This window comes from Fontibacter flavus (assembly GCF_042432905.1).
GTDB classification, from domain to species: Bacteria; Bacteroidota; Bacteroidia; order Cytophagales; family Cyclobacteriaceae; genus Fontibacter; species Fontibacter flavus.
Genome location: NZ_JBHLWI010000029.1, coordinates 1 through 57,671, shown reverse-complemented (window position 1 = coordinate 57,671; position 57,671 = coordinate 1). Strand labels below are relative to the sequence as shown.

53 protein-coding genes (1 of these 53 running past the window's edge) are annotated in these 57,671 nt (G+C 40.6%); 35 read left to right on the top strand and 18 right to left on the bottom strand.

Annotated features, from left to right (window positions below; all coding sequences use genetic code 11):
• The 3 genes in view from ACFFIP_RS10870 to ACFFIP_RS10860 are tightly spaced (each overlapping or abutting the next) and all read left to right on the top strand, a layout consistent with a single transcriptional unit that may run on beyond the window.
• On the top strand, window positions 1–438 hold the 3' end of the coding sequence (locus ACFFIP_RS10870) for a ribonucleoside triphosphate reductase (protein WP_382387660.1). It extends 1,683 nt beyond the left edge of the window; the window shows 438 of its 2,121 coding nt (coding positions 1,684–2,121); its start codon lies off the left edge, out of view; its stop codon occupies window positions 436–438.
• Window positions 416–586 carry an anaerobic ribonucleoside-triphosphate reductase gene (nrdD, locus tag ACFFIP_RS10865; protein ID WP_446685329.1) on the top strand — a complete coding sequence of 57 codons (171 nt, stop codon included), beginning with the start codon at window positions 416–418 and terminating at the stop codon, window positions 584–586. Before ACFFIP_RS10870 ends, nrdD begins: the two co-directional genes overlap by 23 nt.
• A complete protein-coding gene (locus ACFFIP_RS10860) occupies window positions 549–1,265 on the top strand; it encodes an anaerobic ribonucleoside-triphosphate reductase activating protein (RefSeq protein WP_382387657.1) in 717 nt (238 codons plus the stop codon). Before nrdD ends, ACFFIP_RS10860 begins: the two co-directional genes overlap by 38 nt.
• 158 nt (window positions 1,266–1,423) lie before the next feature.
• Here ACFFIP_RS10860 and ACFFIP_RS10855 read toward each other — a convergent pair whose 3' ends face one another.
• The 10 genes from ACFFIP_RS10855 to ACFFIP_RS10810 all read right to left on the bottom strand — a co-directional run bounded on the left by ACFFIP_RS10855 (window position 1,424) and on the right by ACFFIP_RS10810 (window position 11,238).
• Window positions 1,424–1,873, bottom strand: coding sequence for an OsmC family protein (locus ACFFIP_RS10855; protein WP_382387655.1), 450 nt, complete (start codon window positions 1,871–1,873; stop codon window positions 1,424–1,426).
• 20 nt (window positions 1,874–1,893) lie between these two features.
• Window positions 1,894–4,242, bottom strand: coding sequence for a nitric-oxide reductase large subunit (locus ACFFIP_RS10850; protein ID WP_382387654.1), 2,349 nt, complete (start codon window positions 4,240–4,242; stop codon window positions 1,894–1,896).
• Window positions 4,243–4,310: 68 nt separating this feature from the next.
• A complete protein-coding gene (locus tag ACFFIP_RS10845; protein ID WP_382387653.1) occupies window positions 4,311–4,748 on the bottom strand; it encodes an RrF2 family transcriptional regulator in 438 nt (145 codons plus the stop codon).
• A 74-nt stretch (window positions 4,749–4,822) separates the two neighbouring features.
• Window positions 4,823–5,068 carry a cytochrome C oxidase subunit IV family protein gene (locus tag ACFFIP_RS10840; RefSeq protein ID WP_382387652.1) on the bottom strand — a complete coding sequence of 82 codons (246 nt, stop codon included), beginning with the start codon at window positions 5,066–5,068 and terminating at the stop codon, window positions 4,823–4,825.
• 1 nt (window position 5,069) lies between these two features.
• The gene (locus ACFFIP_RS10835; RefSeq protein WP_382387651.1) at window positions 5,070–5,657 is read right to left on the bottom strand and encodes a cytochrome c oxidase subunit 3; all 588 of its coding nucleotides are present in this window, start codon (window positions 5,655–5,657) and stop codon (window positions 5,070–5,072) included.
• Window positions 5,648–6,613, bottom strand: a complete 966-nt coding sequence (locus ACFFIP_RS10830) for a DUF438 domain-containing protein (protein ID WP_382387650.1) — start codon at window positions 6,611–6,613, stop codon at window positions 5,648–5,650. The genes ACFFIP_RS10835 and ACFFIP_RS10830 overlap by 10 nt, the downstream gene beginning before the upstream one ends.
• A gap of 1 nt (window position 6,614) precedes the next feature.
• Window positions 6,615–8,381 (bottom strand): nitric oxide reductase activation protein NorD, encoded by a 1,767-nt coding sequence (locus tag ACFFIP_RS10825; RefSeq protein ID WP_382387649.1) that lies wholly within the window; start codon window positions 8,379–8,381, stop codon window positions 6,615–6,617.
• Between the two features lie 142 nt (window positions 8,382–8,523).
• Entirely contained in the window at window positions 8,524–9,303 is a 780-nt protein-coding gene (locus ACFFIP_RS10820) for a CbbQ/NirQ/NorQ/GpvN family protein (protein ID WP_382387648.1), read from the bottom strand.
• 134 nt (window positions 9,304–9,437) lie between these two features.
• Window positions 9,438–10,793 (bottom strand): cbb3-type cytochrome c oxidase subunit I, encoded by a 1,356-nt coding sequence (locus ACFFIP_RS10815; RefSeq protein WP_382387647.1) that lies wholly within the window; start codon window positions 10,791–10,793, stop codon window positions 9,438–9,440.
• A gap of 4 nt (window positions 10,794–10,797) precedes the next feature.
• Window positions 10,798–11,238, bottom strand: coding sequence for a c-type cytochrome (locus ACFFIP_RS10810; RefSeq protein ID WP_382387646.1), 441 nt, complete (start codon window positions 11,236–11,238; stop codon window positions 10,798–10,800).
• A gap of 210 nt (window positions 11,239–11,448) precedes the next feature.
• On the opposite strand from ACFFIP_RS10810, the gene ACFFIP_RS10805 reads away from it, so the two are divergent.
• The 12 genes from ACFFIP_RS10805 to ACFFIP_RS10750 all read left to right on the top strand — a co-directional run bounded on the left by ACFFIP_RS10805 (window position 11,449) and on the right by ACFFIP_RS10750 (window position 22,227).
• Complete coding sequence (locus ACFFIP_RS10805; protein ID WP_382387645.1) at window positions 11,449–12,147, top strand: Crp/Fnr family transcriptional regulator; 699 nt, start codon at window positions 11,449–11,451, stop codon at window positions 12,145–12,147.
• Between the two features lie 161 nt (window positions 12,148–12,308).
• Window positions 12,309–13,784, top strand: coding sequence for a copper-containing nitrite reductase (gene nirK, locus ACFFIP_RS10800; RefSeq protein WP_382387644.1), 1,476 nt, complete (start codon window positions 12,309–12,311; stop codon window positions 13,782–13,784).
• A complete protein-coding gene (locus tag ACFFIP_RS10795; RefSeq protein ID WP_382387643.1) occupies window positions 13,784–14,572 on the top strand; it encodes a formylglycine-generating enzyme family protein in 789 nt (262 codons plus the stop codon). Before nirK ends, ACFFIP_RS10795 begins: the two co-directional genes overlap by 1 nt.
• Before the next feature lie 7 nt (window positions 14,573–14,579).
• Window positions 14,580–15,170, top strand: a complete 591-nt coding sequence (locus ACFFIP_RS10790) for an SCO family protein (protein ID WP_382387642.1) — start codon at window positions 14,580–14,582, stop codon at window positions 15,168–15,170.
• Window positions 15,171–15,355: 185 nt separating this feature from the next.
• Window positions 15,356–15,967, top strand: a complete 612-nt coding sequence (locus ACFFIP_RS10785; protein ID WP_382387640.1) for an HPP family protein — start codon at window positions 15,356–15,358, stop codon at window positions 15,965–15,967.
• Between the two features lie 47 nt (window positions 15,968–16,014).
• Window positions 16,015–16,344: a hypothetical protein gene (locus ACFFIP_RS10780; protein WP_382387639.1), complete on the top strand. Its 330-nt coding sequence runs from the start codon at window positions 16,015–16,017 to the stop codon at window positions 16,342–16,344.
• A complete protein-coding gene (locus ACFFIP_RS10775) occupies window positions 16,341–17,156 on the top strand; it encodes an SDR family oxidoreductase (protein WP_382387638.1) in 816 nt (271 codons plus the stop codon). Before ACFFIP_RS10780 ends, ACFFIP_RS10775 begins: the two co-directional genes overlap by 4 nt.
• A gap of 79 nt (window positions 17,157–17,235) precedes the next feature.
• Window positions 17,236–18,468: a peptidase U32 family protein gene (locus ACFFIP_RS10770; RefSeq protein WP_382387637.1), complete on the top strand. Its 1,233-nt coding sequence runs from the start codon at window positions 17,236–17,238 to the stop codon at window positions 18,466–18,468.
• Window positions 18,465–18,692, top strand: coding sequence for a ferredoxin (locus ACFFIP_RS10765; RefSeq protein WP_382387636.1), 228 nt, complete (start codon window positions 18,465–18,467; stop codon window positions 18,690–18,692). Before ACFFIP_RS10770 ends, ACFFIP_RS10765 begins: the two co-directional genes overlap by 4 nt.
• 174 nt (window positions 18,693–18,866) lie before the next feature.
• The gene (locus tag ACFFIP_RS10760) at window positions 18,867–20,060 is read left to right on the top strand and encodes a hypothetical protein (protein WP_382387635.1); all 1,194 of its coding nucleotides are present in this window, start codon (window positions 18,867–18,869) and stop codon (window positions 20,058–20,060) included.
• Between the two features lie 275 nt (window positions 20,061–20,335).
• Window positions 20,336–21,718: an MBL fold metallo-hydrolase gene (locus tag ACFFIP_RS10755; RefSeq protein WP_382387634.1), complete on the top strand. Its 1,383-nt coding sequence runs from the start codon at window positions 20,336–20,338 to the stop codon at window positions 21,716–21,718.
• Between the two features lie 233 nt (window positions 21,719–21,951).
• Entirely contained in the window at window positions 21,952–22,227 is a 276-nt protein-coding gene (locus ACFFIP_RS10750; protein ID WP_382387633.1) for a sll1863 family stress response protein, read from the top strand.
• Window positions 22,228–22,339: 112 nt separating this feature from the next.
• On the opposite strand, the gene ACFFIP_RS10745 is transcribed toward ACFFIP_RS10750, so the two are convergent.
• The 3 genes from ACFFIP_RS10745 to ACFFIP_RS10735 form a co-directional block, all read right to left on the bottom strand.
• Entirely contained in the window at window positions 22,340–22,807 is a 468-nt protein-coding gene (locus ACFFIP_RS10745; protein ID WP_382387632.1) for a hemerythrin domain-containing protein, read from the bottom strand.
• On the bottom strand, window positions 22,785–23,528 hold the full coding sequence (gene ric, locus ACFFIP_RS10740) for an iron-sulfur cluster repair di-iron protein (protein WP_382387631.1): 744 nt from the start codon (window positions 23,526–23,528) through the stop codon (window positions 22,785–22,787). Before ric ends, ACFFIP_RS10745 begins: the two co-directional genes overlap by 23 nt.
• 183 nt (window positions 23,529–23,711) lie before the next feature.
• The gene (locus tag ACFFIP_RS10735; protein ID WP_382387707.1) at window positions 23,712–24,149 is read right to left on the bottom strand and encodes an RrF2 family transcriptional regulator; all 438 of its coding nucleotides are present in this window, start codon (window positions 24,147–24,149) and stop codon (window positions 23,712–23,714) included.
• A gap of 439 nt (window positions 24,150–24,588) precedes the next feature.
• On the opposite strand from ACFFIP_RS10735, the gene ACFFIP_RS10730 reads away from it, so the two are divergent.
• From ACFFIP_RS10730 to ACFFIP_RS10715, 4 genes are all read left to right on the top strand, one after another.
• A complete protein-coding gene (locus tag ACFFIP_RS10730) occupies window positions 24,589–24,978 on the top strand; it encodes a GreA/GreB family elongation factor (RefSeq protein WP_382387630.1) in 390 nt (129 codons plus the stop codon).
• Window positions 24,979–25,099: 121 nt separating this feature from the next.
• The gene (locus tag ACFFIP_RS10725) at window positions 25,100–26,446 is read left to right on the top strand and encodes a CoA-disulfide reductase (protein ID WP_382387628.1); all 1,347 of its coding nucleotides are present in this window, start codon (window positions 25,100–25,102) and stop codon (window positions 26,444–26,446) included.
• 128 nt (window positions 26,447–26,574) lie between these two features.
• Complete coding sequence (locus ACFFIP_RS10720) at window positions 26,575–27,597, top strand: serine hydrolase domain-containing protein (RefSeq protein ID WP_382387626.1); 1,023 nt, start codon at window positions 26,575–26,577, stop codon at window positions 27,595–27,597.
• 510 nt (window positions 27,598–28,107) lie between these two features.
• Window positions 28,108–29,112 carry an LLM class flavin-dependent oxidoreductase gene (locus tag ACFFIP_RS10715; protein ID WP_382387706.1) on the top strand — a complete coding sequence of 335 codons (1,005 nt, stop codon included), beginning with the start codon at window positions 28,108–28,110 and terminating at the stop codon, window positions 29,110–29,112.
• Between the two features lie 121 nt (window positions 29,113–29,233).
• On the opposite strand, the gene ACFFIP_RS10710 is transcribed toward ACFFIP_RS10715, so the two are convergent.
• Genes ACFFIP_RS10710 through ACFFIP_RS10695 form a run of 4 tightly spaced genes read right to left on the bottom strand, consistent with a single transcriptional unit; the run spans window position 29,234 to window position 36,977 of the window.
• Window positions 29,234–30,352 carry a glycoside hydrolase family 16 protein gene (locus ACFFIP_RS10710; RefSeq protein WP_382387625.1) on the bottom strand — a complete coding sequence of 373 codons (1,119 nt, stop codon included), beginning with the start codon at window positions 30,350–30,352 and terminating at the stop codon, window positions 29,234–29,236.
• A 13-nt stretch (window positions 30,353–30,365) separates the two neighbouring features.
• On the bottom strand, window positions 30,366–32,411 hold the full coding sequence (locus tag ACFFIP_RS10705; RefSeq protein WP_382387624.1) for a PKD domain-containing protein: 2,046 nt from the start codon (window positions 32,409–32,411) through the stop codon (window positions 30,366–30,368).
• A 13-nt stretch (window positions 32,412–32,424) separates the two neighbouring features.
• A complete protein-coding gene (locus ACFFIP_RS10700; protein ID WP_382387623.1) occupies window positions 32,425–33,891 on the bottom strand; it encodes a RagB/SusD family nutrient uptake outer membrane protein in 1,467 nt (488 codons plus the stop codon).
• Window positions 33,892–33,896: 5 nt separating this feature from the next.
• Window positions 33,897–36,977 (bottom strand): SusC/RagA family TonB-linked outer membrane protein, encoded by a 3,081-nt coding sequence (locus tag ACFFIP_RS10695; protein ID WP_382387622.1) that lies wholly within the window; start codon window positions 36,975–36,977, stop codon window positions 33,897–33,899.
• Between the two features lie 253 nt (window positions 36,978–37,230).
• On the opposite strand from ACFFIP_RS10695, the gene ACFFIP_RS10690 reads away from it, so the two are divergent.
• The 5 genes from ACFFIP_RS10690 to ACFFIP_RS10670 all read left to right on the top strand — a co-directional run bounded on the left by ACFFIP_RS10690 (window position 37,231) and on the right by ACFFIP_RS10670 (window position 42,965).
• Window positions 37,231–40,110, top strand: a complete 2,880-nt coding sequence (locus tag ACFFIP_RS10690; RefSeq protein WP_382387621.1) for a ligand-binding sensor domain-containing protein — start codon at window positions 37,231–37,233, stop codon at window positions 40,108–40,110.
• A 126-nt stretch (window positions 40,111–40,236) separates the two neighbouring features.
• Window positions 40,237–40,869, top strand: coding sequence for a nitroreductase family protein (locus tag ACFFIP_RS10685; protein WP_382387620.1), 633 nt, complete (start codon window positions 40,237–40,239; stop codon window positions 40,867–40,869).
• A 109-nt stretch (window positions 40,870–40,978) separates the two neighbouring features.
• Window positions 40,979–41,869, top strand: a complete 891-nt coding sequence (locus ACFFIP_RS10680; RefSeq protein ID WP_382387619.1) for an alpha/beta fold hydrolase — start codon at window positions 40,979–40,981, stop codon at window positions 41,867–41,869.
• Window positions 41,870–41,878: 9 nt separating this feature from the next.
• Complete coding sequence (locus ACFFIP_RS10675) at window positions 41,879–42,373, top strand: RNA polymerase sigma factor (protein WP_382387618.1); 495 nt, start codon at window positions 41,879–41,881, stop codon at window positions 42,371–42,373.
• Window positions 42,366–42,965, top strand: coding sequence for a hypothetical protein (locus ACFFIP_RS10670; protein ID WP_382387617.1), 600 nt, complete (start codon window positions 42,366–42,368; stop codon window positions 42,963–42,965). The genes ACFFIP_RS10675 and ACFFIP_RS10670 overlap by 8 nt, the downstream gene beginning before the upstream one ends.
• A 21-nt stretch (window positions 42,966–42,986) precedes the next feature.
• Here ACFFIP_RS10670 and ACFFIP_RS10665 read toward each other — a convergent pair whose 3' ends face one another.
• Complete coding sequence (locus ACFFIP_RS10665) at window positions 42,987–43,463, bottom strand: DUF1905 domain-containing protein (RefSeq protein ID WP_382387616.1); 477 nt, start codon at window positions 43,461–43,463, stop codon at window positions 42,987–42,989.
• 163 nt (window positions 43,464–43,626) lie between these two features.
• On the opposite strand from ACFFIP_RS10665, the gene ACFFIP_RS10660 reads away from it, so the two are divergent.
• The 11 genes from ACFFIP_RS10660 to ACFFIP_RS10610 all read left to right on the top strand — a co-directional run bounded on the left by ACFFIP_RS10660 (window position 43,627) and on the right by ACFFIP_RS10610 (window position 57,509).
• Window positions 43,627–44,208 carry a TetR/AcrR family transcriptional regulator gene (locus tag ACFFIP_RS10660; RefSeq protein WP_382387615.1) on the top strand — a complete coding sequence of 194 codons (582 nt, stop codon included), beginning with the start codon at window positions 43,627–43,629 and terminating at the stop codon, window positions 44,206–44,208.
• A gap of 16 nt (window positions 44,209–44,224) precedes the next feature.
• Window positions 44,225–45,547 carry a TolC family protein gene (locus ACFFIP_RS10655; protein ID WP_382387614.1) on the top strand — a complete coding sequence of 441 codons (1,323 nt, stop codon included), beginning with the start codon at window positions 44,225–44,227 and terminating at the stop codon, window positions 45,545–45,547.
• A 5-nt stretch (window positions 45,548–45,552) separates the two neighbouring features.
• Complete coding sequence (locus tag ACFFIP_RS10650; protein WP_382387613.1) at window positions 45,553–46,602, top strand: efflux RND transporter periplasmic adaptor subunit; 1,050 nt, start codon at window positions 45,553–45,555, stop codon at window positions 46,600–46,602.
• Window positions 46,603–46,612: 10 nt separating this feature from the next.
• On the top strand, window positions 46,613–49,729 hold the full coding sequence (locus ACFFIP_RS10645; protein ID WP_382387612.1) for an efflux RND transporter permease subunit: 3,117 nt from the start codon (window positions 46,613–46,615) through the stop codon (window positions 49,727–49,729).
• Between the two features lie 401 nt (window positions 49,730–50,130).
• The gene (locus ACFFIP_RS10640) at window positions 50,131–50,388 is read left to right on the top strand and encodes a PqqD family protein (protein ID WP_382387611.1); all 258 of its coding nucleotides are present in this window, start codon (window positions 50,131–50,133) and stop codon (window positions 50,386–50,388) included.
• Entirely contained in the window at window positions 50,381–51,421 is a 1,041-nt protein-coding gene (locus tag ACFFIP_RS10635) for an ATP-grasp domain-containing protein (RefSeq protein WP_382387610.1), read from the top strand. The genes ACFFIP_RS10640 and ACFFIP_RS10635 overlap by 8 nt, the downstream gene beginning before the upstream one ends.
• A gap of 15 nt (window positions 51,422–51,436) precedes the next feature.
• Window positions 51,437–52,795, top strand: a complete 1,359-nt coding sequence (locus tag ACFFIP_RS10630) for an alanine racemase (RefSeq protein WP_382387609.1) — start codon at window positions 51,437–51,439, stop codon at window positions 52,793–52,795.
• A gap of 17 nt (window positions 52,796–52,812) precedes the next feature.
• Window positions 52,813–54,993 carry an urea transporter gene (locus tag ACFFIP_RS10625; RefSeq protein WP_382387608.1) on the top strand — a complete coding sequence of 727 codons (2,181 nt, stop codon included), beginning with the start codon at window positions 52,813–52,815 and terminating at the stop codon, window positions 54,991–54,993.
• Window positions 54,975–56,330, top strand: coding sequence for a tetratricopeptide repeat protein (locus ACFFIP_RS10620; RefSeq protein WP_382387607.1), 1,356 nt, complete (start codon window positions 54,975–54,977; stop codon window positions 56,328–56,330). Before ACFFIP_RS10625 ends, ACFFIP_RS10620 begins: the two co-directional genes overlap by 19 nt.
• Complete coding sequence (locus tag ACFFIP_RS10615; protein ID WP_382387606.1) at window positions 56,318–56,983, top strand: tetratricopeptide repeat protein; 666 nt, start codon at window positions 56,318–56,320, stop codon at window positions 56,981–56,983. The genes ACFFIP_RS10620 and ACFFIP_RS10615 overlap by 13 nt, the downstream gene beginning before the upstream one ends.
• A 25-nt stretch (window positions 56,984–57,008) precedes the next feature.
• A complete protein-coding gene (locus ACFFIP_RS10610) occupies window positions 57,009–57,509 on the top strand; it encodes a c-type cytochrome (RefSeq protein ID WP_382387605.1) in 501 nt (166 codons plus the stop codon).
• The last annotated feature ends 162 nt before the right edge of the window (window positions 57,510–57,671 follow it).

The window sequence follows — 57,671 nt, the reverse complement described above, 5'->3', positions numbered from 1 at the left end:
TACAACCTGGAAGCTACCCCTGCTGAAGGTACTACTTACCGATTTGCAAAAGAAGACAAAAAGCGCTTTACAGATATCATTCAGGCCGGTGAAGAAGAAAACATCTACTATACCAATAGTTCCCAAATACCTGTTGACTTCACGGATGACCCATTTGAGGCATTGATGCTCCAGGATGACCTCCAATGCAAGTACACAGGAGGTACAGTACTGCATTTGTATATGCGGGAAAAAATATCCTCTCCGGAAGCTTGTAGGTCTTTGGTCAAAAAAGTGCTCTCCAACTTCAAACTACCCTACATTACCGTAACACCGGTCTTTAGTATATGTCCTGTACACGGCTATCTGAACGGTGAACATGAATACTGTCCTAAATGCGATGAAACCTTGTTAAATACTATAAACCAAAATCCAAATGATTATGCAAAACATCCTTGAAACACAATCCATCCTTGATAAGCACCAAGCTGAAAGAACAAAATGCCTCGTATACACACGGGTAATGGGTTACCATAGACCAGTTGAAAGTTTTAATATAGGAAAGAAAGGTGAACACAAACAAAGACAGCATTTTACGGAAAAGTGAAGCTGCTAAGCCAATTTACAGCATTACACCATTCACAATCCTAGACTATCCAGATAAAACAGCCTGCATCCTTTGGTTTGCAGGCTGTAATATGCGCTGTGGCTATTGCTACAATCCCGAGATAGTCAAAGGCAAAGGAAAACTGAGTTTTGAAGATGCCCTTGGATTTCTTAGGAAAAGAATAAACCTGCTGGATGGAGTTGTGCTGAGCGGAGGGGAAAGCACTATGCACCAGGACCTCCCCTGGCTGGCAGACCAGATTCACCAAATGAGTATGAAGGTGAAAATAGACACCAACGGAAGCAGACCTCATGTTCTTGAAAATTTGATTGCCCAGAAATTAGTGGATTATGTGGCATTGGATTTCAAGGCACTACCCAGAAGCTTTGAAAGAATTACTGATTCTAAGCTCTTTGAAGAATTTGAGCAAAGTCTGGAAATGCTCTTAGACAGTGATATTCCATTTGAAATCAGGACCACTTTACATTCTTCCCTGATCAGCGCAGAAGAACTCATAGAAATGGCCGACTTCCTTTACCAAAAGGGCTACTCTGGCAATTATTATTTGCAGCATTTTGTGGGAGAAAAAGAAACAATCAACACATTGCCAAAAAGTTTTAAAAGGCATTTCACAGAAACAAAACACAGTTTGCCCATTCATGTGATCTGGAGGAATTGACACTATCTTCTACAGATTAGCCTCATTTGGCTGAAAACTAATACAACCAAAAAGCCCATTTTCAGGTTCTAATTTGATAAGATAATTCTGATAAAATCCATTAAACAAAAAAAGTGGGATCAGAAATCCCACCCTTTTTATTACCGAAAACACATCATCTAAATACAAATTTCAGAAACCAATATTGTTGCTTCCATAATTACCATAGTATGGATCGAATTGGTGATCAAACAAGCTTTTTCAGATTTTTCAAGGACTTTCACTGCTTTATCTTCAGATTCTTCAGCACAAATAATCAGCTCAGGTTTCAGCACAATTTCAGACATCATCCATTTCCCTTTTTCTCTTGAAAGTCTCCCTAAAGCTTTGCAGGAAAAATTCTCATATTTAAGTTTATAATTCTCTGCCACTGCAAGGAAGGTTGTCATAAAACAGCTGTTGACTGCTGCAGTAAACAGGTGCTCAGGAGACCAGATTCCCGGAACACCTTCCGGAAATTCCGGTGGAGTAGCACATGAAAAAGAATGCTCAAGCTCAGGAGAACTCATCTTTCCGATTCTTCCATTTTGCCAATGGACGTTGACCTGATAGGTAAATGATTCCAACATATACGATAATTCTATTTGGTTTAAACTGTTTCTATTTCTTCTTCTACTTCTTCGGGTTGATGATCAATTTTTCTCATTTCATAGGCAGGTTTGAGATGCTTGGCGCTTTTCAATACAAACCAAGTCAGAGGAAAAAGGCCTCCAACACAAAAAACAGCTCCACCTACAATTCTTAACCAGGTCATTGACTGAAAAGGTACACTTTGGATAAACTCCTGTGACCTGGCAAACCAATACCCTTCCTCCATCACTGCAACAAGTTGATGGATTCCTGCAGGGAATAAATCCAAAGTTACCATCAATAAAAGGCCGATATTGATTGACCAAAATGTCGTTTTCACTAATTGAGTGTTCCATGCCTCAGGTTTAAGTAAAAACCTCAAAGCAAAAAGAATGGCAGCTATGGATAAATTACCGTAAACTCCCATCAATGCAGCATGCCCATGATTGACTGTCAGGTAAGTTCCATGCTCATAATAATTGGCTATGGGAAGGTTAATGATCAGACCAAAAACCCCTGCACCAAAGAAATTCCAAAAAGTTACCCCAATGATAAAAAGAAATACTCCTGGCATCGCAAAGAGCGATGATCGATGTTTATCTTTTTGCTTTGTCGATAATAGATATGGCATCCGTTGCATCCTCCACGCCTCCAAGGTTAACAATATCAACGGAACTACCTGTAAGGTGGAAAATACACTTCCCAAAGCGAGTGTTCCTACAGGTTTGGCATTCCAATAGAAATTATGCGAAATCCCCAAAAGCCCTGAACCCAAAAACAGTAAGGCTGCTATATACACCACTTTCACGACAGCTTGCCTATTGACCAAACCCATCATCACCATCATATAGCCTACAATTATCGTAGTAAATACTTCAAAGAATGCCTCCACCCACATATGCACAACCATCCATCTCCAAAAATCAGCAATGACGAAATTGGTTTCAGGTCGAGCTACAAAACCCGATAATAAAAGAAGCAAAATACAGACAATGGAATACACCAACCAATTGGGTAAACCCCAGGGCATTCCAGGTCTAAGCGTATTTTTAACACCTCTATAAACTATAACCGCCCAAAGCGCAAAGATGGCCAAAAGGAAATATTGGTAGAGTCGTCCTAATTCCACAAACTCCCAACCTTGATGCCCTAGCCATCGGGAATAATCCCCCAACATACCTGTTGGGCCCATAAAGATTCCCACAAAAGACCCACCTACCATGACAAAAAATATCCCAAAGAGCAGATTGATCAAAAATAGCTGACCTTTAGGTTCACTCTTTGCCAACAAGGGAAGGATAAAAAAGGAAATCCCAACCCAACAGGCTGAAATCCAAAACAGAGATAACTGAACATGCCAGCTCCTTGAAATTGTAACAGGTAATACTTCCTGAATATCCCAACCAAAGAATTTGGTAAACCCAACAAAATCATGAACAGTCAGAACTCCAGCCAAAACCTGAATCAAAAACAGGATTACCGCAACATAGAAAAACTTAAAGGTGGCTCTTTGGGTCGGCGTAGGTTTGTAGTGTTGTAATTTTTCTTCAGTGACCATTTCTGATGCACCTTTTGCATAATACTCCTCACTCAGTTGTTCAAATTGTCCATAGTAATACAGAACAATTCCCAAACCCAAAACCAGCCCCAAAAGGCCCACAATACTCCAAATTAAAGTGGAAGGCGTAGCAACATTTCCTGCAAATTCATCATAAGGCCAATTATGGGTATAACTGTATTTTTCACCCGGTCGCTCTACGCTACAGACCCAGGATCCCCAAAAAAAGAATGCACTTAAATCCTTGATCTCTGCGGGATCGGAAATATATCCAGTCGGCTTAAATGCCTCATGAAAATCAGGATTGAGAAACATCTCTTGATAAAAGCCCTCCAAATCCCGAATTGCAGCTACCTGAGCAAAAGAAACCTTAACCTGATTCTGATTTTCATCATAGGTATTTTCCTTAATCTCTTTTTGAATCTTTCTCAAAATACCTTCTGACTCAAAATCACTCTTACTACCATTCCCGTTCAAACTTTCCTGATAAAAACGAAACATGGATTTAGCCCTTTCATTTAAGGCCTGAGCTGTAAAATCCGGACCTCTCAAGGCGCCGTCTCCAAACATACTTCCATATTCCATCAACGCATATCGATGGAAAACCTCCTGTCCTCTCAATATTTGCTCTTGGGTGATGATTTCTTCTCCCTTTTCATCTACATAATGCGGAATGGGAGGCGCTTCCTCGTAAGTCTGATAGGCAATGAACAAAAGACCTACTATACTGATGACAAAGATGAGCATAAAGGGAAGCCACCAGTTCTTTTGTTTCATGATGTAATTCAGGAATTTAGTATCCGGTTTCATGGGTTAAGGTTTAAGGTAGATTTATTTCATATTTAAGAGTATTAATTCTTAATTAACAGGAAATTTTTTTAATCAAATAACCGTACTTCTTCAGCAAGTATCTTTTCTCCTAATTGGGCAAGGCTCGTGTTACAGAGATGGGATTTTATGTCCTCTTTGATGCCTTTCCAAAAATTGTGGACAGGACAAGGCTTTTCTACACCACAGCCTGGAAAACCTAAAAGGCAATTATCAAAGTATTCCTCTCCTTCCAAAGCCAAGACGATGTCTATAAGCATTATCTGATCTGATGGTTTGGCCAATGCAATCCCACCTGAAGGTCCCCTATAAGAATACAATATGCCCTTATTGGTTAACTCCCTAAATATTTTAGTCAGAAAGTGAAAGGAAAGATTCAACTCTTTTGCAATTTCCCCAATACTCAGATATTCACCAGTACTTGGGTTGCTCACCACATATAGTAGCGCTCTGATGCCATACTTGCTCGTTTGGGATAATACTTTCATGCTTCTTAATTAAGACTTTTAACTCTGAAATTAAAGTATTTTTTTCTTGACAATCAAATTTTAATAGAAAGTTTTTAAACCCAAAACCCAACTACCACTACCACCAGCAATCCTATAAGGACAGTTGCAAACTTCCAGAAGAAATGGGCCTTACTCAATTCCATAAATACAAAGGCAACCAGGAAGAATTTAACAGCAGCTAAACCCATCACCAGCCAAGTCAAATAATTTACAACTCCAAGATTAAAAACACCAAGAAATGCAGAGACTTGGGTCAGCCCAATCAAAATAAAGAGTATTAATAAATTTTTCTTTTCCATCTTAGAATATCAGGTATAAGGAAGGGAATAATAAAAGCCAGATCAAATCACACATGTGCCAAAAAGCAGCCCCAGATTCCAAATCTGTCCCCTTAAGAGATCTGGGGCTGGTTTTTATCTGCCACCAACTGAATACCAAAATCACCAGACCTACCAAAACATGCGCAAGGTGGAATCCGGTCATTAGCCAATAAAAGGTAAAGAACATGTTATCCCCCATGTCTAGGTCGCCTGTCAATTTTTCAACATATTCATAGCTTTTCAATCCTACAAAAAGCAACCCGCCCAACATGGTCCAAACCAAGTATTTTTTAGCTGATTCAATAGCCCCTGATTTAAGTTTCAGGACAGTATTGGCCATAAAATATCCACTGACCAATAAAATTAAGGTATTCAAGGTGCCGATAGAAGTATTTAATTGAAGCCTGGATTGATGGAATAGCTCGGGCTCTAATTTGCCATAATAAACCAAGCCTCCGATCCCCAATCCGAAGGTGATCAGCTCCAATATGATGATTATCCATAACAGGATGCCACCCGGAGGGTAAAAGATATCCTTATGATCTATATTCTGGGCTTTTATTTCCATTCCAACAGTCTTTTTTCTCCATCTATATGCTTGATATCTGTGATATCCTGTGACATTTCTATGACCCCACGGTAATTTTTATCCGCATCCCGTACGGCGAAATACCGGATATAGATCAACCTGCCTTTAAAATTGATCCAAAAAGAAGCTTCATTTTGCGTGCCCTTTCTGAATTCCTCCAGTATTCTCAGGACAGTATCCACACTTTTGGGCGGGTGACAGAACCTGACTTCCCTACCAATAATTCCTGCACTTCTTGGAAAGGTCCGTTCCTCTCCTCTATTGTAAAAAATCACTTTGTCATTTTCATCCACATATGTAATATCCAAAGGCATCGTACGAAGTAATAGGTTGACCTGTTCTACCGTCATATAGCCTTCATCATAATGCTGACTTTCAGCCTTAGCAAAACTTAAATCTCTTTGTGTAAAATCTTCTGATGGGTGCACATAGGCCTGTTCAGGATAAGCAGCAGGCTTTTCTGATAGCATCCACCCTATCTCCTCCTCTCCTTTCCGCATTTGCTGCCAGTCTTCTTCTTTAAGTATTTTCAGGGAATTGGGGAATAGAACTGTCTCCTCCACCAGCATGAGCCTTCGGATATTATTGCTTAAATGATGGAAATTCTCATAGACTCCACGGATATCCCTGGCTTCCACTTTTTCCCTGACAAACTTGAAAATACTGCGAATGGTGTCATGAAAAGACCACATATTTTGGGAAGGTCCGTTCCAACCCCTTTTTTCAAGAAAGGGGAAAAGTTGGTTTTCTTTGCGTTCAAAACGCCTTTCAATTGTTTGAAGTTTATTAAAGAGGTTGTAGAATACCTGATAATCATTTTCAATATCACATTGCTCTAATTCCTCAATCAGCTGATGAATCAATGCAGTTTCCTTTAAATACGTATGGATAGGATGACCTTTAGGAAGGTCAATTTCTTGTTCGTAAGTGTTCATTTTATTGGTTTTTTATTCTTTCATATAATTTCACCAAAGAACTGAGCAGTTCTACAGGTGTCGTCAGAATCTGATAATGATTTTGTCCAAACATCTGGGGCAGATAATATTTGGCTTGGGCTTCTATGGCAAGGGCGTATGAATGAATCTGTCTTTCATTTAGCTCCCTCAGGGCTTGCTTGATATCCTGGATTCCATATTTGCCTTCATAGCGATCGTAATCGTTAGGCTTCCCATCTGAAATCAGAATTACCCATTTATTTTTTGTTTTTCTTTGGTCAAGTCTCGCGCCCGCATGCCTCAGCGCTGCTCCGATTCGGGTATAACCCTGAGGTTCAACAGCACCGATTCTTTCCTTCCCTACCTGCCAACTTTCATCAAACTCCTTTAGCGTCAGATAAGTGGAGTAGTTTCTGGTTTTGGAGAAAAAACTATCAATTGAAAAATCAATATTGAACTCATTCAAAATCTCTCCGAAAAGGATGGAAACTTCCTTTTCTACATCAATCACACGGTTGTTCGCCGCATAACCATCACTAGAAAGGCTAACATCAAGCAAAAGCAGAATTGACAAATCTTTCTCCTTTTTCTTTTTGGATAAATAGATGTTTTCTGAGGGTGTTTTTCTCGCATGTACATCTGTATACAGGTCTGTCAATGCATCAATATCAAATTCGTTCCCTTGGCTTTGCCTGCGTTGCTGCTGCATTTTATTATTGACAGAAGTAAGCATCTTCCTCAATCCTAATAAAGTGCTGGCATTTTTAGATATGGTATATTGATAATAAGCAGTATCTTTTTTCAGCTGTGTTTTAGGATATACCTTACAAAACCCAGATTTGTAGGATTTTTTATGAAAGTCCCATTCATCGTAGGACAAGTGGAATCCTTTGTCATCTCTTTCTGCACTTTCAGAAACACTGGTGTTTTCGACAAATTCCGCTTGATAAACCGAATGTGCCGGATCATCTACACGCACAGTAAATTTCATACTGAGTTCTTCTAGCGCATCCTGATGGTCTTCAAGCTCGTCTTTCCCATCAAAATCCCTCCATACACCATTGGCTTCCTCTGCTGTTTCCACTTTTTCAAAATTGTGCAGCAATACATAATCCTCTTGCTGCTTTTTGTCTATCGTGAGGTTCTTGACCTCCTCCACTGCCTTTGCCTGTAAAGTGGTGGTGGGATTTTCTTCTTTCCCTTTTTTGGTACGGTCATCAAAATGCTGCAAGTCCTCCCCTTCCTCATCATCATCATTGGCAAACATCCATTTGCCATAAAGCAAGCTGAAATCGGCTAGTTTTCCTTCTTTGGCTTTGGATTCAAAATGCTTTCTTAACATGTCATGCAATTGACCTGCTATCCTATATTCCATATTGAGCTTTTCCAAAACGGCAGGGGCGGTCTGTTCCGCCATTTGACGGGATAAGATCAGGTCATCCGTTTCCTTTGTCCAATTGTAGCCGAGGTCCTGCTGGGCACTCAGGTAAAGTGTCCTGAAAAAGTAGAAATACAGGTTTTCTTCCCAAGTTGGGAGTTCGGCAAAGGAAATGGGAAGAAAGAAATTATTGTTTTTATAGCCACCTTCTGCCTCTGCCGGATAATTATCAATTGGCTTCCCTGTAATTGCCCTGGCTAAAAAGGTCAATCTCGGCTTTATTTTATCCAAATCCACTTTTTGGGGCATTTCCTGTTCAGCCTTTAGCCGGCTTTTTTTAAAATACCGGACCAACTTACCATATACCCATTCATCTAAATCCAGTCCCATTTTACTGTTCCTTTAATTATGTATAATTCAACTTTAACTTTTATCAGGAATTGACCATCACTTCGATATCAGAATCTTTGCCAAATCTTCGGATTCAATTTTATCCCGAACCTCTTCGCTCTTGGGAAGCATATTTCAATAATCATATCATCAAATCCACCAAATCCTTAAGCGACTCAATGGTCTGTTCATCATCACTCAAAGGCTCAACAATAGCTACATGACAGGACAGGCGTTTAGGTAATCCTGAATGAATCAATTTGGCTGCATCGACCAAAAGTCTCGTGGATACAGTTTCGGTGAGTCCCAATTCAGTGAGGTTCCTGATTTTACCTCCTATACCCACTAATTTCTTGGCTATTTCTTTATCCACACCTGTTTCGTTGACCAAAATTTCTGTTTCGATTTTTGGCTCAGGATAGGCGAAACTCAGTGCCACAAAACGCTGCCTTGTAGATGGTTTGAGTTCTTTGAATCCACGTTGATAGCCAGGGTTGAAGGAGGCGATCAACATGAAATTTTGGTGGGCTTTTACTGTTTCACCCAATTTGTCAATGAACAGCTCTCTTCTATGGTCTGTCAGGGAGTGGATGGCCACAATGACATCCGGTCTTGCTTCAGCTACTTCATCCAGGTAAAGAATGGCGCCATCACGCACTGCAGTAGTCAAGGGCCCGTCAATCCAGACTGTTTCTGCTCCTTTGATGATAAACCTGCCAATCAGATCTGTAGAGGATGTTTCTTCATGACAGGAAACAGTTATTAATTTTTGCCCACTGCTATGGGCCATGTATTCCACAAACCTGGACTTACCTGTTCCGGTAGGTCCTTTGAGCAGTAATGGCATGCAGTTACGGAAGGCATGAATAAAGACTTCCGATTCCTGATATGTTTGATGATAATAAGGTGCTTCGGTAACCATAACGATGTATTTTGAGATTGAAATAGCCGGATTGCATTTGAAGCAATCCGGCAAATCATCAGGCTTCGGCTGACCTGAAAGAAGAAACAAACCAATGAACCGAATAATTTGGCCGCTTTAAAAGCGGATTGTATTTAACTGACCAAAACCGATTCCTCTTTTTTGGTAAAGGTTTCGTCTGATGGCCTACCATATTTGATGAATTCATAGATATACATGCCTATTCCCACAGTGAATAGCGTAGCACAAAGCAGCATGACGACAAAGTGGATTTTCACTTCTTCCTGTGCTACCATAAAGTCCATATTGAGTCTTCTTTCCAGATAGACCTGAACGACACCTGCAACACCCAAGGCAGTGACCATACCAAGCATTCCAATGTTGGAAAACCAAAAAGCCATGTGTCCATTGGTTTTATCGTGGCGCTTTCTACCGGTGATATTAGGCATTGCATAACTGATAATCGCCAGCACAATCATGGCATAAGCTCCCCAGAAAGCGTAGTGACCATGCATGGCCGTTACCAAGGTGCCGTGGGTGAAAATATTGGTCTGAGGCAACGTATGGGCAAATCCCAAAAGACCAGCTCCTATAAAAGATACTATAGAGGCTCCAATTGTCCAGAATAAAGCAATCTTGTTGGGATGGGATTTTTCACCTTTGCGGTACATATACACTGCAAACAAGGCCATGGCCAGGAATGCAAGAGGCTCCAACGCGGAGAAAACACCTCCAACTACCAACCAGATTTTATTCACACCTATATAATAGTAATGGTGACCTGTACCCAGTATTCCTGAAAGGAAAGTCAGACCAACAATGACATAGAGCCATTTTTCAATTACTTCCCTATCCACTCCTGTTAGTTTGATCAATAAAAAGGCTAAAATACCTCCCATAATCAATTCCCAAACTCCCTCAACCCAAAGATGGACAACCCACCAACGGAAGAATGAATCTGTCACTTGTGAATCAAACCAAATCATACCTGGAAGATATAATAAGGCAGCAAATACCAGCCCCATTGTCAGTACCAAAGCAGTAGTGGTCTGTCTTTTACCTTTGAACAAAGTGGCCAGAATTATCCCCAAGAAAAGGAGTACATTCGCGACTACCAAAAAGTCCAGCTCACGCGGAATTTCAAGGAATTTTCTGCCTTCCCAAATATTAAAATGGTATCCCGTGATCGCTGCTACACCAACTACTGCCAGAGAAATCAGCTGTACATAGGCCAGTTTGACACTAACCAGTTCCCGCTGTGCTTCCTCAGGGATGATATAATAAGCAGCACCCATAAATCCGGTCAGCAACCAGACCACCAATAAATTGGTATGTACAGCTCGGGCGGTATTGAATGGAATCCAATCATGAAGACCATCCATGCCAATACGGGCAAATCCCATGATAAAGCCGTAGACGATTTGCAAACCGAATAGCAGCATACACAAGGCAAAAAACCAGTAGGCTACTTGTTGTGATTTAAATTTCATATGATCAGTCTTTTATTTTGTCTTTAGCCAAAGGTGAAACAACTCTATCAAAGCCATTAAGGTCGATCTCCCCAATCCATTTGAGGTACTCGATCATGGCTTCTGCATCTTCATCGCTCATTTCATAAGCGACCATTTTCCTGCCATTGGGGGCCCATGGAACAGGAGACTGAAGAATGGCCTTAATCAAAGGCGCTCCCCTTCTTTCGATAACTTTGGTAAGCTCTGGTGCATAATACCCACCCTCACCCAAAATGGTGTGGCAGCCCATGCAGTTATTGGTTTCCCAAATGTGCTTACCCCTGATTACCTGATCGGTAATCTTGAGATGATTGGACTGGTCATTGCTAGGAGCCATGGAGTAGACTGTCAGTCCGATAAATATCAGAAAGGTCACCAACGTACCACCTAGAAAGAATGTCCTTGCTTGTGATTTTGATAGCATATTGAATTGGGTTAAATAGAAATTTAATAAAGAATAAAAGACCTTTTTATCTTTTATGCTTGTAAGATACAATTGGGAAATAAAAAACAAGGAATCATACTGTATTTTTTTCTCAGATTTTAGCTAAACATGACATAAATCATATTTATGTGTGACTCTCCAACAATCTTTTTATTAAAATTTTGTAAGTATTTGCCAACCATTAAATGAATGCTCATGTGTGTCGGATGCAACAATACTTCATGCCTAATCAAAAACTGTAACCCGGATTGGATTGAGAAAATTTCTTTACAGAAAAATACTCCAGTCTACCCCAAAGGTCAGTACATATTCTTTGAAGGGAGCTTGGTGATGGGTGCCTATTTTATCAAAAAAGGCCATGTTAAAATTGTAAGTTCAAACCTACAAGGAAAAGAACAGACAGTAAGATTAGCCAAAGCAGGTCACATGATTGGACATACCGCTTTTGGATTGGAAAAATACAGTATAGGCGCTGTGACCCTCTCAGATTCCGAAATCTGTTTTGTGGACAACAACACCTTGCAACAAGCTTTTCTTGAAAATCCAAAATTCACCATTGAAGTGATGAGATTCTACTCTCGGGAATTGAGAAAAAGCGAAATCAGAACTAAATGTCTTGCCCTGATGAATAATGAAGAAAAAGTAATTCTAGGTCTTCTTTACATTGCGGATACTTTTTCGGAAGAAGAAACAAATGAAGTGGAAATCCATCTCAACAGGCAAGAAATCGCACAAATTATAGGTACAAATTCCGAACAGGTCAGCAGGGTAATTTCCATTTTAAAAAAGGATCAACTCCTTGAAACTAAAGAAAGAACGATCATTTTGAAAGATATCAAACATCTAAAATCCACGATCAGCCATTATTCATTTGCAAATGAATATTGAAGAAAGACCCTGCAAAAATGCAGGTATTTTTATGCCAAAATATATTTTTTAGATTGACAAGTATCATAAGGCATTAATGCAGTACCCATTTTCTTTGTTTCGATTTAAACAGTCACCACGTTCAGCGAATCACTTCATTAATAAATTCTAATCTTAAAACCATGACTACATTAAAATCGCGTTTATTTAAAGGATATTTTTATCTTTTACTCCTTTTATCAGCTTTCGTGTTTAATGCCTGCACACAAAGTCAATCCAAAAACACAGGCAACTCCAAATACATGAAGGACCATAGCAAAACCAAAGTATTTGGCGAAATGGTGGCGGAACTGACTTCTCCCCCACTTGTACCACCTCCAGTAGGCAATAGACCAGCGATGAAACTGTACATGGAAATGGAAATCATTGAAGAGGAAATGGAGATGTCCAATGGGGTGTCTTATGTGTATTGGACATTCGGAGGTACGGTGCCAGGTTCTTTTATCAGAGCCAGAGTAGGTGATGAAGTGGAGTTTACCATCAAAAACCACCCTAACAACAAACTACCGCACAATATAGACCTTCACGCTGTCACAGGACAAGGCGGCGGTGCTGAAGCATCTTTTGTTGCTCCCGGCCATGAAAAAACATTTTCATTTAAGCTCATCAATCCTGGACTCTTTGTATACCACTGTGCCACTGCTCCAGTTGGAATGCACATTGCAAACGGTATGTATGGATTGATCTTGGTTGAACCGGAAGGCGGTCTCCCCCCTGTGGACAAAGAATTCTATGTGATGCAGGGAGATTTTTATACAGAAGGAAAATTTGGAGATCCAGGATTACAGCCCTTTGACATGCAGAAAGCCTATGATGAGAGACCGGATTATGTGGTCTTCAACGGAAGCGTAAATGCCCTCAGCGGTGAAAATGCCCTTCAGGCAAAAGCAGGAGAAACAATCCGCATCTTCTTTGGAAATGGCGGCCCTAATCTCGCCTCATCCTTCCACGTCATTGGTGAAATATTCGATAAAGTATATGTAGATGGCGGTGACCAAATCAATTACAATGTGGGCACTACCCTAATCCCTGCTGGTGGAGCTGCTATTTTGGAATTCAAAGCAGAAGTACCTTCCAACCTGGTATTGGTAGACCATTCCATATTCAGGGCATTCAACAAAGGTGCCTTGGGTATCATCAGTGTGACAGGAGAAGAAAACAAGAAGATTTTTGCAGGCGAAATCATGGAAGGCATCTATATGCCTGAAGGTGGAACCATCCAGAAAATGCCAAAAGACGGCAATGCAGTTAAACAACCTGTCAGCCTGACCAAAAGTGAACTCATTGAGTCTGGAAAAAAAATCTACATGCAGGCTTGCTTTGCCTGTCATCAGGCAAATGGAGAAGGGGTAGCAAATGCTTTCCCCCCTTTGGCCAAAGCTGACTTCCTCAATGCCGATGAAAATAGAGCCATAGATGTTCTATTGCACGGACTTAGCGGTGAAATCACTGTGAATGGTAAAAAATACAACAGTATCATGCCCTCCCAACAACTCAGTGATTCCGAAGTTGCTGCAGTTCTAACTTATGTGTATAACAGCTGGGGAAACAAAGGTTCTGAAATCACACCCGAAATGGTGAGCAAAAGAAGAAAGTAATGAAAAAAATATTAATCCTGGTGGTAGCATTTTTCCTTGTAAACAATGCCACCGCCCAACAACAAAACATGGCTCTGATGAAAGGGGGGGAATATACCCCCCTTTACGGAGTGGGTGAACAGGCGGAAACTAAGGTCAAGGATTTTTACCTGGACATAACGCCTGTCTCCTATAGAGAATTTCAGGACTTTGTGCACCAATTTCCCAACTGGCAAAGATCTAAAGTAAAAAGACTGTTCGCCGATAGTAGGTACCTCTCGAACTGGGAAAATGACTTAACAGCTCCCTTAAACATGCTGGATAAACCCGTCACCATGGTTTCCTGGTTTGCAGCCAAAGCTTATTGTGAATGTCAGGGTAAAAGATTGCCTACAGTGGACGAATGGGAGTTTGCTGCCATGGCCTCAGCCAATAAAAAAGACGCCAGAACAGACAGCCTTTATAACGTATCAATCCTTAGAAGCTATGAAGAACCAAAAACCTTTATGAAAACAATTGGCCAATCAAAAGCCAACTATTGGGGCGTTAAGGATATGCATGGTATGGTTTGGGAATGGACACAGGACTTCAATTCCATCATCCTGACGGGAGAATCCCGCAATAATGGCAATACAGACGCAGGATTATTCTGTGCGGGCGGTGCCATAGGTGCCAAGGACATGATGAACTATGCGGCGTTTATGAGATATGCCATGAGATCCAGCCTAAAAGCTAATTTCTCCATCACCACATTGGGGTTTAGATGTGCCCAAGATGCCACATCTTCCAATCATTTGACATTTAAATAACATCACCATGAAATACTTCAGTATCCTTATGATTGCTTTCCTGCTGTTCTCATGTCAAGAAAACAATACACTGGAAAACCAGTTGGAAGAAACCGGCAAGTTTGATGAATTATCCATTTACCAACTTCCCTCCGTATGGAACACCCAGCATGGTGAAAGCATTGAGTTTAAAGACCTCAAAGGAAAACCTCTAGTGGTTGTCATGATTTATATCTCTTGCAAAACTGCCTGTCCAAGACTTGTGGCTGACATGAGGATGATTGAAGAAAAAGTGAGCTTGAAAAAAGGAAAAAATATCCAATATGTCCTCGTAAGTATAGATCCTATAAATGACACTCCTGAAAAACTGAAAGCTTTTGCAAAAGAAAACGGAATGGAAGATCAAAAATGGCTTTTCCTTCAGGGAACGGAAGATGGTGTCAGGGATTTCGCCAATATCGTAGCCGTTAAATACAAACAAATCAATCCGATCGATTTCTCCCATTCCAATATTATTTCTGTTTTTGATAAGGATGGGGTGATGCAATACCAAAAAGAAGGCCTGGGTCTTGAAAATGATGAAATTGTCAATAAAATTCTGATCATAGCCAAGCAATAATGCCCCCCGAATTTGCAATTTCGAGGACAGATTAAAGGAATTTCTAACTCCTCTTCTCCCCTGTCCTGGGCATTAGGATTACAGATTTTAACTTCAAGGTTTGGGATTACAACCCGACCAATTCCTTATCATCTTAGGTCATAAAGAAAAATGATCCTATTGGCAATTTGCTTATTTTTGCCCCCATGAAAAGGAAGAAGCTTAAAAAGACCTTGCAAAAAGCCAGGTATATCGTCTACCGGGAAACCCGACACAATCCCACAGACAATGCTTGGTCATTTTTTGGTGGCTTTTTGGGCTTGAGTGCTATAGGTCTGTTACAAAATCTATTTCATACTGACGGCAATACGGATATCCTGTTTTTAATTGGTGCTTTTGGGGCCACCTCGGTAATCTTATTTGGCAATCCACACAGCCCTTTTGCCCAACCTAGAAATCTATTTTTTGGAAGTCTGATCTCAGCCGCAATTGGGGTCACCGTTTACAATCTTTTCTACATTGAATCCTTACTTTGGTTTTCACCTGCCTTGGCTGTTTCACTTGCCATTTTAGCTATGCAATACACCAAAACCCTGCATCCTCCGGGCGGGGCTATCGCCCTGATCGCCAATATCGGTTCGGATGAAATAAAATCTATGGGATATTTTTATCTCATCAACCCTATTTTAACAGGTATCATCATCCTCTTCATCATGTCTTTACTTTTTAACAACCTATCCAAAAACAGGATTTATCCCTACAGGGAAATTGAAATCAGAGCGGTAAAATATTGGGACAAAATCAAGTTTTGGAACTAGAAAATGACTATTTTCAAGTAAATATCTGATCAAATCTCCCAATAGGAATGTCTGGCAAACCCGTATCCGAAGTCAATTACCTTCTTAATAAAATCCATGAAGGATATTTCAGGGAATTGATTGAGCAGATACAGCAAAACCTGGGTTTGACCTATCTCCAACAAGAGGACCCCTCTACCAATCTTTGTATGCAGCATGCTGCCGAAGTTCGGGATGAGTACAAAACCCATTTCAATACGCTGGACTTTGCCTTTTTTCTTTTAGGTATCGGTATCGAAAAGGAAGACAGTCATCATTCTAGATCAACAATCCCTACAACTGCTCAGGAGTTTTGGGATCTGGTCAACCAAGGAAACAATAAAACCCAATCTTCATGAGCACTTTCAATCAACAAAACATCCTGATCACTGGCGGAGCTTCGGGAATTGGTAAAATCATGGGCAGAATTGCACTTGAAAAAGGTGCCCGGAATTTGGTGATTTGGGATATTGACCAAGAGGCCATGAACCGGACAGCAAAAGAGTTTGCTCATCTTGGGCAAGTAACAACTCAAAAAGTGGATGTCTCCCAATTGGACGAGATCAAAATAGCTTGTCTTGAACTTGAAAAAGAAAATCTCCAAATCAACATCCTGATCAACAATGCAGGCATCATCGTAGGAGGCAATTTCTGGCAAAACTCCCATGAGAAAATCCAAAAAACCATGGCGATCAACACTGCTGCCCTGATGCACCTTACAAGAGAAATCTTGCCGGGCATGATGGATAGAAAGCAGGGCCATATTGTCAACATTTCTTCTGCAGCAAGTTTGGTCGCCAATCCCAAAATGTCGGTTTATGCTGCCAGCAAATGGGCAGTCACCGCTTGGTCTGAGTCTTTGCGCTTAGAATTAGAAGCCGTAGGCAGTCCTGTCAATGTCACCACCGTGACCCCTAGCTATATCAGTACTGGAATGTTTGAAGGGGTAAAAACCCATTGGATACAACCTATTTTGGAACCGGAAAAAACGGCACAACGAATTATCAGAGCTGTTGAAAAGGATAAAATCATTATCCGCATGCCATGGTCAGTATATATGACCCCATTTTTAAAAGGCCTACTGCCAATCCGCTGGTTTGACCTTGTAGTTGGGAAATGGCTAAAGGTGTACAAATCCATGGATGAATTCAGAGGCAAGAAAATTCTCTAGGCTGATTTGCTGACTTTTAGCAGTTATTGGCATGACTTCAATCATTGGCATTAGCTGAAATAGCATATTCTTTTGCAGCATGAAAAAAGTGGAATTACTGGCACCGGCAGGGTCTTTTGAAGCCTTGGCGGCAGCATTGCAGGCCGGAGCAGATGCTGTTTATTTTGGTATTGAGCAACTCAATATGCGGGCAAGGGCATCCAATAATTTTGTAGTGGAAGATCTTGAGGAAATTGTCAGCCGATGCCATGCAGAAGAGGCCAAAGCTTACCTGACCGTAAATACTGTACTGTACAATCATGACCTGACACTGATGCGCCGGATCGTACAGGCCGCAAAAGTTGCCAAGGTGGATGCCATTATCGCTTCAGATCCTGCAGTTATGGCATACGCCAAGGAGGTAGGTGTCCCCATCCATATTTCCACCCAGGCCAATGTCAGTAATATTGACGCACTCTCTTTCTATGCCCATTTCGGAGACCTGATGGTACTGGCCAGGGAACTCAGTCTCAAGCAGGTGAAAGAAATGGCCCGCGAGATCGAGAGAAGACAGATCAAAGGGCCTTCTGGGAATTTGGTCAAACTGGAAATATTTGCCCATGGAGCCCTATGTATGGCGGTATCAGGAAAATGCTACCTGAGTCTTCATTCCCATAATGCTTCCGCGAACCGTGGTGCCTGTATTCAAAACTGCCGTAGGACTTATGAAGTTACAGACCGGGAAGACGGCACTACCTATGAAATAGACAATGAATACATCATGTCGGCCAAAGACTTGTGTACCATAGATTTTTTGGACAAAATTGTGGATTCAGGAGTTTCTGTGATCAAAATTGAAGGAAGAGCCCGTGCTGCAGATTATGTATATACAGTGACAAAATGTTATAGGGAAGCATTAGATGCCATTGCAGCAGGTACATATACCTCAGAAAAAATAGAGGTTTGGAAATCTGAACTGGATAAAGTCTATAATAGAGGTTTTTGGGATGGTTATTACCTTGGCCGAAAAATGGGAGAATGGAGTGATAGCTATGGATCTGTCGCCACCACCAAAAAAATCTTCTTGGGTAAAATGACCCATTTTTTCAATAAAATCTCAGTTGGTGAATTTCAGATGGAAACCCAGCAGCTCAAATTGGGGGATGAAATCATGTTTATAGGTCCGGTTACAGGAGTACACCAACAAATTGTATCTGAATTACGGGTAAATGACCAACAGGTAATTTCAGTGGAAAAAGGTCAGGTCTTCTCCATGCCTTTGGAGAGACCGATTAAAAATGGGGACCGACTGTATAAAATAGTGGATGCATGATACGGATAACGTTTATCAGGCGAAACTGTATTGGCTGCAATGCCTGCGTGGAAGCGGCACCCTATCGCTGGGCCATGTCCAAAAAAGACGGGAAATGTGTCCTGCTGGAAGCCAAGGGAAAAAACGGCTTTTTCAACCTGAAAGTTCCAGATGAAGAGTGGGAAGACAATGTTGCAGCAGCCAGAAATTGCCCAGTAGGCATCATTCATCTTTCCAAAAGTTGAATCAAAAATCTACGTAATTTTTTGTAAATTTAACTGATCATTATTTGTTACACTTTGGCCATTTTTTTTACCCATACAATCCGATCCATAGGAAGTCAACATCGAGATTTGACTGCTTTAAATTTTTATGCCAATACGCTAAAATGGATCTCAAAAAATATTATTGTTACAATCTTGATATTATTGCTCTTTTCTTGTGAGAAAGAAGAACCCTCCACCCCTATTCAAGATCCATGTGAGCAGGCCGGAAATAAAAATTCGAATTTAATCAGTAAAATTCCTCACCAAATAGGATATAACAGTATATGGTACACCTTTGGCCGTTCATTTTATGGTCTCTCTGTATCCAACCATTTTCTATTTGGTTCCCCGGCTATAGGTACAGGTCCTGCCAAATCTGAATCATTTGAAATTGCGTTGATGAATTCAAATGGACAGACCTTATGGCATAAAAGTTTAGGGATTGGACAAACTACCTTCGGAGCATTTTTTGATGATAAAATTCTGATTTCGGGCTGGATCAGGAATATGGACGACAATCTCCTGCCAGTTTCTAAAGTATATGACCAAAACGGCACAGAACTTATGACGAACATCCATGACCAAATCGTATTCAGGTCTCACTTTTATGATCAGTTGGGAAATTTATATTTATCCAATGCCTCAAATTTATATTATTACGACCCTATACAGATAATCAAATTATCTTCTGCATTGGACATACAGCAGCACTATCTCATCAATTATCCAGTTCGATCTTTTATTGTCAATCAGAATGGGGAAATATTGGCATTTTATGTTGATGAATCCAGAACTGAAACCGGACTTATCATGATAGATCACCAGGGAAAGGTAAAATGGAACATATCCATTTCAGAAAATAAAATTCAAGAAAGTCGGTTGGTACAGATCAATGATCAAAGATATGGTTTGATAACAACCGAATGCAAAACCATTCCCTGTGCTATAGATATCATGTATTATGAATTTGGATCAAATGGAGCATTGATCAATCCTGGTCAAAAAATTGTAAGTAGCATCACCTTAGATAGGTTGATCAATAATTCCACGGATGGGAAAGAAAATTTTTATTTTGAAGACATCCAGGATGTTTTGGCCTTTGATGAAGAAGTATTGGTAGTGTTTCGCGCATCCACCAAAAATTATTCGGCCTTGATGATCAAAGGGACGCTTGGATCATCGCTTGAACATTGGTGGGACGGGGATGCCTTATCAGAAAATCCAAGAAGCTTAAAGCACCTTTCTCTTAAGCAAATAGAAAGAGGACTGGAATGGAAAACATTTTGCGGACAGGCAATCTGCACCTTTCAATTGGACAAAAGTCTTGAGTTCAATTCCTGCTTTTGATTTAAAAAGTTTTCTAACTGGCCTTAGGAAACCTAAATACCGACTCTTTTTTGTTGCTTGTTTGATAACCATAAAATCCTCGACATATTTTTCCCAATCTCCCTATAATGGAAAAACTTTGGCAATAATGTTGCTGAAATGAGCCACTTGAAGGAAAAAAACAACAAAGTAACAATTCTCACAAAACTTAATCCATGAATTATTGATTTTTGCAATGTGATTTTGGAATTAATCTAAAAATCAAATTAAGTTTAAAACAATAAAAAAAGAAAAATATGTTCTTCGAATTAGTTTATGACAAAAGTTTGGCCCAGGCCAGTTATGTAATCGGTTGTCAGGCAGGTGGTGTTGCGGCCGTGATCGATCCAAAAAGGGATGTAGATACTTATCTACAGATCGCGAAAGCCAACAACATGAAAATCACCCATATTTTGGAAACCCATATCCATGCAGATTTCCTAAGTGGCTCCAGAGAGTTGGCGGCATTGACCGGAGCAGAAATGTACCTTTCTGACGAAGGTGACGAAAACTGGAAATATGAATTCCCTCATAACAAAATCAAAGGTGGAGATGTCGTTAAAATGGGCAACCTTACATTTGAAGTGATCCATACCCCAGGACATACACCTGAAAGTATAAGCTTCTTGTTGACAGATAAACCTGCTACAAACGAACCTGTGATGTTGTTTACCGGAGACTTTGTATTCGTAGGTGATGTGGGTAGACCTGATTTGCTTGAGCAGGCTGCTGGCCTTGTGGGTACCCAAGATGTTGGAGCAGCTCAGATGTACGATTCCTTACAAGAGTTCAGTAAATTGGGTGACTATATCCAAGTATGGCCAGGACATGGCGCAGGGTCTGCCTGTGGAAAAGCTTTGGGTGCTGTTCCAATGACTACAGTAGGTTACGAAAAAATCAGAAACTGGGCTTTGCAGTTGCTGAATGACAAAACTGCCTTCACAAAAGAATTATTGGCGGATCAACCTGAGCCTCCAAAGTACTTTGCCATGATGAAGAAGTTGAACAAGGTGGACAGAAAATTATTGACTGAAGTACCTAAAGTTCAAAACCTTTCCAAAGAAGCCTTTGCCAAAGCGAAAAATGAAGGCCTAAAAATCGTAGATGCCAGAACTCCTGAAGAATACGCTAAAGGATTTTTGAAAGGAACTTTCAACATAACCAATAACAACTCCTTCTCCACTTGGATGGGTTGGTACCTCAATTATGATGAGTTCTTTGTTCTAATAGCTGAAGAAGATCAGGTTGAAGACCTAACCAGAAAACTGATGAGAATTGGATTGGACAACATCTATGGATATATTACCCCAGCCCAACTTGCTGCATTTGAAACCGGCAATTTGGATACTTATACAACTATCGACAAGGAAGTTGTAAAAGCTAAACTTGCTGAAGGAAATGTTCAGGTAATAGATGTAAGAGGTGTGGCAGAATACAAAAAAGGACATATCGACGGAGCAGACAACCTATTCGTAGGCAAACTTCCACAGAACTTAGATAAAGTATCAAAAGACAAACCAGTAATCATCCATTGTCAAAGTGGTGGTAGGGCAGCTATTGCCTACTCTATCTTGAAAGCCAATGGCTTTGACAATGTCCAAAACTATGCTGGTGGATGGGCAGACTGGTCTGCTTTATAAAAATAAATGATCATACTCAAGATTAAAAAGCCCGGTAAATACTGGGCTTTTTTTTTTAGTATATTTTATTGGCATAATCTGAAAAACATTCAAATCTATCTTATCAGAGGAAATTTGAAAAGAAAAAAGACACTGAAAATTACCCTGTATTTTTAATCTTAATTTTCAATTGATGAGAGTGCAAATGCACTGAATTTTTGTTATTTTTAGATACAACATTAATCCTGAAACTTATGAGCCTGAAAGAAAAAGCCAAAAGACAAATTGAGGAAATGAAAGATCAAATTGAAGTCCTCGAAGCCAGGTTTGACAGCTCCAAAGCGGAAGCCAAGGCAGAATACATGGAAAAACTGGCAGAACTAAAAGCCAAAAAAGCTGAACTGCAGGCAAAATATGATGAACTTTCACATGCTGCTGAAGATAAATGGGAAGATGCCAAGCATATTTTTGCTTCAGCCGGAGATTCCTTCAAAGAAGGTTTTAGCAAACTCAGTAAATTATTCGATTGAGTTTTAGGCTTAAAAAATCAAATAAGCTGCCCAAGACCAAATTCCGGTCTTGGACAGCTTTAACCTGAATTCCTCCTGGTACTTCAAACCCCAATTCTTAATGGAGGAATCATTATTTTTCCCAAAACTTATCTTCCCAGTTTTCGCAATAGGAATGTTGATGGATATGTTCTTCGAGAACTTCCAATTGCATCTGAGTAGCCATTGATTGTATTTCATTGAACAATACCCTTTCTTCAAAGCGGATATGCTGCTCCAGCTCTTCCTCAATCAGACTTAAAGATTTGACAGGTTCTAAAAAATCTTCAAAAAGCCTTTTTAACCTCCTGTGTTCAGCAAGTGCTTTTTTGACCTTGTCATTTTCACTGCCCAAAATTGGAAAAATTACTCTTTCCTCTTCTTCAAAATGTTGACTGAGGTGATGTTCCCAGTACCAATCCGTATAGGATTTGATACGCTGTACATCCACCTCATTTTTAAAACCCTGACGGATTTTCCAACAAAGCAGGAGACCAAAATGATGGTCCCTGCTCAATGGGCGTAAACTTTTATGTCTTTTAATTGGCAAATGCTTCTCCATATCTGAGTTCTTTTTCCAAGGCAATGGCCTGAGGAAATAAAATATTGTTTTCCAAATGGATATGCATGTGCAAATCTTCTTCAAATTCCTTAAGCATCCCAAAGGTTACCATATAAGTGTTGCACGCATCAGCTGGAACTGTATAATTATTGGAGAGCTCGGCGATTTTTCTAAATCTTTCACCTTCTTGGTTATGCTCTTCCTTCATCATCGCTACAGGATTTTCTACTGTACCGAAATGAGGTTGATTAGGCTGATCTCCTGCAATTTTCGCAACTACCATTTTTTTGATAAATGGAAATAAAATCAATTCTTCCTTCTTCATATGTGCAGTCAAATCACCTGCTGATTCGAGAAATAATTTTTCTATTTCTACCAATTCAGGATGTTCACCTCCATGTACCTTGACCACCTTGTGGAGAAAAGGTTTAATTTCAGTAATCTTGGCATCCACATATCTATGGTGCTTTTTCTCAATGTAATCTACCAATAAATCCATTGGCCATGCATCAAATGCTGGCAAAGCACTATCCTTCTCCTTTAGTACACTGCTTAATTGGTTAAGCATGTTCTCGGAAGATATGCCTTTCGCTTTGCAGGCCTCCCCTATCGTTCTGTTGCCATTACAGCAGAAATCTACGCCATACGACTTAAATACTGAAGCAGCTTTATAATTTTGGCTTACCAATTCTCCGATGATACTCTTTTCTGAAATGTTCATATTTCTGTTTTTTTATTATGATTTATGCATTTGATACCTTATCTTGGTTTGAGTTATTGATTAATTGATTTGATTTCTCCTTTTAAGAGCACCGGAAACGACACCAAGGACATATCTCCCTTTTAAGTGCCCTCCAATCGTTTCTTATTTTCGACATTTTTATCGGAAATAAAAGCAAATTTTTTAAATCCTTACCAGCATGGTCTGACCGGACTTCAGTCCCATAGCCAGGTCCAGAATGGTGGTCGTTTCCAACATTTGCTTTAAACCATCCCTAACTTTGACGAATTTATGATGCATGGGACAAGGTTGGGTATGACTACATTCGCTCAATCCTAAGCCACAACCATTAAATATTGCATCTCCATCTATAGCAGCCACTATTTCCGAAACCTTAATGGTTTTCATTTTTTCAGGTTGGATATAGAATCCTCCATAAGGACCTTTTAAAGATTCTACAATTCCATGCTTCACCAACTCTCCCAATACTTTTGCCGTAAATGCCTCAGGAGAATCAATATTCTCAGTAATATCCCCCATCTTCACCCGCTCACCATTCAATGATTGGGTAGCAATGTAGATCATTGCTTTGATTCCGTGTTCACAGGCTTTGGAAAACATCTCATTAACTTTATGACACAAATGTAAAACATTTTTTATTTCCGACAAATATATCGTAAATAAATTTAGCTTTGAATCAGTCTGATTTTGTCATCTTTCATGAAGCATATAGTCACTAACAGTTGAAGGGAACCTTATATCATTGATTCAAGTTAAACCTACAATTGGAAATCATTCAGACAATGATTATCTTGAAACAATAATTGATAAAGGCACATGTACCAAAAATCCATAGCAATTAATTTTTATGCAAACCCTTTTGGGATTGCCTTGCTATGCCTTTGTACAACACAGAATAAAGCCTTTGTAAAGTAATCCCCTGCTATTCTTTTTCTGAATATCCAAGCAGGGGGAAACACCTGACCATTCCATTATTTATTCAATATGGGACTCATCGTCCCTTACTCATATCTTCTTTATATCCAAAAAAATATTCATTATGATACCTGTATTAAAAAACTCCGATTACCAAATCATTAAAACGCTTATCGAAAACTATCATCCAAGCCAGAGAACAAAGGAAATGGGAACCTTGCAAACAGAATTGCGCAGGGCTAAAATTGTCGATGACCCACTAATCAATCACAACATCATTCAACTCAATTCCTATTTTGAAGTAAAGGATATCAGAAGTGGAAACCGTCTTTGTTTCACTTTAACCCTGCCTTCCGAAGCCAATCTAAAGGAGAAAAAAGTCTCGATTCTTTCTCCTTTGGGAGTTGCACTTATTGGTTTCCAGGAGGGAAAAGAATTCGAATGGGAACTTCCAGCGGGTGTCCGTAAATTTGTTATTGAAAAAGTTGAGCAGCCTATCCAGGAAAAAGCCTAAACTACCAACAAGTCAATGTCCTTCCCTACCACAAAATAAACTGGGGAAGGACAAATTTGATGGCAATCCATTTACAGGATTTTTCTATCTTGATAGTGATTTCATTTTACCCATAAATTCCATGAGCAAAAAGATAGTGATAATTGGAGGTGATGCAGCCGGTATGGGCGCTGCTTCCAAAATCCGAAGGACACATAAAAACTGGGAAATTACGGTTTTTGAAAAAAGCCCACATACTTCTTACTCTGCCTGTGGAATGCCCTATTTGATTGCAGGACAGGTGGACAGACCTGAAAAACTGATTGCCAGGAGTCCAGAAACATTTATAAATGACTATAATATTCAGGCCAAGACACTTCATGAAGTGATCCAGATTGATCCCGACAAACAGAAAGTTTTGGTGAAAGATCTTGAAAAAGATGAAGCCTTTTGGGAATCGTATGATAAACTTCTGATTGCCACAGGTGCTTCGCCCAACAAACCCGCCATTCCCAAAATCAACACTCAAGGGGTATTCTGCCTCTCCACCCTGCAAAGTGGAATTGAAGTTTGGCAATTCATGGAAAAACATAAACCTAAAAAAGCTGTAATTGTTGGAGGTGGTTACATCGGAGTGGAAATGGCTGAAGCATTGCTTGAAAAAGGACTTGAAGTCACGGTAATTGACCGATCTGCATATGTCATGAAGACCCTGGATCAGGATATGTCTGAAGATATATGTCAAAGCATGCGAAAAGCAGGTATCCACTTGATGCTGGAGGAAAGTTTGACCGCCATTGAAACTGATGAAAACCATCAATTACAAGCTGTAAAAACAGATAAAAAACATATCCCGGCAGACCTTGTCATCCTTGGAATGGGCGTAAAGCCAAACACCAAAATTGCCGAAGAAGCCGGAATAAAACTTTGCGACACAGGTGCGGTTCTGGTCAATGATAAAATGGAGACTTCCATCAGCAATATTTGGGCAGCAGGAGATTGTGCTTCTTCTTATCACATTCTTAAGGAAAAACCCATGTTTATAGCATTGGGAACCATTGCAAACAAACATGGTCTTATCGCAGGTAGCAATATGGCAGGTGAAAACTCAACTTTCCCTGGCGTTTTGGGCACAGCTATTACCAGATTCAACGAACTGGAAATAGCCAGAACTGGTTTAAAGGAATTGGAAGCAAAAAGCATGGGTTTAGCTTACAAAGTAGCCACAATCAATTCATCCAATTATGCAGGTTATTATCCAGGTGCAGGCAAAATAAAAGTAAAGCTTCTCGCCAGAAAAGACAATTTACAGATAATTGGAGCTCAAATAATCGGCAAAAAAGGTTCTGCCAAGCGTATTGACACCATTGTTGCGGCAATATCAGCTAAGCAGACTGCACAAGATCTCACCATGATGGATTTAGCCTATGCTCCTCCTTTTTCAAATGTGTGGGATCCTGTACAGATAGCAGCCAGGCAATTAGTATAGATAAGGCTTCCTACCGAATTCAAATTAAGATAAACTGAAAAAATAATTTTACAGGTTTCATTAACAATTGTAAATATATTCATCAATTCATCAATAAAAGAGATATATTTTACAGCTCAACAAGCAAGATGAAAACAGACCAATTGGATAAAATAATCCAGAACCTTAGACGCAATAAGCATGTTCTAGGTGCTACTTTTCAGTTAAGCCTCAACAATGAAATCCATAATTTCAGTTTTGGTAACCTTAATGAAAAATCCAGGTTTTATGTTGCCAGCATCAATAAATTAGTCACAGCTGTACTAATTTTGCGTTTGGTTCGGGAAGAAAAATTGCATCTTGATGACCTGCTATGTAATCTGCTACCAGAAAATTACTGGGAAGGTCTCCATACCTGGAAAGGTACAGATTACTCCAAATCAATAACTTTAAAACATCTTTTATCGCAAAGCTCAGGCTTGCCTTGTTACCTTGTAGATAAAATGCCCGATGGCAGCAGGGCCATGGATCTGTTTTTAAAGGGAAATGATCAGTCCTGGCCCATGGAAAAAGTCATCCAGGCTGCTAAATTAATAAAAGCAAAATTCCCACCTGGAACCAAAGGTAAAGCACATTATGGAGAGTTAAACTATAGGTTGTTGGATGAAATTTTACTTGCAAAAACAGGAAAGCAAATAGACGAGTTGGGAGAAGCCGTTTTCCAAGAATTAGGAATGCTTCAAACAGCTTTTTTGCACAAGATCGATACGCAAGAATATGTACCTATCATTAGCAAATATGGAGTTTTGAGCATAGAAAAATATGCGGAAAGCACCAGACATGAGATTATTAGTACCTCAGGAGATTTGATGTTGTTCTTAAAGGCTTATTTTGAAGGTGCATTCTATCCAAAAGAAAAACTGGCTTCCCTTCAGATTTGGAACAGGATTTTCTTTCCCTTCAAATATGGAATAGGTATCCAACAATTCTATATACCCTGGTTCTTCTCTCCTTTCAAAAAGATCCCCCCCTTAATTGGCCATTGTGGCTCGGTTGGTTCGGTAGCATTTTTCATCCCTGAAAAAAATGCCTTTGTAACAGGCACCGTAAATCTTGCTGGACAACCACAATTAGTATTTCAAACCTTAATCAAGATGCTGAACAAAATCTGAGGAATATATCTTAAATAGATAAAAAATTTGGGTATACACTTCTCTGCCAGTAGCTTCAATTCTTAGGATAATGGGTTGTTTCGAATCAATATCTATTAGTATCTAAAATTAATAAATATCGGATTTAAGTTAATCTTGGTTTTTGTTTCGTTACTGGCAAAGTTCCGTATATATATAATAAAATATATTTTTTTGGCAATTTGACTTTCTTCGGTCAATTTAAACTTTTTATGCACCTGACGGAATGATAATGCTTCTTCCAAAATACCTCTTTCCTTGTACGAGAGATTCACCAAGACATTAATAAAAAAAGCTGATACATATAAGGTCGCTTTTTTAAAATACAAATCAGGCAAATCGACTTGGATTAAGAAAAAGAGTCAACTTTTTGCTTAGCATTTGATGGCATCAAATGTTCAAAATGCCGTGCCCTTCGAATTAGAATTTGGAACGATTTGGAGAAATGAACGGTTAATTTTAAGTATCGTTCAAAATCCTCGAGACCAGTTTATGATTCCTTTTTCCATACTTGACTTAGCCATCATCAAAAAAAATGCAGATGCTGCTGATGCATACAAGCGAAGCCTTGACTTGGCCCAACATGCTGAACAATGGGGGTATTCCCGTTTTTGGCTAGCAGAACATCATAATATGCCCAACGTGGGAAGCTCTGCTCCGACAATCTTGATGGGACATATCGCACAGGGTACTAAAAAAATCAGGGTTGGATCAGGAGGAATTATGCTGCCCAACCATAGTCCCCTGATGGTGGCAGAACAGATCGGTACTTTAGAAACGCTTTATCCCGGAAGAATAGACTTAGGTCTCGGCCGTGCACCAGGAACTGATCAAAAAACTGCAGCAGCCCTAAGAAGAGGACGTGTAGAAACAGTCAATGATTTTCCCGCTGACCTCAAATCGCTTCAAACCTATTTTTCATCAGATAATGCAAATGCTTCAGTAAGGGCATTTCCTGCTGAAGGGCTGGGTGTTCCCATCTACCTTTTGGGTTCAAGCATGAGCAGCGCTGTTTTGGCTGCACAGGAAAGGCTGCCATACGTATTTGCCAGCCATTTTGCACCCACCTATTTTCTTCAGGCTGTTCGCCATTATAAGGCCAATTTCAAAGCTTCCGAAAAACTCAAGAAACCTTATGTCATGGCCTGTGTCAATGTCATTGCAGCAGATACAGAAGAAGAAGCCCATTTTCTGGCGACTTCCTTTTACCAGATGGCTTTGGGTATTATCAGGGGGAAATCATATCCTTTGATGCCTCCCGTGGAAGACATGAGCCAAATCTGGACAGAACAAGAAGCCGCTGCCATTCAAAATATGATGGCAGTTACCTATGTTGGCACAAAAACAACTGTAAAAGCAGGTTTAGAGCACCTAATCCAAATAACTGGAATTGATGAGGTAATGATCACAACCAATATTTATGACCATGATGCAAGACTCAAATCTTTTGAATTGACCGCCGATGTCATGAAAAGTTTGAGCAAAGAAATGGTGTAGGGGACGTTGTTTGAATCTACCAAAAATAAAGAGGCCGATTGTTACCAATCGGCCTCTTTGCATTTATTCATTCAGCTCATATTTCAATTAAAACGCTTCATAAATAATCCAGGTCAATAGGCTAATTTTTCTGAAATACCCTGACATAATCCACCACCATCTGTTGTGGAAAAGAAGTGGTTCCATCAGGGTTTCCTGGCCAATTTCCGCCAACTGCCACGTTGAATAAAAAGAAGAAAGATTCTCTGAATTCATTTAGACTGGCAGGCCTGATATCAATTTCATGGTATGGTGTATTGTCCAATAGCCATACAATTTTTTCATCATCCCAAATAATCGAGAATACATGGAAATTATCATTGAAAATCCCTTGATTCAAGGTCACTGAACCTCCAAAGTTGGCATAAGTCCCATTATTATCCCAATGGACTGTTCCATGAACTGTATTGTCTCTACCATTGGCATTACCGCCCACCATTTCCATGATGTCTATTTCACCGCACCTTGGCCATCCTACCTGATCTATATTGTCGCCAAGCATCCAAAGGGCAGGCCAAATTCCCTGTCCTTTTGGTAGTGCTGCCCTAATATCCACTCTTCCGAATTTAAAAGATTGTCTACCTTGCGTTTTGATCCTGGAAGATGTATAATTCTTACCTCCGGCACTTTCCTGTTTCGCCTGAATTATCAGGTATCCATTTTCTACCTTGACGTTTTCCCTCCTATACCATTGAAGCTCATTATTTCCCCAACCGCAAAGATTTGGGCAACCATCTCCAAGTTCATGAACCCAATCCTGACTAAGATCATTTCCTTCAAATTCATCATTCCAAACCAGGTTATACCCTTCGTAAGCCATAGGGCTTTCAAATCCGGACTCAGGAATTTTCAATCCGAAAACAGCCTCTGAAATCGTCACTTCCCTTTCCTCTTTGATAAAATCATTTTCCGTCACATGGGCCTGTACGGTTATGGTAAACCGGCCAGCTTGCCTATAGGTGTAACTGGCCTGATTGCCTTGAACCAATTCCGGAATCTTTCCATCCGTTCCAAAACCAACTCGAAAGAAGTTGGCATTTTGAGCCGAAAAAAACACCGTCACCAGACCTCTGTCTGTTTGGGAAACCTCTACCTGTAAATTTGTGGGAAGTTGAACTTTTTCATCCACTTCTTCTTGCTTGCATGAATTACTCATCCATGCAGCAAGGAGAATTAAGGCGATATATTTAACTTTAATCATAATCAAAATCATATCAATTGGCCGGAATCAGGACAAATGTCCACCAAACCCCTCCATCATTGCTGATATCCAAAACCAAAGTCAATTCTTTAGTTTCCGGATCATAATCAAAAACCTCATATGTCACGGATTCATTATCTCTAGGAGGACCTTGTTGATACTCTCCTCCATTGAAGGCTTTTGGAAGCACAATAAATGCACCTGTTCCCGTTACGGTGATTTTAGGTTTGGCATTACCACTGGCTGACTGGAAACTAAAACGATGATTTCCTGAAGCCCATGCGGCACCTGGAGTCCCTGTCAGATTGGATTCAGGCTGACATCCTTCAGTTGCAACTCCCATATAGCTTTCTCCAAAGATATCTCCTTGCGCGTCATATTCAAAGTCACCGTTTTGGCTGAAAATAAATAGGTCATTGAAAAGACATGGACGGTCTCCAGAGATGTCATTACCATTTGGAAAGAAAGAATCGCTACCAGGTGCAGGTCCCACGCCAAATGCACCAGCTCCCACTTTCAATTTCCAAGCCTGGGTACCATTATTGGTTAAGTCCTGTAGTCTAAAAGAGCCATCTGATACTTCCTCATTGCCTCCAGAAGGAATCAAGGTAAAATTCCAGAAAACACTTCCGTCTCCAGAAATATCAATAGATAAGTCAAGCTCACCTGTTGCAGCGTCATATCCGATTACATTGTAGGTCACAGATTCATTTGCTCTAGGAGGTCCTTGCTGGTATTCTCCTCCATTAAAGGCTTTTGGAAGCACAATAAATGCCCCTGTGCCGGTAACGGTGATTTTCGGGAATTCAGTTGGTGTACCCGGTGTAAAAGTAAACTGGTGTTGTCCTGAAGCCCAAGCAGCCCCTGCTGTGCCCACAAGATTGGATTCAGGTTGACAACCTTCTGAGGCTACTCCCATATAGAATTCTCCAAATATATCTCCCTGAGCATCATAGGTGTAAGTACCATTTGAATTAAAGGCATAGAGGTCATTGAATAAACATGGTCTATCACCGGAAATATCATTTCCATTTGGAAAGAAAGCGTCACTTCCCGGTGCTGGACCTACTCCAAAAGCACCAGCTGCAGGTTTCAACTTCCATGTTTTTTCACCATTCCCTACCAAATCATTCAAAGAGAAACTGACGTTTGGATTCTCTGGTTCTGGCTGCGGATCAACTGGTGGGGCAAATCCAGCAGGAATTAACCTAATGTACCAAGCCAATGCATCATTTGCCTGGTCTACAAACCTCAGGAACATTTCATTCTCTTCCAACCTCACAATCTGGTAAGATCTTCCTCCTGCAAAATATCCAAGGAAGGAAGGTGTTGAAACACTCAAAACTGGTAATGCTCCCGGTTCTTCTACAATATTCCATGTCAGGTTACCTGGAGAGGTCACCGGTGCAGACAGGTCTCCAACCCCTGGATCAAAAGCGCCTGGGAAATTAGCGCCCTGAGCGGCGTTAATATAAACCAGACCATTGGTTTCCCAATCAAATTCAAAATCTCTGAGCTTGAAGGTATACCTATCTGTATACATTCCACTTCCTGTTTTCTCTTTTGGTTGGGCTTGATACCATTCAGGGAAATCTCCGTTTTGAGATGGATTAGGACCAACTCCAAAATGACCCAATCTAAGGGAATCAATTACCCAAGTTTTACCTTCCAAGGCTTCAACTCCACCTGTCAACATATTGAAAATCGGCCTATCCAATAAGGTTGGATCTGTCCTTTCGATCACAATTTCCCTGCTGAAAGAATTGCTTCCCCCTCTGCTGTACACAGTCAAAGTAACAGTATAAGTGCCTTCGAGCGGATAAAAGCCAGTAACCCTTTTTCCTTCTGCCTTGGCGCCATTGCCTAAGTCCCATGTCATGAGGAAGAAATCCCCATCTGCCGTAAACTGTAAAATATTATCACTTTCGGAAGTAGGCTGAAAGGAAAATCCAGCCTGATCTGAAGTAGGTGCTTCACCTTCTAATCTATATTCTTCTATACAGGACCATAATAAGATCACAGGCATAAGAAGTGCTGCAAATTTTAGTATATTTTTCATGTTCAATGTCTTTTTAATAACCAGGGTTTTGACTCCATCTTCCACCAGCCAAATCAATCTCTACTTGTGGAATAGGAAACAGTTCATGCTTACCAACCTGAAAACCAGGAATGGCCTCAGCAGCTTTTCCGGTCCTCACCAAATCCCAGAATCTGTACCCTTCACCTGAAAGCTCCAGTCGTCTTTCCCGGTAGATGTCCTCTAGCAATTGCTGTCCTGAACTATTGATATTGGCTACCCCTGCCCTACTGCGGACCTTGTTCAATTCGGTCCTGGCACGTGCTTCATTACCTGTTTGGGCAAAAGCCTCCGCTGCCATCAATAACACATCCGCATACCTGATAGCTCGGTAATTCAAGGGACTCGTCAAATCATCATCCGGCAAACCTCTTTCATCTGCTCTTTTGATATACTTATTGTTGTAAAAACCGGTATGACCACCACCACCTACAGCATAGGTAATATCATTTGGATTAGGTTGTGATGAGATAAATGCTTCAATATCCAAAATAGTAACTTGTCTTCTAGGGTCATTACCAAAGAAATCATACAGATCTTGGGTAGGTAAGTTGTAGCTGTTTCCATCAGCATAAAACGGCCCTGTATAATTCCTGATGGAATGGAAACCAACTGCTGGATTTCCCTGCAAACAGACTAAGCAGCCATAATCACCGCCCTGAAGCCCTGAATGTTGGATGGTAAAGACATCTTCACTCACATTTTGGTTACTGGCCAACCAGAAAGTATTCATGTCCGGAAACAAAGCATAGCCTGCCTGATTGTTGGTGATCAGTTCATCCAAAACCTGCGCTGCATCCGAAAATTTCTCTTGGTACAAAAGGACCTTTCCTTTCAAAGCCATTGCAGCACCTTTAGTGATCCTGCCCACTACGGGGTTTGTCCATGGTAAGTTTTGAATTGCTCTGTCCAAATCCTGCTCAATCTGTGCATAAACCTGAGCTCTTGGAGCTCGGTCTATCTGAGTGATTTCATTGATTGAAGCCCTTCTGTCTATCAGCAAAGGAACATCACCAAAATAATTTACTAGGGTGAAGTAGAAATAAGCGCGCATAAAAGCAACCTCAGCCATTAATTGCTCCTTTTCAGGAAAGTCAACCCTGTTTTGATTTTCAAAAACATAATTGGCTCTGGTAATACCAGCATAATTAAAGCGCATGACATCTCTCAACTCATTGTTTACCCCTCCATGGGTCATGTTGTCTATTTCATGAAGTCCTTGAGTGTCATTCACGCTTTCCCCACCTGCGATTGAATTATCTGAAGCAATCTCTCCAATCCAAACCTGCAGATAATTGGTCTGCATCAGGTCGTAGACACCGATTACAGCTCTTTGAAAATCTTCTTCCGTATTGAAGAAATTTTCAGCATCCTGAGTATACTCAGGTTCAATATCAAGCCATTGATCACAAGACACCAATGACAAGCTAAGTGTTATAAATATTACATATAGTTTTTTCATGTCTATTAGAATCTAAAGTTTAAGCCGCCCATGATTACCCTTGATTGTGGAAATATCCCATTGTCAACACCTGCAAACAAAGGGTTGCCAGACCCTACATCTGGGTCAAAACCCATGTATCTGGTCAAAGTCACAAGGTTATTCGCTGCCACATAAAATCTCATGGATCTTATACCCACTTTACTTGTCAATTGGTCAGGTAAGGTATACCCCAACTGCACGTTTCGCAACCTTACAAAAGAACCGTCTTCAACATAAAAATCAGAGAATACGGTGTTCCTGGTCTGTCCTGTAGTCAATCTTGGAACTTCATTGGATGTACCCGGACCAGTCCACCTGTTGACGTTGTAGGCCAACTGATTGGCGAAAGGCTGAAGTCTCTCATAATTTCTGATGATATCCTGTCCAATAGCTGCGTATATATTGGCAGAGATATCAAAACCTTTATAATCCATGCCCAAATTAAGACCCATAATAAAATCGGGAATCGGAGAACCAATAAATGTCCTGTCTGAATCATCCCCGAAGTTGATCACGCCATCTCCGTTGGCATCTACAAATCTCAAATCACCTGGCCTTGCTCCGGGCTGCACAACTGGGCTAGAGGCAATTTCCTCCTCAGATTGGAAAATCCCATCAGTTTTGTAGCCCACGAAGTATCCGATCGGAAATCCTTCCTGGAACCTTGTAGCAATATTTCCACCTACACTAAATCCTGCACCTGGTATAAACTCAAATCCTTCAGGAACCTTGGTAACCCTATTTCTTAAAAATGTGGCATTGTAATCAATTCTAAAATTGACGCCAGTAGGTCTTTGACTTGCATAGCTGATTTCGAGTTCTAAACCTTTATTGCTTACATTACCAGCATTGATTACAGGTGGCGCTCCTCCAGGTCCATAAGATCCCAGCAATGCCGAAACCGCAGGCTGGAACAACAGGTCTCTGGTATCTTTAATGAAATAATTAGCAGTAAAATCGATGGATCTGAATAAAGTGAAATCCAAACCTATATTGGTCTGAAGGGTAGTTTCCCACTTCAAATCAGGATTGCTGGTATTTCCAATGGCAGCACCATTGATGATAAAATCATTGAATACATATCTGGCCAAACCATTCAGCAAACCCCTATACCTGAACAAACCAATTTGATCGTTTCCAGAAACACCGAAACTTGCCCTTAGTTTCAGAAAGTCAACAGCTCCTGAACTAAAAAAATCCTCATCGGAAATCACCCAACCTGCCGAAACAGCAGGAAAATACCCAAATCGATTATTCGGCCCAAAATTAGAAGATCCGTCTCTTCTCAAAATGGCAGAAAACAGATACCTGCCTTTCAGATCATATTCACCCCTGATAAATGAGGAAACCAATCTCTGTCTGGACTGAAAAGAACCTGTATTATTCAAAAATCCTCCAGGAGCCTGATTGGCAGAAATATCTGCAAAAGCTGGATCATTATTAGGAATATTGAAAGCTGTACCGTTTAATCCTGTACTCCTATTGCCAAAATATGAAACACCGAAAGTTCCTTTAAACCTATGGATATCATTGAATGTTCTATCATAGTTTAAGAATGCCTCAAGGTTATAATCCAAAAAAGAATTTCTACTTTCAAAAACAGAAGCCCCTCTTTCAATCTGAGAACCTCCAACATCTACCAATACCGGATCTAAATTTTCATTTCTGGCCGTATTGGCAAATTTCCCAGGGCCATACCATACCAAAGGTGAGAAAGACTTCCCATCAACCAAAGCAAAATTATACCCTGCTCTTCCGTTGAGGCTAAAGTGTTGATTAATATCATAGGAGATCTCTTCCTTACCTACAATTTTATTTACAAAGTTATCATTAAAGGTGTTTTCTATCTGTGCCAATGGATTGATGATATCTGCCACATTTTCCAGATAAGAATACCTATTGCCTACAAAAACAGGTTCGGTTGGGTAGGCATTAATAGTATTGTACAACACGGATCCAATACCTCCCTGAGCAATACCTCTGGCATTTTCATGGGTATATAGAAATATGTTAGTAAGCTTCACTTTCGGAGCCAACTCCGTAGTGAAATTAATTCTGGCATTATAGCGCTCAAAATTTGATTTTGGGCCACCGACAATACCTTGCTGGCCGAAATAAGAACCACCTATAGAATAAGAAGTTTTTTCTGAGCCACCGGTTACGGTCAGATTATATTCCTGAATAGGTGCTGTTTCAAAAACCTCATTTTGCCAATCGGTTCCGGTCCCTAAATTGACATTATTGAAAGGGGGTGTCTGACCACCGGCAGCAAAGGCTTCATTTTTAAGAATTGCATACTCCCTGGCATTAAGCAGGTTCAGTTTTCTGGCAGTTTCCTGCACACCATAATAAGCAGAAAAATCAACAGAAGCTTTGCTGTTCAAACTACCCTTTTTGGTTTCGATAAGGATTACCCCATTCGCTGCCCTCACACCATATATACCGGCAGTTCCATCTTTCAGGACGTTAATAGACTCAATATCATTTGGGTTAAGGGCATTTAGACCCGCGGCATCATAGATTACACCATCTACCAAAATCAAAGGATCATTGTCTCCAAAAGTACCCAATCCCCTAATCCGGATGTTCGAAGTACCTCCAGGTGCACCTGAATTGGTCGTAATATTAACCCCTGAAATTTTACCTTGTAGTGCCTGGTCAATCCTAGGCATATTCATTTTGGTAATTGCCTCTCCCTGAACCTGTGAAACAGCTCCCGTAAGTTCCTTTTTAGTGGCAGTACCATAGCCCACAACTATCACTTCATTAAGAGATGTAATTTCAGTAACCAAATTGATCACTAAGGAACTTTCAGGACCAATAGTTATTGTCCTTGACTGAAATCCGATAAAACTAACCCTTATCTGATCTCCCTGACTGGCAGAAATAGTGAAATAACCGTCCAAATCCGAAACAGTACCAGTAGTTGTCCCTACTTTCAGAATGCTCGCGCCAGGGATTGGATCCCCTCTTTCATCTAATACCTGGCCCCTTATGGAACCGCTCTGTGCAAACAGTGACAACTGTATACACATCATCAATAAAAGCGTAAATAATTTTTTCATGTATTTTGGATTTATTATACGCAGCTAATCACGAAAACAAAACACATCAAACAAAAACTAAAGCTACATCAATAATACATCAAGCTCTGTATTAGGATTTCACAAAAACTCATCAAATTCATTAATTATAGACCATATGAAACAATTAAAGCTGTTTTTGACCTTTTCAATCACTAATTATTTTTGTCATTTTAATTACATCAATACTTATTTTTTGTAGTTTGAGCTTTCATAAGACCTAAAATAAAGCCTGATGAATAAAACAATTCTTTTTTTAGCAATCTATCTTGTCTCTTCAGCTATTCAGGCGCAGCAGATTGGGCTTCCTTTTTCGAAATTTTATTCCAGCAAAGAATATAATGGAGGAATCCAGAATTATGCAATCGGACAAGATCCCAATGGGCTACTTTATGTGGCTAACAATTTTGGACTTTTAGAATATGACGGAACGTCATGGGCAAGGTATTCTTTGCCAAACAGCACAAAAATCCGGGATATCTTGGTTGAAAACAATGGTAGAATATACATAGCCGCCCAGGGACAATTTGGATATTTCCGTCCAAATGAGTTTGGCCACCTTGAATTCATATCATGGGTAACTCAGTTACCTTTAAAATATCAAAATGTTGAGGAGGTCTGGAAGGTTTTCAAAATCCACCAAAATTATATTTTCTGTTCTTTCAAGAGCATCTTCATTTTTGACGAAAAAGGGAATTTAAAAAACATCATCGATAGTGAGGGGAATTTTGAAAGCTTTCATTTGACCAACAACCAATTGTATATACAGGATTCCAAACAAGGTTTGTTGAGAATTGAAAAGAATGAGGCACTTCCCCTTCCAAATTCACAAATATTTTCCTCCAATATGATCAGTGGAATTCTTGAAAGTTCATCAGGTGAACTGCAGATATTTACTGAAAAGGGAGAGGTTTACTTGCTTTCACCTCAAAGCTACCGACTTTGGACCCCTGTCGGACTTCCAAAGTTAAATAAGGTAAATAAAGCCCTAAGATTGAAAAATGGAAATATTGCTATCGGCACTCAGTTTGACGGACTTTATATTTTGAATGAAAATGGGAGCCTGGATTTACACATGAATCTGGAAAAAGGCCTTCAAAACAGCACTGTCATTTCAATTTTTGAAGATAGGTCAGGAAACCTTTGGCTGGGTCATAATAATGGCATCAGCCTTTTAGAATTAAACTTGCCATTCAGGGTTCTGGGTCCGAAATCTGGCATATTGGGCACGGGATATTCAGGGAGACAGTTTCAGGATGACATTTACCTGGGTACCAATATCCAAGTAAGTAAAATTTCGAAAAACAACTTAGAAATTACAAAAGTCGCCAACTCAGAAGGCCAATCCTACCACTTAGGCCTCATTGAAAATGATATCTTATTGGCACATAATGAAGGCGCATTTATCATCAAAAACAATATTGCTCAAAATATCAGTGAGTTAAAAGGTGTATGGAGTTTCCTGCCCTTAAAGGAAAATCCAAATTTAATCCTTGCGGGCACTTATATGGGATTGGGATTATTTGAAAAAATCAAGAACCGATATGTCTTTTTGAGAAAAATCAAAGGCTTTGACGAGTCTTCCAGATTGATCCAGCAAGACGAAGATGGAAATATCTGGATGTCTCACGGTTATAAAGGCATTTATAAATTAAACCTATCTCCTGATTTTAAGGAGGTAAATTCCAAATTCTATGGAAATAAAGATGGTTTACCTACCAACTTGTTGAATTCCGTTTGGAAAATTGGCGGAAGGGTGGTTTTCACCACCGAATATGGTATTTACATTTATAATCCGGAGACAGACAGGTTTGAAAAAGATCCCATATTAGCACCTTATTTCGAAGAGGACTTTTTAATTACCAGCTTGGTTGAGGATCCTGTAGGCAATATATTTTACATTGGAGTCAATGAAGTGGGTGTATTGGAAAAGCAGGTTGATGGCAGTTATGTAAAAAACCATCAGCTCTTCAATAAAATAATCCCATTTTTGAATGATGACCTCCAAAATGTTTCTCTTTTGAGATCCAATGAAGTGCTCTTTGCTGCCAATGAAGGATTTATCTGGTATAGGATGGACTATAACAAATCTATGCCTCCATCCTACCCAGCTTTGATTACTGCGGTATACCTAACCAAGCCAACTGATTCCCTTTTAGCTTTAGGAAAAAATCCCGAGCTAATCGATCAAAAATTTGGTCTAGAAACAAAGGGGCAAGGATTGATACTACCATATCATCAAGCAGACATCAGATTTGAATTCACCAATACGATTCCAAATAATGAAAGTACCACTCAGTTTAGGTTTTGGCTTGAAGGTCTGGAAAATGAATTTGGAGATTGGACCAACAGAAGAGACAAAGCCTACACTAATTTAAGGGAAGGAAGCTATACTTTTCATGTCCAAAGTAAGGATATCTATGGGCAAATTTCAGATCCCAAGACTTTTACCTTTACAGTCCTTCCACCCTGGTACAGGTCAAGTTTGGCATGGGTATTTTATGTATTCGGAACTGTAATTCTACTGGCCATTTTATTTAAAAGAATAGACAAAAAATATCAGAAAAAGACTAAAGAAATTACCATTAAGCAACAAAAGGAATTAGACAAAAAATCTTCTGACCTGGAGAATTCACAAAAAGAACTAGAAAAACTTAAAACTGAAAAACTGGAAGCTGAGATCCAAAGCAAAAACAAAGAATTGGCCTCCTCTACCATGCACCTGTTAAATAAAAACGGTTTTATAGACCAAACCAAGTCCCATCTGGCCCAAATCATCAAAAAAAGTAAAAATCAGGAAGTCAAAAATGAGCTTCAAAAGGTCATCCATAGCATAGACAAAAATATTGCTGAGGATAATGATTGGGAGCAGTTTGAAATCCATTTTGACCAGGTGCATGGTGATTTTATGGACAGGTTTAAAAAGGCACATCCCAACCTTAGCCCTCAGGAAATAAAACTGACAGCATATTTAAGAATGAACCTTTCTACTAAGGAAATAGCCTATCTGATGAACATTAGCGCCAGAGGAGTGGAAATTTCAAGATATAGGTTAAGGAAAAAACTGCAATTGGAAAGAAGCGAAAACCTGCAGGAATTTATTTTAAAGTTTTAAAAACAAACTATATCCATTAGAAAGATCAGACCAGATCCCAAAGGATTCGAATTTCAAAAAAATTTGATCGCATTGGAACTGATTTCATTTATTGTATGTATATACATCAGTTAACAAGACAATCAAATGAACACTACAATAAACAGTTTGAATTGGCGCTATGCTGCCAAAAGAATGAATGGACAAAAGGTTCCCGCAGGAAAACTAGACAATATACTTGAATCCATACGATTGACTGCTACTTCAAATGGCTTGCAGCCATTTACCGTATTGGTGATTGAGGATAAAGAGATCAGAGAAAAACTTTTCAAATCTGCTGTGAAGCAGCCACAGGTAGTGGAAGGTTCACACCTTTTGGTATTTGCTGCGTGGAAAAATATCACAGCTGAGCAAATTGATACTTACTTCGACATGGTCTATGAAGAAAGAGGCATGGAAAAAGGAGCACTTGATCAGTATGCCAACTTTCTCAAGGATCATTTCGCCAAGCAAACCGAGGTTGAAATTTTCAACTGGGCTTCAAAGCAGGCTTATATCGCCTTGGGAACAGCCTTGGTTGCAGCTGCTGAGGAAAAAGTGGACAGTACACCAATGGAAGGTTTCAATGCTGCTGAAGTTGATCAGATTTTGGGCTTGGCCGAAAAAGGATTGGGAGCTTCTTCCCTATTGGCATTAGGTTTCAGGGATGGCAGTGCTGATCATATGGTCAATGCCAAGAAAGTCAGAAGATCGAAAGATAAATTATTCGTCAAGATCTAAACTTAAATCCCGGCCAAATAGGTTGGGATTTTTTTATGGAATCATTTTTTTTCTTCAATCCTGTAAGAAAACCTTCGAGTAGGGTACTAATAGATAAAAAGAAAAAAACATGGAAACCATCAACAAAAAACTTCGATCACAGCTTGCAACCTTGATCATTTTGATCATTACGGGTATTCACGCTACTGCTTTTGGACAAGACTACAGTTTTGCAGTAGAAAAAATCGGTTCGGGTAAGCCGGTTATTTTTATTCCTGGATTGATTTCCTCTGGCGAAGTGTGGCAATCCACTGCGCAGCAACTTGCTGATGATTATGAATGTCACATTCTCACCTTGCCTGGCTATGCAGGCCAAGCTCCTCTTTCTGATTGCCCCTATCTGGAAAGCTTCAAGCTAGAAATCCTAAAATATATCAAAGAAAATCAATTAAAGGATGTCCAACTTGTAGGTCACAGTATCGGAGGTTTTATAAGCATGTTGATCGCTTTGGAAGATAAAAGGTCCATACAGCAATTGGTCATCGTAGATGCCATGCCATTTTTTGCCCAAACTTTCAGCCCAGATATGCAAACGGATTTTAATGAAGAAGCTGCCAAAAAATACATGAAAACATTTGAAGGTTTGGAGGAAGTTCAGGTCAGGCAATATCGAAAACAAGTAGCCCAATCCATGACCAAACGTGAAGAATATTGGGATAAAATGGTAGATTGGGCTATGCAATCTGATGCCAAAACAGAAGCTTACAGCTCGCATGAAATGCTGGGTAATGACATCAGAGAAAAGCTCAGGGATATCAAGATACCAATTACAGTATTTGCGGCACATGATGAAAATCCAGATTTCCCAACGTATACCAAACAAGCAGTTGAAGAAACTTACCTTGCCCAATACCAAAAAGCTCCAAATCTACAATTGATCATCGCAGAAGGTAGCAGGCATTTCATCATGCTGGATCAGGAAGAGTGGTTTCATCAGCAATTGCTTTCAGTGCTCAAATAAAATTTCACAGTGGAAAATAAAAAAACACTATTCAATGAAATTCTGGAAGGATCAAAAGGAAGCATCTACAGGATCTGTACAGCTTACCTTTCTGATCCTGAGCATAGAAATGACCTCTATCAGGAGATTCTAATAGCCATCTGGCACAGCATGGAAAGATTTGAAGCTCAAAGCAAATGGAACACCTATATCTATAGAATTGCGGTCAATACAGCAATCAAATACTGCTTAAAGGTCAAAAAAGAGAATCAACTGATTACTCGTTCAGAGATTCCTGACATTCCTGCAGAAAGAGATCAGGAGACTGAACCCTTGATCCAAAAAATGTTGCATTGTATTCAACTGATGCCAGATAATGAACGACTCCTCTTGGGTTTGGTTCTGGAAAATCTCTCTTACAAGGAAATTGCTGAGATCTTGGGAACAGATGTAAATCACGTAGGTGTAAAAATCAACAGGGCAAAAAAGAAATTATTGGAATTAATGAAGAACAATCATGGATGAATTTGATGCATTGAAAAATTCCTGGCATAAGCAGAAACTTGCCAAGGACAGCCATAAAGAAATTGAATTGCTTAAAGAAAAAGCCATCGGTCAAGCAGAAGCATGGAGAAAAAAGCAACTTTGGACCAATCTGGGAATGACTGCTTCCTTTGCTGTGGTTTTTGGGGTCATTTATTGGGTCTGGACTTCTTTTATTGGACAACCTAGCAGCTTCTATTTTGGAATGGGTATCATGGCGGTTTTATTGTTGGTGTTTTTAGGAATCCAATGGTATAGCTATCAGCCAGATTGGGGAAATCTAGATGAAAACCCAAAAATGCAAATCAAGAAAAGAAAGCAGAAACTGCAGATGAACAAATGGATACTTACTAAAGGAATGCCCATCTATTTTACAGTCCTACTTATGGCTTTTTATATTTATTATTTTGGGCTTTTCCAAGGTGCTTCTTGGGAATATTGGGCACTTTCCTACGTACTGACGACTGTTTATTTTGGAGTGATGGCATGGTTTGCTAGATTAAAAGTCAAAAAGCAAATCCAAAGAATAGAAGAACTTGAAGCTTATCTGCATGAATGGGAGGAGATGATTTGATCCTCCCTTTCAATTCAAAGGTTATTTATCAAAAAAATCTGAGTTATTCAGAAAGTCAATATAGTCCACCATCAATTGTACTTGTTTTTCTTCAGAAGTGGACTTTAAAATTTTCTCTAACATTTCCTGCTGCTTTTCTTTTGGAAGCTTTTCAAATTTCGCCAAGACTCCTGATTCACTAAAAGTATCTTTGATCTCCTTTTCATTAAGTTGTTGATTTCCTAATTCTAGGTAAAGTGTGACCGTGACTATATCCCCTCCGGATTTTTGAATAGCATTGCGGATTGTACCATTGATTGATAAGCGCTTATCCTGATCACCCATTGGAGCCAAATTCATATGGGTAATCGGATAGCCATCAATACTTCCCGACACTTTGATATCGCCCCATTTTCCTTTGATGTCTTTAGAATTAGGAATGATGATATGATATGTCCATGCTCCTTTTCCCGGGACATACTTGAGCTCTAACGCTTCATCTTCAATAAGGTAATTCATGTATTTCCTTTTAGTAAAAGTACTGATTTAACAAGTAAAAAGTGTATGTGTTTTCCGCCCCTCACTTCTCGGCTTCATAAACGTCCTCAAAAAAAAATCAAACTTTCGATTTCTAAATCAAAATAAATCATTTACATTTGTTAGTGAATACTAACTTACACTTATGGAAATCTCTGACAGACAACTTGAAATAATCAAAACAGCAGGTAAAATCCTGACAACATCAGGTTTAAGCGGTCTGACAACCAAAAACCTCGCTAAAGAAATTGGTTTTTCAGAAGCCGCCCTTTATCGGCATTTTGCCAGTAAGGAAGACATCATTCTTGCCCTGCTCCAATACCTGCGGGCTGATATGGACGAAAGGCTGGCACAGATATGCCTCCCAGAAACTGCTCCTGAAATTAAATTTCAGGCGATCTTTCAAAGTCAATTTCAATTTTTCAAAGCGAATCCACACTTTGTAGTGGCAGTGTTTTCTGATGGCTTATTGGAAGAAAGTGAAAAAATCAATCAGGCTATTATGCAACTGATGCAGGTCAAAATGAAATATTTGATGCCCCTAATCATGCAGGGACAACAATCCGGTACATTTACGCAAGCAATTACCACAGAAGAACTCGTACATATCATCATGGGTTCCTTCCGCCTGCAAATGTTCAAATGGCGCATTGCCGATTTCCAGTTCGATATTATCCGACAGGGCAAAAACATGCTCGAAGCGTTGATCACTCTTATGAAACCTTAAAAAAATTTACTTCAAAATGTTAGTAAATACTCACATACTAAAATTAGCCTTGGCTATCCTGACACTCTTCAGTATCCAAGCTCAGGCACAGGTGAAAACATGGACCTTGCAGGAATGCCTTGATACGGCAATGGTGCAAAACAAAAATGTACAAATGGCCAAAAACCAAGGTGAAATTGCCTTACTCAAAAACAAAGAAGCCAAAGCACAACTCCTTCCGAAACTTTTTATACAAGGTGATTATCGATATTTTACTGAACTCCCCTATCAGCTGATGCCACAATCCGCATTTGGAGGCCCTGAAGGTGTGTTCAGGGAAATCCAATTTGGTGTACCGCATAACATCAGTGCCAATCTGACCTTCAAAATGCCGCTCTATGATGCTCAAGTAATGGGCGGGATTAAAGCTTCCCAAACTTATCAGGAACTCACCTTTTTACAGGAAGGAAAAACCAAAGAACAAGTTTACCTGGAAGTTTCCAACCTGTATTACAACGCCCAGATTTTAAAAAATAAACTCGCATTTATCCAGCAAAACCTCGATAACAGCAGGAAACTTGAAAAAAATACCCGCCTGCTGTATGAACAGACTATTGCGCAGCGAACAGACTGGGACAAGGTACTTCTACAAACCCAACAGCTTGAAAGTGCCGAATTACAGGTCGAAAGTCAATACGAGACAGTCCTGAAAGCCCTCAAATTTGTCATAGGATTACCTTTAAGTGCCGTCATGGATATTCCAATATCCATTGGATTCAATGAATCTGAAGATTGGTCAAAGCAAAAAACCCTGGATGAATTGATACAAGAGAAGCAACTGCAACTCAAGCAGCAGGAATTGACAACCCTTAAGAACAGCAGAATCCCAAGCCTTGCCATTTATGGAAATTATGGCAGGACAGGATTTGGTTTTACAGGTGACCCTGAATCCTTCCTGAATTTCTATCCGGTAAGTTTTTTGGGCGTCCAACTGAACATGCCACTTTTCAACGGCTCGGTTACTCATAAGAAAATCAGTCAGAAAAAAATGGAACTGGAAAACAATCAACTACAGCAGGATCTAATTGTCGAACAAACTGACATGTTGCACCAAAATGTTTTACGGCAGAGTCATGTAGCCAAAAGCCAACTCCAAACCAGTCAGCAACAGATCCAATTGGCAGAATCCGTCTACCAAAGAACCATCCTCCAACAGCAGGAAGGATTGGCCAGTCTGACTGAAGTCTTGTTGGCTGATAATGCCCTGAGAGATGCCCAGCAACTCTATCTCAATGCGATGGTGGAATATCTAAAAGCAAATCTTGACATCAAAAAAACCAGTGGAAACTTATTGAATTGAAACATATGAAAAAGATCCTATATATCCTGATCCCTTTGGCGCTTGTGGCCCTGATGGTCGCCAAACTGCTTACCAACAAGCAAATTGCAGAAGAGCGTGTCTACCTCTATGATAAGGAAAAGCCTGTGCAAGTTACTGCTCTACAGGTTACTCAAACCAACATCAATCCCGAATATAGCTTCACGGGAACCTTTGAACCGAATAGAGAAAGTAAACTCAGTGCAGAAGTACAGGGCAAAGTCAACCGTATCTTGGTCGAATCAGGTTCTACTGTGAGAAAAGGCCAAGTGCTTATCCAACTAGATGACGCCCTGCTTCAGCTGCAACTCAAGGCCGCTGAAATTCAGGTAAAAGGACTCGAAGCGGATCTCAAACGCTACCGCATTTTGGTGGAAAATGATGCCATTCAGGGAATTCAATTGGAAAAAACCGGATTGGCACTGGAAACAGCCAATGTTCAGGTCAGTACCCTGAAAGAACAAATCAGCAAAAGTCAAATCCGTGCACCCTTTGATGGTGTGGTGACGGCTAAACTTACAGAGGAAGGGGATTTTGCCGCACCGGGCAAGCCACTATTGCAGCTTACTGACATTTCTCAGGTCAAATTGGGCATTCAGGTACCGGAAAAAGACCTCAAATTATTTGAATTGGGTAAGAGCTATACAGTAAGCATCCCTTCACTTCCTACAGAAACTACAGGAAAGGTCAACCTGATAGGGAGCCGTGGCAATCCTGCCAATAGTTTCCCTATTGAAATCATCGTCTCTAACCAATCCAAACAGGAAATTAAAGCAGGCATGTTCGGCCACTTGACTTTAACAACCGACAAGGACATTACAGGAATAGTGATCCCTTCAGCAGCTATAGTTGGCTCTGACCTGGAGCCACAGGTATACGTGATCAAAGATGGTAAAGCCCGCCTCCAAGGGATTCAAATTGAAAAAAGAATACAGGATCAGGTACTTGTCCGTGCAGGTCTCCAAGAAAATGATGTCGTCATTATTGGAGGACTGATCAATGTATTTGAAGGCGCTGCTGTCATCACGAACCTTTAATCCGAAAGCCATGAACATTACCTCCATTTCCATCAATAGGCCTTCACTGATCATTGTACTCTTCAGTATATTTATCTTGCTTGGCTATATCGGATTTACCAACTTGTCCTACGAATTGATGCCGGATTTTAATCAGCCCGTAGTGGTTATCAAGACGGTTTATCCTGGTGCAGAACCTGAAGAAGTTGAAAGTTCTGTTTCCCAAAAAATCGAAGATGCACTCTCCAATTTGGAAGGAGTAGATTATTTGGTAACCAAATCCCTTCCAAATGCCTCAGTAGTTATTGCCAACATGAAATATGGTACTGACCTGGATCAGGCCATGTTAGATGCACAGCGGTACATTGACAATATCCGGAAAGACTTACCCGAACAGGTTTTGTCACCGGTAATGAGCAAAGTCTCCCCCAATGATCTGCCCATCATGTCTATCACTGCTACGAGTAACCTGAGCAGCACAGCATTTTACCAAAATCTGATAGACGAATACCTTCCTCAAATCCAACAGATCAAAGGGGTAGCTGAGATTACCGTTTTGGGGGGAGAACAGCGCGAAGTACAGGTCAAAATAAACCAAGAAAAACTCCGTCAGTACAAGGTGTCCCTTAGCCAAGTAGTAGATGCCATCAACCGCTCCGGTTTGGACATTCCTGCAGGCCTAGTCCAAACAGACAAGGAACAGAGTGCCGTGAGGCTGACAGGAAAATTCCGAACCCTGGAAGATATCCAACAAGTACAGGTTGCGATGCCTGTGCCCGGAAGTCCTGTGTATGTACGGGATCTGGCAATTGTCAAAGACGGTATAAAAGAGATTACTTCTGTGAGTAGATACAATGGTCAGGAAGGCATCGGTCTGATGCTCAAAAAGCAGGGGGATGCCAATGCGGTAGATGTTTCCCGAGCTGTACGGGAAAAGTTGGCCCAAATCGAAAAACTACATGCCGCTGATGGGGTGAGTTTTATCCTTGCCGATGACAGCACTGACAATACCATTGCGGCAGTCAACTCGGTGGTTTTTGACCTGATATTGGCAGTAATTCTCGTGTCTTTGGTGATGCTCTTATTCTTGAGAAGTTTCAGAAACTCCCTGATTGTCTTGGTGGCCATTCCCACTTCATTGGTTACAGCATTCGCAGTGATGTGGATTTTGGGCTACACCCTCAATTTAATGACCCTTCTGGCCATGTCATTGATCATCGGTATTCTCGTGGATGATGCTACCGTGGTACTGGAAAATATCCAAAGACACTTGGACATGGGTAAAGAAAAGCGGGCTGCATCCATGGAAGGAAGAATGGAGATTGGCTTTTCGGCACTTTCCATCACCTTGGTCGATGTGGTGGTCTTTTTGCCTATACTCTTCCTACAGGTTTTCGTTGCCGACATGTTGAAGCAATTCTCGGTAGTCGTGATTACCTCCACCATGACAAGTTTGTTGGTGGGATTTACACTGACGCCATGGATGGCTTCTCGGATTGGTAAGTCAGAAGACCTTAGGCCGACAAATGCCTTTAACCGTTTTTTGATCTGGTTTGAAGGGCAATTGGACCGTTTCATTGCTTGGTATGGAAGGCAACTGGCCTGGGTATTGGATCATAAACTGGCTTTTGCAGGAATCATTCTTGGCCTTTTTGCCATGACCGGATTGATTATGAAACAGGGAATTATCGGAAAAGAACTGATAGCCACAGGTGATCAGGGGAAATTCAGGATGTATCTGGAATATGACAAATCCACCAGCATCAAGGAAAACAATATCAGGACTTTGGAAGTGGAGCAATTTCTGCTTCAACAGCCTGAGGTAGCCACTGTCTTCAGTAACATAGGTGGTCCAAGTACAGGGATCGGGAGTTTGGGAGTGGGGTCAGCATATAAGTCCGAACTGACTGTACAGTTGAAAGATGCCAAAGAAAGAGACAATATCCCTACAGAAACTTTCATGAAAAATGTACGGGAAGAACTCAAAAAAGAGTTTCCTAGTGCCAGCTATTCCATGTCTGCCTTAGGCTTGGTTCCTCGGTCTGCACCCATCGAACTGACCTTGAGCGGTCCAGATCAGGAAAGGGTGATGGCAGAAGCCAAAAATTTAAAAAACGTTATCGAAAATATTCCGGGAGCTGACTTTGTCAAATTATCTGTGGAAGAAGGTGGTCAGGAGTTTCAGGTTATTCCAGATCAGGACAGGTTACAACGTCTTGGGCTGAGCAATGCTTACGTGGGATTAAACCTTCGCCATGCCTTAAGCGGGAATGATGATGCAATTTTAAGCCAAGCAGGCACCGAGTATCCTATCCGTGTGCAATTGGACAATTTCAATCGCCAAAATTTTGATGATATTCAAAGGCTCCTTTTGGTCAATCCAATGGGTATGCCGATTTCCTTAGCACAGGTAGCTGATATTGTGCAGGATAAGTCTCCTTCGCTGTTGGAAAGGAAGGATAGACAACCTGCGGTGACCATTACGGCAGACGCCTTGGGAAGGCCTTCGGGAACAGTAGCCGATGAAGTGGTGGCTTACTTCAAAGAAAACCCGCTTCCTGAAGACATCAGCTATGTGTGGGGTTCCGATATCAAAAGGCAAAATGACAGTTTCGGCGCTTTGGGTTCTGTTCTGCTGATTTCCTTCCTGCTAATTTACCTGATCATGGTGGCCTTGTACGACAGTTTTGTTTATCCATTTGTAGTCTTATTCTCCATTCCGGTGGCAGTTATCGGCGCATTCTTGGCACTCAATCTTTCTATGAACAACCTCAGTTTGTTTGCGCTACTTGGACTGATCATGCTGATGGGTTTGGTGACCAAAAATGCGATTTTGATTGTGGATTTCACCAACCAATTGCGGGAAAAAGGGCTAAGTGTCAGAGATGCTTTGATGGAAGCAGGCAAAGGAAGAATGCGACCTATCCTGATGACGACCCTTTCCATGGTTTTTGGCATGTTGCCCATCGCCTTAGCAGCAGGAACTGCATCCGAATGGAAAAACGGACTGGCTTGGGTGATCATTGGCGGGCTTGTTTCCTCCTTGATACTCACCGTCTATTTGGTACCCGTAGTATATGAAGCCATGGAAAAACTGCGGGGAAAATTGAGTAGAAAAACGAAAAAAGCCGAAGAAGTGACTGTTTAAAGAATTTTGACCTTTGGGGTTTTCAAGAACCCCGAAGGTCATAGATATTGGAAATCTTAGATACTCGCGGTGGTCGCAGCGGTAAAGCAAGGGTCGCGGAAAATTCATTAATTAAAATTAAAAAGCCGCATTGCAGTCATTGCGAATCTCTTTGCCTTCATTCTGTGAAATAATTGAAAACCTTTGGGGTTCTCAAAGCCCCAAAGGTCTTTAAGGTTCTATCAAGTACCGAAAAATGACTTACTAATGATTTTTCAACCTTGACACCAATTTTTCAACCTTGACACCAAAAACTTTGAACCCGATAGATTCACTCAATCAAGTGACAAAAGTCATAAAAAGGCTTAAATAGAAGTTGTAACTTTCTTAAAATAAACGCAACAATTACAACTCCTATAGCCATGTTGAAAATCAAAAAAAATATCGCCATCAGTGATTCGGGGTTTGTCTTTGACCCCATGTCGGGAGAATCCTTCTCTTTAAATCCCATAGGTCTGGAAATCATTCAGCTCATCAAAAATGACCATACCCATCAAGAAGTCTCACAGGCCATATTGGAAAAGTACGAGGTCGATCAGGAAACGTTTGACAGGTATTTCTACGATTTTATTGCGACCCTAAAGCAGTTCAATCTAACCGAATCTGAAAACAATGGCTAAGCTCACAATTGCCCTATCCGGACTGAACAATATTGACAGCCCAGGCCCTGGAATTCCCGTGATCCGTGGAATCCGGGACTCTAAAATCCTGGATGCAAGGATCATAGGCCTGGCTTATGAAAATCTTGAACCAGGAGCTTATATGCATGAATTGGTAGACAAAACCTACAAAGTACCTTACCCTTCTGATGGGGTCGAGCCGCTACTTGAGCGTCTAAGGTATATCCATGAAAAAGAACAGATTGATGTCCTGATTCCCAATTTTGACTCGGAGCTTTTCACTTTTATGAAATCTGAAAAAGTCCTTCAGGAAATGGGCATCAATACCTTTCTGCCCACAATCAAGCAATTTGAAGAAAGGCATAAGTCCAACCTTCCTGAATATGGTAAAAAGTACGGGGTCAATGTTCCCTATAGCGAAGCCATCACCAGTGTCCAGGATTTTGTACTGCATAAAGACAAGTTTGAATTTCCTGTTGTCGTCAAAGGTAAATTTTACGATGCCTACATCGCCTATGATCTGGACCAGGTTTCCCTGTACTTCAATAAAATCGCTGCAAAGTGGGGACTACCCATAGTGATTCAGGAATTTGTAAAAGGCACAGAGGTCAATGTCATCGCACTAGGAGATGGTAAAGGCAATACAATCGGCGCTGTTCCCATGCGCAAAACCTACATTACAGACAAAGGAAAGGCCTGGGGAGGCATCACCTTGGAAGATCCCTCGATGATGAAGCTGACCGACAAAATCATTTCCCAGACCCAATGGAGAGGAGGCATGGAACTGGAATTAATCCGGACAGCCAAAAATGAACTTTACTTGATCGAAATCAATCCCCGGTTGCCTGCATGGGTATACTTGGCCGTAGCAGCTGGACAGAATCTTCCTGAAGCACTGGTCAGATTGGCCATGGGTGAAGAAGTAGAACCTTTTAAAGGTTATGAGGTCGGAAAAATGTTTATCCGATACTCTTATGATATGATTACTGACTTACATGAATTTGAACAACTGGCCACCAAAGGCGAACTATAAAAAATCCCTAAAGCCATGGAAAAGTTAACTTTTGAAAGACCCATCATCCAAAGACTCAATGCCGGTCTGCCAAGCAAATACGGCATGGCGAGAAAACTGGATCCCATATCCCATATAGATGGTGTTTCTATTAAATCGCTGATCAATGAATTTGGTTCTCCCCTATTCATTTTATCTGAAGCTACCATCCGCCGAACGTACAAAGAAGCCTACAGAGCCTTCAGTTCCCGGTATCCGAACGTACAGTTTGCATGGTCCTATAAAACCAATTACCTCAATGCTATATGCAACATCTTCCATCAGGAAGGCGCATGGGCAGAGGTAGTCTCAGGTTTTGAATATGACAAAGCCCTGGCCAATGGAGTCCCTGGTGAAATGATCATATTCAATGGACCCGACAAAAGTATTGAGGATTTGCGAAAAGCTATTCAAAACAGTTCTTTGATACATATAGACCATTTCGATGAACTCTATGACATCATCCATCTTTCCAAAGAGCTTAAAGAAAGACCCAAAGTTGCTATCCGTGTGAATATGGATGTGGGGGTATATCCCAAATGGGACAGGTTTGGCTTCAACTTTGAAAACGGAGAAGCCTGGGATGCCCTGAACCGCATCATGGCAGCAAAAAATCTGGACCTGATCGGTTTGCATACCCACATCGGCACTTATATGATGACCACAGAGGCCTATCGGATTGCTGCCTCCAAATTGGCGCAGTTGGCAGTCAGTCTAGAGAAAAAACATGGCCATGCACTGCAATACATAGATTTAGGTGGGGGCTTTGCATCTAAAAACACGCTCCGAGGTGCCTATTATCCTGGTTCTGATACCGCTCCTTCATTTGATGATTTTGCAGAGGCTATCACCTCAGCGCTGATGAGTTCTGAAATCAAACCGGAACATCTCCCCATGCTGATATTGGAGACCGGCAGGGCCTTGATTGATGAAGCCGGTTATCTGGCCGGAACAGTGCTTGCCAATAAGCGCTTGTCTGACGGCAGAAGGGCCACCATCATAGATGCGGGGGTCAATCTGCTCTTTACGGCATTTTGGTATGAGCATGACATCCGTCCCATTGAACCTATATCCGAACAGACAGAGGACACAACCATCTATGGTCCGTTGTGTATGAATATTGATGTCATCCGGGGCAATGTGATGTTTCCCCTTTTGAAAAAAGGAGATCATTACGTCGTTAGACGTGTTGGAGCTTACAACAATACCCAATGGCTTCAATTCATCAATATGCGTCCAAACATCATTCTCCTGGACAAGGAAGGAAAGTCCCATCTGATCAGAAAACAGGAAACCTTGGAAACCATCAATGCCCAGGAAATAATACCTGAGTACCTCCAAAGTTTCAATCTATAATAAGACTGCCCAGATCCATGAAAAAGTTCGAATGGTATCCACAGGCCCTGTTAAATAGTTACGCGCAGGTTTTCTTTTCCAACAACAAATGGTTTGGAATTATCCTTCTCCTATTGACTTTTGTGGATTTCTATGTGGGACTTTATGGATTGATATCTGTATCCACGGCACTCCTGACAGGATATTTCATTGGGCTCAATGAATTCAATATCCGTCAGGGATTCTATGGATTCAATTCGCTGCTTGTGGGGGTAGGTTTGGCCATTTACTTTCAGCCTGGGCCCTTATTACTTTTTTTGATCATCATTTCAGGGGTTCTGACCCTATTTGTTTCCCTTGCCTTTGAAGGAATTCTGGGAAAATATGGCCTACCTTTCCTGAGCTTGCCATTTATCTCGGTCTTTTGGCTGCTAAGGCTGGCTTCCCGTCAATTTGAGGCCCTCGGTCTGAGCGAAAGGGGCATTTATGTACTCAATGAGCTGTACCTTTTAGGTGGAACCAAATTGGTCCAAATGTATGAATGGTGGAACCAATTCCCATTTCCTTCTTCTCTGAAAACCTATTTTTTATCCCTTGGAGCCATTTTCTTCCAGCAAAATGTGTTTGCCGGGGTATTTGCTGCCATAGGACTCCTGATCTATTCCAGGATTGGATTTACTCTTTCGTTGATAGGCTTTTACATTGCCTATCTTTTCTACATCCTACTGGGTGTTCCTTTTACGGAAATCTCATACAGTTATATCGGCTTCAACTTCATCCTTACTGCGATAGCTTTGGGAGGTTTCTTTATCATCCCCAACAAAAGTTCCTATTTGAGTTTATTGGTCATCATCCCCATGCTGACCGTTTTAAGCATCTCTCTGCAGGAAATATTGAACATTTTCTATCTGCCTGTGCACTCCTTTCCCTTCAACCTTGCGGTGCTGACCATCCTGTATGGCTTGAAGTTCAGAATGGACAACAGGATTGGATTGAGCACCATTTTCTGGCAGCAAAACTCACCGGAAAAAAACCTGTACCAATTCAGCAATTTCATGGAGCGTTTTGGCAAGGACAGTCCTATCCCTATCTATCTTCCCTTCTTTGGTGAATGGACAGTGACGCAAGGACATAATGGGCCCTACACCCATAAGGATGACTGGAAACATGCCTGGGATTTTGAAATAAAAGATGAAGAGGGCAAAACCTATAAAAATGAAGGAGACTATGCTTCAGACTATTACTGTTATGACAAAAATATCCTCGCCCCTTCGGACGGAATCGTAGAAGAGGTCGTCAATGATATCGATGATAACCCTATCGGAACCAGAAATCTGGAAAAGAATTGGGGAAACACGATCATCATCAAGCATGCAGAATTTCTTTACAGCAAATTAAGCCACCTCAAAAAGGAAAGCATTCTTCCAAAAAAAGGAGAAAAAGTGACAAAAGGGGATATTATAGCCCGACTGGGCAATTCCGGTAACTCCCCCTACCCTCACCTGCATTTTCAATTGCAGGCAACTCCTTACTTGGGATCTAAAACAATAGATTATCCGATTTCTGATGTTTGGATGAGATATCAAGGTATGGAATCATTAAAATCTGTGGCCAATCCACCTATGGGTGCTTTGGTTTCCTCTCTCTCTCCACATAGCAGCCTGAAAAAAGCATTTTCCTTTGTCATCGGTGACCAGCTTAAATTCAAAACCACTAACAACGAAGAAATCACTTGGCAGGTAAAAAGAGATTATTTGCTCAACAGATATCTGGAATGTGAAAACTCCAGAGCAAAAGCCTATTTCAAACTGGATGAGGCTATGTTACATTTCACCCATTTTGAAGGCGATAGAAGGTCCATGCTGTACCAATTCTATTTGGCGGCATTCAAAATAAGCTTTGGCTTTACCAATGGACTTGAAATAAGCGACAGCTATCCTTTGCATATGGTATTCCATCCTAAGAAAATATTCCTTCAGGATTTTGCTGCCCCATTCTATCTATACCTCAAAGGGGAATACCGCTTACGCTATCCCGAAAAAGGGAAGGGACTTTCGCTCAAGCCCCTTGAATTAAAAGGAGAAGTCCGAAAAACTGCCTTTGGCAGGACCTTGGATACCGCTTCCTTTGAATTCTTCATTGATAATACTGGAATCAAAAGATTTCATTTTCAATCCAAACATTCAAAAAATGAATTATCATGGATAGAAGCATCTTAGCCATGGGCATCGTGTTGATGCTCACCTGGCCAAATATCGTTTATGCCCAAAGTCCCAAAAGCTTACCCGAAGTGGATAGACTTACCTATGAACTTTACCAGCAAAAAAACTGGGACGGGCTGATTACCGAAGCCAATAAAGCATTGGATCAGGGCATGGATTATTATTACCTAAGGGTCAGATTGGGAATTGCCTATTATGAAAAACAAAATTACCATTTGGCTGTGCGACATTTTGATAATGCACATCAGATGAACGATGCTGAAGACTATGTCAAAGAGTATCTTTACTTTGCCTATTTATTTTCCGGGAGGCAGGCAGATGCCAAGGTACTGGCCTCCAGATTTCCGCCATCCCTTCAAAGAAAAACAGCAACTGATCAGTGGAGTTTTGTAGAAGGAATTGATCTTGCCTATAATTACACAGGCATTGCTGACCCCAGTATCTTGGACAATTTCACTTCAGATGTCCCTTTAGACAGAGATGGCACCCAATTCATTCCCCGACAGCACCACTATTTTTTCCTTGGGCTGCAACATCATCTTTCACCAAGGTTGTCCTTTTACCATGGCTATTCCAACCTACAGGTCAGCCATCTCAGGTATATTCAAGCCTCTAGTGAAGCAATTACAGAAAATGATTTCCCTTCTAACCTGCACCAATATTATGCAGCAGCCAATTTACTTGTTGCAAAAGGTCTGACCCTATCTGGGGGGATTCACTTCATCAATTCCAGTTTTGAGACAATTACGCAAGTAGTCAGTGGATCACCTGGAAGGCCGACCATCCGATCTATACCTTCGCGGGTCATCAATAATGATCTGGTTGCTTTTGCTTCACTATACAAAAGGTTTGACTTCATCACTGTGGGTGCTGCCTATTATCGGGGAACTGTCGCTGATTTCATACAGAACCAGACAGATCTGAGGCTGACCCTGTATCCCTTAGGAAATCTCAATCTATATACCATCACCACTGCCTCCCACCAAAATCAAGACTTTAGGGATGGAAATGTCATTAACAGAACCCTTGTAGATCAGCAAATTGGGGTAAAAGTAAGTAATTGGCTTTGGGCTGAAGCTTATGGCACCTTTGGAGAAATGGACAATTTCTTTCTAAAAGATGGCCTTGTCATCTTTAACCGCATGGACATTGTCAAGCAAAGGTTGGGGGGAAGATTGATATTCCTTCCCGCACCTAAATGGTCATTGACCTTGGATTATACTTATATGAATAATCAAAGTCAGTTTATTCAAGTACCTTTTACTGGAGAAGACTTTAATCAAAAGAAATATCAAATCCATTCCATAACCGCGATCTCATCATGGAAATTTTAATCCAAAATTCAGTTTACTCAGCAAGGCTTAATAAGATACTCTTTAAGCCACTGAAATATGTACTAATGGTCTTTGCCATACTGCTTGCGGGTCAATCAATGGCCCAGGACAATATCATCAATGCATTCAAGCAGAGTTATGACCTGGAAAAAACTGGCAATTTCAAAACTGCAGCAGATAGGCTAAAGGCTGTTTACCAGGCTGATGGTTACGAAATTAATCTTCGACTAGGTTGGCTCAGCTATCAGGGAGGACAGTTAAAGGAATCCATTGACTACTATAAGAAAGCCGTGAATCTCAAACCTTATGCCATCGAGCCTAAGCTGGGTCTTGTCTTACCCCTTTCTATGCAGGGAGACTGGGACAAGATCCTTGAAATTTACCATAAAATCCTGCAGACCGATCCGCAAAACTCGTTGGTCAATTATAGAGTGGGACTGATTTATTACAATCGGGGCAATTATGATAAAGCCGATCCTTACATTGAAAAAGTGGTCAATCTGTACCCCTTTGACTATGACGGACTACTCTTATTGGCCTGGAACAAACTGAACCTTCAGAAGACAAGAGAGGCTAAAGTATTGTTCCAAAAAGTCCTCATGAACAATCCGGGCGATGAATCTGCCATGGAAGGTTTAAAATTAATCAAATAGCCCTATCACTTGTCAAATAAAAATTATGAACCTCCATTCCATATTTCCGGCATCAGGAAGATTAGCTGTAATTACTATTGGATTATTGTTCCTGTTGGCCTTTCAGACAAAAGATGCTTCTCCTATTGTACCTGAAAATGTGCCAACAATCGCCTTTCAGGATGTTCAGCAACATGATTTCAAAGCCCTAAAAATGATGGCACAGCAGTGTTTCAGTTGTCATAATCCAGACATGACCGGTGGACCTGCAAGCAGGTTAGGCCCTCCTATGTTTATGGTCCGTCGCCATTATTACAAGGAGGGAGTTACTAAAGAGGATTTTACCAATAGCATAATCAGCTTTGTCGAAAAGCCTAATGAAGAAAAAGCAAAGATGAAAGGAGCGATCAAAAATTTCGGCCTGATGCCTGGGATTTATGTAGATGAGGCGGATATAAAATTAATTGCTGCTTACATCTACGATAATGACCTGTCTTCTGAAGACTGGAAGAAGAAATGGGAGGCTTTTAAAAACAGGCAGCTGTAATAGACTATTTTGAAAAAAATTAATGTTCATAAAAGATTTTAGGGGCTGTCCGAAAAGGGCAGCCTTTTTTATGCTGCAATTTTTTGATTTTGAAAATCTAAAGTCATGATTGGGGATTTTTGATTAGATTTTTTCCTTGACACGTATAATACTGGTCGACTA

Bases quoted from the DNA above. Each gene is read 5' to 3' on its own strand.
- nrdD (WP_446685329.1), top strand. From the start codon at position 416: ATGATTATGCAAAACATCCTTGAAACACAATCCATCCTTGATAAGCAC.
- ACFFIP_RS10855 (WP_382387655.1), bottom strand. From the start codon at position 1,873: ATGTTGGAATCATTTACCTATCAGGTCAACGTCCATTGGCAAAATGGA.
- ACFFIP_RS10850 (WP_382387654.1), bottom strand. From the start codon at position 4,242: ATGAAACCGGATACTAAATTCCTGAATTACATCATGAAACAAAAGAAC.
- ACFFIP_RS10845 (WP_382387653.1), bottom strand. From the start codon at position 4,748: ATGAAAGTATTATCCCAAACGAGCAAGTATGGCATCAGAGCGCTACTA.
- ACFFIP_RS10840 (WP_382387652.1), bottom strand. From the start codon at position 5,068: ATGGAAAAGAAAAATTTATTAATACTCTTTATTTTGATTGGGCTGACC.
- ACFFIP_RS10835 (WP_382387651.1), bottom strand. From the start codon at position 5,657: ATGGAAATAAAAGCCCAGAATATAGATCATAAGGATATCTTTTACCCT.
- ACFFIP_RS10830 (WP_382387650.1), bottom strand. From the start codon at position 6,613: ATGAACACTTACGAACAAGAAATTGACCTTCCTAAAGGTCATCCTATC.
- ACFFIP_RS10825 (WP_382387649.1), bottom strand. From the start codon at position 8,381: ATGGGACTGGATTTAGATGAATGGGTATATGGTAAGTTGGTCCGGTAT.
- ACFFIP_RS10820 (WP_382387648.1), bottom strand. From the start codon at position 9,303: ATGGTTACCGAAGCACCTTATTATCATCAAACATATCAGGAATCGGAA.
- ACFFIP_RS10815 (WP_382387647.1), bottom strand. From the start codon at position 10,793: ATGAAATTTAAATCACAACAAGTAGCCTACTGGTTTTTTGCCTTGTGT.
- ACFFIP_RS10810 (WP_382387646.1), bottom strand. From the start codon at position 11,238: ATGCTATCAAAATCACAAGCAAGGACATTCTTTCTAGGTGGTACGTTG.
- ACFFIP_RS10805 (WP_382387645.1), top strand. From the start codon at position 11,449: ATGCTCATGTGTGTCGGATGCAACAATACTTCATGCCTAATCAAAAAC.
- nirK (WP_382387644.1), top strand. From the start codon at position 12,309: ATGACTACATTAAAATCGCGTTTATTTAAAGGATATTTTTATCTTTTA.
- ACFFIP_RS10795 (WP_382387643.1), top strand. From the start codon at position 13,784: ATGAAAAAAATATTAATCCTGGTGGTAGCATTTTTCCTTGTAAACAAT.
- ACFFIP_RS10790 (WP_382387642.1), top strand. From the start codon at position 14,580: ATGAAATACTTCAGTATCCTTATGATTGCTTTCCTGCTGTTCTCATGT.
- ACFFIP_RS10785 (WP_382387640.1), top strand. From the start codon at position 15,356: ATGAAAAGGAAGAAGCTTAAAAAGACCTTGCAAAAAGCCAGGTATATC.
- ACFFIP_RS10780 (WP_382387639.1), top strand. From the start codon at position 16,015: ATGTCTGGCAAACCCGTATCCGAAGTCAATTACCTTCTTAATAAAATC.
- ACFFIP_RS10775 (WP_382387638.1), top strand. From the start codon at position 16,341: ATGAGCACTTTCAATCAACAAAACATCCTGATCACTGGCGGAGCTTCG.
- ACFFIP_RS10770 (WP_382387637.1), top strand. From the start codon at position 17,236: ATGAAAAAAGTGGAATTACTGGCACCGGCAGGGTCTTTTGAAGCCTTG.
- ACFFIP_RS10765 (WP_382387636.1), top strand. From the start codon at position 18,465: ATGATACGGATAACGTTTATCAGGCGAAACTGTATTGGCTGCAATGCC.
- ACFFIP_RS10755 (WP_382387634.1), top strand. From the start codon at position 20,336: ATGTTCTTCGAATTAGTTTATGACAAAAGTTTGGCCCAGGCCAGTTAT.
- ACFFIP_RS10750 (WP_382387633.1), top strand. From the start codon at position 21,952: ATGAGCCTGAAAGAAAAAGCCAAAAGACAAATTGAGGAAATGAAAGAT.
- ACFFIP_RS10745 (WP_382387632.1), bottom strand. From the start codon at position 22,807: ATGGAGAAGCATTTGCCAATTAAAAGACATAAAAGTTTACGCCCATTG.
- ric (WP_382387631.1), bottom strand. From the start codon at position 23,528: ATGAACATTTCAGAAAAGAGTATCATCGGAGAATTGGTAAGCCAAAAT.
- ACFFIP_RS10735 (WP_382387707.1), bottom strand. From the start codon at position 24,149: ATGTTTTCCAAAGCCTGTGAACACGGAATCAAAGCAATGATCTACATT.
- ACFFIP_RS10730 (WP_382387630.1), top strand. From the start codon at position 24,589: ATGATACCTGTATTAAAAAACTCCGATTACCAAATCATTAAAACGCTT.
- ACFFIP_RS10725 (WP_382387628.1), top strand. From the start codon at position 25,100: ATGAGCAAAAAGATAGTGATAATTGGAGGTGATGCAGCCGGTATGGGC.
- ACFFIP_RS10720 (WP_382387626.1), top strand. From the start codon at position 26,575: ATGAAAACAGACCAATTGGATAAAATAATCCAGAACCTTAGACGCAAT.
- ACFFIP_RS10715 (WP_382387706.1), top strand. From the start codon at position 28,108: ATGATTCCTTTTTCCATACTTGACTTAGCCATCATCAAAAAAAATGCA.
- ACFFIP_RS10710 (WP_382387625.1), bottom strand. From the start codon at position 30,352: ATGATTAAAGTTAAATATATCGCCTTAATTCTCCTTGCTGCATGGATG.
- ACFFIP_RS10705 (WP_382387624.1), bottom strand. From the start codon at position 32,411: ATGAAAAATATACTAAAATTTGCAGCACTTCTTATGCCTGTGATCTTA.
- ACFFIP_RS10700 (WP_382387623.1), bottom strand. From the start codon at position 33,891: ATGAAAAAACTATATGTAATATTTATAACACTTAGCTTGTCATTGGTG.
- ACFFIP_RS10695 (WP_382387622.1), bottom strand. From the start codon at position 36,977: ATGAAAAAATTATTTACGCTTTTATTGATGATGTGTATACAGTTGTCA.
- ACFFIP_RS10690 (WP_382387621.1), top strand. From the start codon at position 37,231: ATGAATAAAACAATTCTTTTTTTAGCAATCTATCTTGTCTCTTCAGCT.
- ACFFIP_RS10685 (WP_382387620.1), top strand. From the start codon at position 40,237: ATGAACACTACAATAAACAGTTTGAATTGGCGCTATGCTGCCAAAAGA.
- ACFFIP_RS10680 (WP_382387619.1), top strand. From the start codon at position 40,979: ATGGAAACCATCAACAAAAAACTTCGATCACAGCTTGCAACCTTGATC.
- ACFFIP_RS10670 (WP_382387617.1), top strand. From the start codon at position 42,366: ATGGATGAATTTGATGCATTGAAAAATTCCTGGCATAAGCAGAAACTT.
- ACFFIP_RS10665 (WP_382387616.1), bottom strand. From the start codon at position 43,463: ATGAATTACCTTATTGAAGATGAAGCGTTAGAGCTCAAGTATGTCCCG.
- ACFFIP_RS10660 (WP_382387615.1), top strand. From the start codon at position 43,627: ATGGAAATCTCTGACAGACAACTTGAAATAATCAAAACAGCAGGTAAA.
- ACFFIP_RS10655 (WP_382387614.1), top strand. From the start codon at position 44,225: ATGTTAGTAAATACTCACATACTAAAATTAGCCTTGGCTATCCTGACA.
- ACFFIP_RS10650 (WP_382387613.1), top strand. From the start codon at position 45,553: ATGAAAAAGATCCTATATATCCTGATCCCTTTGGCGCTTGTGGCCCTG.
- ACFFIP_RS10645 (WP_382387612.1), top strand. From the start codon at position 46,613: ATGAACATTACCTCCATTTCCATCAATAGGCCTTCACTGATCATTGTA.
- ACFFIP_RS10640 (WP_382387611.1), top strand. From the start codon at position 50,131: ATGTTGAAAATCAAAAAAAATATCGCCATCAGTGATTCGGGGTTTGTC.
- ACFFIP_RS10635 (WP_382387610.1), top strand. From the start codon at position 50,381: ATGGCTAAGCTCACAATTGCCCTATCCGGACTGAACAATATTGACAGC.
- ACFFIP_RS10630 (WP_382387609.1), top strand. From the start codon at position 51,437: ATGGAAAAGTTAACTTTTGAAAGACCCATCATCCAAAGACTCAATGCC.
- ACFFIP_RS10625 (WP_382387608.1), top strand. From the start codon at position 52,813: ATGAAAAAGTTCGAATGGTATCCACAGGCCCTGTTAAATAGTTACGCG.
- ACFFIP_RS10620 (WP_382387607.1), top strand. From the start codon at position 54,975: ATGGATAGAAGCATCTTAGCCATGGGCATCGTGTTGATGCTCACCTGG.
- ACFFIP_RS10615 (WP_382387606.1), top strand. From the start codon at position 56,318: ATGGAAATTTTAATCCAAAATTCAGTTTACTCAGCAAGGCTTAATAAG.
- ACFFIP_RS10610 (WP_382387605.1), top strand. From the start codon at position 57,009: ATGAACCTCCATTCCATATTTCCGGCATCAGGAAGATTAGCTGTAATT.